The sequence below is a fragment of the Streptomyces sp. NPDC002788 genome, from assembly GCF_053592115.1.
The window spans coordinates 284,506-341,240 of record NZ_JBSFVB010000001.1 but is presented as its reverse complement, the minus strand read 5'-3'; the positions used below and the strand labels follow the sequence as shown (position 1 = coordinate 341,240).

Genomic DNA, 56,735 nt, shown 5'->3' with positions numbered 1-56,735 from the left:
CAGGACACTCCGGCGCCTTGCGATGCACGGCACCAGACCACGCGACCTGATCGGACGCTCACAGTGCAAGGACCCCTGAGGGGGCGCGGCCCGCGGGCCGCGCCCCCTTCCGGTGCCGCTCGGTCAGCCGAACTGCTGCTCCAGGTCCTTGAGCTTGCGCTCCAGGGAGTCCAGCCGCGGCAGTGCCATGGTGTCGTCCTCCGCGGTGAGGTCGACGGTCACCGGGTCAGTCCCCTTGCGGACGGGCTGAAGGGAGGGGCGGGAGCGGACGGGCAGGGGGTCCGGCCCGGATATGGCAGGCTCCGCGGAGACCTGCGAGGAGCCGCGCTCCACCTGCACCTCCAGCTGCCGGCCGCCACCGCGGCCGAAGTGGCCGCGGTGACCGCGGCTGATCGCCTTCAACTGGGCCCGCTCCACGCGCTGCTGGTCACGCCGGCGTTGGCGCGCCTCGTCCTTCTTGCGCTTGTCGTCGCGCACCTCGTCGACCGCCTCCTCAAGGCTGCGCACACCCTCCAGCAGCATCAGCGACCAGGCCCTGTACGTCTCCCGAGGGGCGCGCAGCCAGCGCACGATACGGATCTGCGGCAGCGGGCGGGGCACCAGGCCCTGCTCGCGCAGGGCGGCGCGGCGGGTCTGCTTCAGCGCGCGGTCGAACAGCACCGCCGCCGAGAGGGACATGCCCGCGAAGAAGTGGGGGGCACCCGCGTGGCCGATGCCCCTGGGCGCGTGCACCCAGTTGAACCAGGCCGCGGCGAAGGCGAACGTCCAGACCAGTATCCGGGAACCGAGCGCGGCGTCACCGTGGCTGGCCTCGCGCACCGCGAGCACCGAGCAGAACATGGCGGCGCCGTCCAGGCCGAACGGCACGAGGTACTGCCAGCCGCCGGTCAGGCCGAGGTTCTGCTCGCCGAAGCCGACCAGTCCGTGGAAGGAGAGCGCGGCGGCGACGGCCGCGCAGCAGAACAGAAGGACGTAGGAGACGGTGCCGTAGACGGCCTCCTTGCGTCTGCGGCGCTCCTCGCTGCGCTCCCAGGAATCGTCCGCGCTCGTGTCCTTGACCGAGGAGCGCTTGCCGCGCGCGAGCACCGCCACCGCCGCCAGCATGCCCAGGAGCAGCACGGCGCCCGGAAGCAGCCAGTTCAGCGATATGTCGGTCAGTCTCATGTGGGTGGTCCCTTGCATGGGGATAGGGCGTAACGCCCGCCATAGTGGCCCAATCCCACCGGCCCTCAGGGGGTTTCGGGGCAAGAGGCCGCCTAGGAAGTGCAAGGGAATGCCCAGGGCGGCGTTCTGCTCGAACTGCCGCTTGAGGGGCGGGAGTTGAGTTCGAACAAGAGTACCTGTACGAGTGGTTCTCCGGAAAGTTCCCGTCACACGTGAGGAAGTTGTGCATCGCCTGTGGGCGTGTGGGTGTCCGGTGTCGCGACGATCTTACGGGACGGCCGGTGCGGCGACGGTCAAAAGAGCGTCAACCGGCCGCGGCCGACAGCTTGGTGACCCGGTCGGCGTCACAGCTGCGCGGGCAGGTGGCGCAGGTTTCCTCGGGGTGCAGGGTGTAGAACATGCAGCAGCTCACCCGGTCCCTGGTGCGCAGGGGCTCGCCCTCCGGACCCGTCAGCTCCCGGAACGCCGCCGTGCCCACGTACGGCTTTGTCGCGCCCGGCAGGAGCAGCTCCAGTTCACGCATCGCGCGCCGCTCCTCGATCTCGCCGAGCTGCCGGGCGACGTACCAGAGACCCTCGACGATCTCGTCGGTCGCCATGCCCCACAGGGCCCGGCCGCGGCGCCGCATGCGGGGGCCGAAACCGGCCAGGAGCGGCTCCATGTGCTCGGCCACCGCCAACCGCACCTCCGCCCGCAGTGCCTCCTCGTCGGGCACCACCCGGGCGCCGGGCGCTCCGGCCGCCTCGTCGCCGGGCAGGCAAGCGAAGCCGACGGGGCGGACGGCCAGGTGCCCGAGGGGGTGACCGGGGGCGGTGCGGTCGTACGAGACGTGCGTCACGGGGTAGCGAGGGACCCTGCGGTGCAGGAACCAGGGCGCGGTGATCAGGAGGCAGGCGGGCCAGGCGTAGCGGTGCAGGCCGAAGCCGGCGACTACGTCGGGGCGGGCCTGCCGGCCGTAGTCCCGCTGTATCCGGTCCTCTTCCCGGGCCAGGAACGCGTCCAGCGTGGCGTCGGCCGCCGCGAGGTCGGCGGCCGCGGCCCAGCCGGCGCCCCGGGGTGTCTCGTCCTCGGGGGTCAGTTCGGTGATGGCGAGCCCCGGGAGGACCTCGGCCAGGCGGGCGTAGGCGCCGGAGACGGCCGAACGGGGCGCGGGCATGTGGTCACCGATCCGTCTGGGGTCGAACGGGCTCTGAAGGTAAGGCTCACCTTACCCAAGTTCGCCGGAAAGGGAACTCGGATTTGAACTGGGCGCCGGGGCGCTTATGGTGCCTTGACGGACGAGTAACAACCCGCCGTAATGACGCCAAGTACCGATACGTCACCGACACGTCCGGAGGAGGACCCGTGAAGCAGGGCGCGCAGGGCTCCGCCGAGACGGGAGATCCGTGGGTGAGCCCTCGAACCGCCGAGCAGGCCCGGGTGCCGCGGCAGTCCGGGGTGGGGGAAGCGGCCCGGGCGGTTCGGGGCGAGCACACGCACGGTGAGCCGTCCGCGGCGGGCGCTCCGCGGGTGCGGCCGGTCGTTCGGCGGGCCTCGGTGCGGGGGCAGATCGTGGACGCGTTGCGCGCCGCGCTGGTGGCGGGGGATCTCCGGCCCGGGGAGGTCTACTCGGCGCCGGTGCTGGGGGAGCGGTTCGGGGTCTCGGCCACGCCGGTGCGCGAGGCCATGCAGCAGCTGGCGCTCGAGGGTGCCGTGGAGGTCGTTCCCAACCGGGGGTTCCGGGTGGTGGAACGAGGGGCGCGCGAGCTGGCGGAGCTGGCCGAGGTACGGGCGCTGATCGAGATTCCGGTGGTGCTGCGGCTGGCGCGTACCGTGCCTGCCGAACGCTGGGCGGAGCTGCGTCCTCTCGCCGAGGCGACGGTCCGCGCGGCGTCCTCCGGCTGCCGGGCGACGTACGCGGAGTCCGACCGGGGGTTTCATCGGGCGGTGCTGTCCCTCGCCGGGAACCGGCAGTTGGTCCGGATCGCGGAGGATCTGCACCGGAGGGCGCAGTGGCCGCTGGTCGGGGGTGGGGCGGAGGTGCGGGGGCGTGCGGATCTGGTGGCGGACGCGCATGAGCACACGGCGCTGCTGGACGCGCTGATCGTCCGGGATCTGGACGTGGTGCGGGCGCTGGTGGGTGGGCACTTCGCGGGGGCGGCCGCCGCGGGCTGAGCGCCGGTGCCCGCGGCGGCCTGCGGCTGGTTCGGTGGGGGTTCGCGTCGTGCCTTCTCGGTCGTGCCTTCTCGGCGGTGGGTAAGCCGGGGCAGCGCCGGGGGTGTCCGTTCCTCGGAGCGGCGCGATGGGGTCGGACGCCGGTGACTGTCCGTCGACGCGCCGACCGCCGTGGACGGACACCTCCCGTCACGTCCCCCTTGCGTGAGTCGGCGGCTGCGGGCGTCTCGGCTCAGCCGCTGGAGGCCGGAGGCTGGAGCCGGGGGCAGCCGTGCCGCTGGGCCCTCACGCCGTCGCCGCCGGCGGTGCCGGGGCCAACTGCCGTGACAGCCACGTCGGTACGCCCCCGAGCAGCCGGAACAACCGTCGGGCCTCCTCCCGCAGCCGGGACGCCTCCGGCTCCGTTTCCGTGTCGGCCAGGGACACCAGGGCGGGGGCCGTGCCCACCAGGTAGCCCAGCTCCTCCCGGATCCGCAGCGACTCCGCGAAACCGTGCCGCGCCTCCGCCAAGTCCCCGTCACGCAAGGCGAGTCCGGCCAGATGACGCCAGGTGAAGGACAGCAGCAGCGGGTCGGAGTGGGCCGTCGCCCCGGCGTGTGCACGGCGGTACGCGGCACGTGCCGCCTGGGGCGAGCTCGTCAGGTTCTCCGCCAGCAGTCCCCGACGGAAGTCCAGCAGGGCCCGCTGCGGAGCCCCCGGAGGGACCAGCGCCGCCGCCCTCCCGAGCGCGGCCCGCGCCTCGTCGGCCCGGTCCCGCACCGCGAGCAGCGTCGCCGCGTAGGCCAAGTACCCGCGTTCACAAGCGGCCGCGCCCCGCTCGTCGTCACTGTGGGCCAGCGCCTCGGCCGTGCGCAGCGCGTCCTCGGCCTCCTCCCAGCCCTGCTCGGTGTACAGACACCGTTCCACCAGCAGCGAGGCGCGTTGCAGCGCCGCCGCGGGAGTGGCAGGCAGCAGCAGTGCGGCCGCGTCGGCCCAGCACCCGCGGGAGCGCAGCCGCCATACCGCGGTCTGGAGGGGATCGTCACCGGCGGTCGTTCCGTTACCAGACATGGCGGAATGCGCCACGTTGCCCTCCCCGAGCACGCCATCGAGCTGTTGAGTGGTGGCGGCATCTCAGCACGAATCGGCGGGCCGGGCCAAGAGGGTGGGTGAAGGATTTCACAAAGTCGTGGGACCGAGGGGCGTCCGGGGGCCAGGGCCGGGATACCTCTTGTCTCAGCTCATCCGCAGTGCCAGGAAGAAGTCCAGCTTGTCCTCCAGCCGCGACAGGTCGCGGCTCGTCAACTGCTCGATTCGGCCGACCCGGTAGCGCAGCGTGTTGACGTGCAGGTGCAGACGGCCGGCGCAGCGGGTCCAGGAGCCGTCGCAGTCCAGGAAGGCCTCCAGGGTGGGGATCAGCTCGGCCCGGTGGCGGCGGTCGTAGTCGCGCAGGGGGTCCAGGAGGCGGGCCGTGAAGGCGCGGCGGACGTCGTCCGGGACGAAGGGAAGCAGGAGGACGTGGGACGCCAGTTCCTGGTGGCCTGCCGCGCAGACCCGGCCCGGGCGGGCCGCGGCCACCCGGCGGGCGTGCCGGGCCTCCTCCAGCGCGCCGCGCAGACCCTCCGCCGAGTGCACGGCCGCGCTGACGCCGAGGGTGAGGCGGCCGTCGCCGTCCAGGCCTGCCGAGAGGGGGTCACGCACCGAGTCCAGGAGGGCGTCCGCGAGCACGCCCTTCTCGGTGCCGTCGTGCTCCGCCGCCATGGCGGGCAGGGGGACCAGCGCGATGGCCTCGTCACCCGTGTGGGCCACGGCGATGCGGTCGGAGTGCTCCGGGCCGGCGGACGAGGGGTCGACGAGGATCTCTTCCAGCAGGGCCTGCGCCACCGGGCCGGCCTCGGTCTCCTCGTCGTGCCAGTCGACGCGGGCCACGACCACCTGCCAGTGCGGCGCCGCGCCCAGGCCGGGCAGCAGGACCGGCGCGGCCACGCGCAGGCGGGCGGCGATCTCGGCGGGGGCCGCGCCCGTCTGGACCAGTTCCAGGACCTCCTGGGCGAGGCGGCGGCGGACCGTGCGGGCCGCGTCGCGGCGGTCCCGTTCGACCGCGATCAGCTGCGTGACGCCGTGCAGCAGGTCCAGGCGCTCCTCGGCCCAGTCCCCGGCGTCCGCCTCCACGGCCAGCAGCCAGTCCGACAGGAGCGTCTCGCGGACGTCCTGGGCCGCCTGCGGGGAGCGGCCCGTCGAGCGGACCGGGAACAGCGAGTACGTGGTGGCGCCCAGGATGACGCGGTGGGGGCCGCGGCGGCCCGTGCGGGTGGCGGTGAGGTGTTCGCCCGCGAGCCGCGCGCACGCCTCGGCGGAGAGGGACGGCCCCGCCGTTTTCGAGCCGGCGATCAGGCGGCCGGTGGGGGAGAGGACCCAGGCCCGCAGGTCCAGGTCCGAGCCGAGCAGGTCCAGGACCACGTCCGGGCCGCCGCCCGCCGGGCCCGAGGTCATCATCCGGCGGTGGCGGTCGACCACCGCCGCGAGGTCTCCGGCCCGCTCGCCGGAGACCTGCCGGACGACGTGCTCGGTGATCGTCGCGAAGGCCACCGACTCGTGCACCGCGAGCAGGGGGAGGTGGTGGCGGGCGCAGGCCGCGACCAGGTCCTCGGGCACGTCGCCGAGTTCGGCCTCGCCCGCGGCGAGGGCCGTCACCCCGGCCTGGACCAGGATCCGGACGAACGGTTCCGAGTCCGCGGCGTCGCGGCGCCAGGCCAGGCCCGTGAGCACCAGCTCGCCGCCCGAGAGGTAGCGACTGGGGTCGCGCAGGTCGGTGGTCATCACGCCCCGGACGGTGCGGTCCAGCTCGTCCTCGCCGCCGAGCAGCTTGAGGCCCAGCGCGTCCGTCTCCAGCAGTGCGCGCAGCCGCATTCTCGTCGCCGCCGTTCTTTGTCTCGAAATCTATGGTGGGTCTTGGTGGGGTGCCGAGGGAACGCCTGTTCGGCGGGCTGTTGAGCGAGGTTCGCCGCCTTTCGCCGGTGCCCCCGGCTGCGTCCCAGGTCACGCCGCTGTGTCGCGCGTTTCCACAGGAGAACGAGGAGGTTTCTGGTGGCCTCCGTTCATACGAATCTACAAGATGCCCGTGGTGGCCAGCCAACTCCTTCATGGTTTCCGTGACTGACCCCTTTGGAGCACCGCGCTGTGTACTGAGACCACTACGCGTCAACAGCACATGGACGAGCCGGGACCGCCGCACACGGATTGGCTCAATCCGAACGCCCCACGAGACGACGAAGAAGAGAGCCGGCCATGGACTTCCTTCGCCCCGCCAGCTGGGAGGAGGCGCTCGCCGCGAAGGCCGAGCACCCCGCAGCTGTGCCGATTGCGGGTGGCACCGACGTGATGGTCGAGATCAACTTCGACCACCGCCGACCCGAGTACCTCTTGGACTTGAACCGCATCGGCGACCTCTCCGAGTGGGAGGTCGGCGAGGAGAGCGTGCGGCTGGGTGCCTCGGTGCCCTACACGAAGATCATGGAGAACCTGCGCTCCGAGCTGCCGGGTCTCGCCCTCGCCTCGCACACCGTCGCCTCCCCGCAGATCCGCAACCGCGGCGGGGTCGGCGGCAACCTCGGCACCGCCTCCCCGGCCGGCGACGCCCACCCCGCCCTGCTCGCCGCGGGCGCCCAGGTGGAGGTCGAGTCGGTACGCGGGTCGCGCCGTATCCCGATCGACGAGTTCTACACGGGTGTGAAGCGCAACGCGCTGGAGCCCGACGAGCTGATCCGGGCCGTGCACGTGAAGAAGGCCGACGGGCCGCAGCAGTTCTCCAAGGTGGGTACCCGGAACGCGATGGTCATCGCCGTGTGTGCCTTCGGGCTCGCCCTGCACCCCCAGACGCGGACCGTGCGGACCGGCATCGGTTCGGCCGCACCGACCCCCGTCCGGGCCAGGACCGCCGAGGAGTTCCTGAACGCCGCTCTGGAGGAGGGCGGCTTCTGGAACAACGGGAAGATCATCACCCCGTCGGTCGCCAAGCAGTTCGCGGATCTGTGCTCCGCCGCCTGCAACCCGATCGACGACGTCCGGGGCACCGCGAGCTACCGCCGCCACGCGGTCGGCGTCATGGCCCGCCGCACACTGACCTGGACCTGGGAGTCCTACCGCGGCGCCCGCCGCGCCACCGAGGGAGCCGCGTGATGCGCGTCAACTTCACGGTCAACGGCCGTCCGCAGGAAGCCGACGACGTGTGGGAGGGCGAGTCCCTGCTGTACGTGCTGAGGGAGCGGCTCGGGCTGCCGGGCTCGAAGAACGCCTGCGAGCAGGGCGAGTGCGGCTCGTGCACGGTCCGGCTGGACGGTGTGCCGGTGTGCGCTTGCCTGGTCGCCGCCGGACAGGTGGAGGGCCGCGAGGTCGTCACCGTCGAGGGCCTCGCCGACTACGCCAAGCAGCGCGCCGAGGGCGGCTGCGCGAGCGGCGGCGCCTGCGGCACGACGCTGCGGGACGCCCAGCGATGGGAGGCCACGGGCAGCGACTCGCACACCGGTGAGGGCACCGAGCTCTCCCCGATCCAGCAGGCGTTCATCGACGCCGGCGCCGTGCAGTGCGGTTTCTGCACACCCGGTCTGCTGGTCGCCGCCGACGAGATGCTGGAGCGCAACCCGACCCCGACCGACGCGGACATCCGCGAGGCACTGTCGGGCAACCTGTGCCGCTGCACCGGCTACGAGAAGATCATGGACGCGGTCCGCCTGGCGGCCGCCCGGCAGGGAGAGGCGGTCTGATCATGGCTTCTCCCAGCGGAACCCCCACGAAGATCACCCAGGGCTCCCGGACCAGGGGCGGCATCGGCGAGTCCACGCTCCGCCCCGACGGCATCCTCAAGGTCACCGGCGAGTTCGCGTACTCGTCCGACATGTGGCACGAGGACATGCTGTGGGGTCAGATCCTCCGCTCGACCGTCGCGCACGCCGAGATCGTTTCCATCGACACGAGCGAGGCCCTGGCCATGCCGGGCGTGTACGCCGTGCTGACGTACGACGACCTGCCCACCGAGGTGAGGCACTACGGGCTGGAGATCCAGGACACCCCGGTCCTCGCGCATGGCAAGGTCCGCCACCACGGCGAGCCGGTCGCGCTCGTCGCCGCCGACCACCCGGAGACCGCGCGCCGCGCCGCCGCGAAGATCAAGGTGGACTACCGGGAACTGCCCGTCGTCACCGACGAGGCCTCCGCGACCGCGCCGGACGCGATCCTCGTCCACGAGAACCGCCACGACCTCCCCCAAGGGCCTCCGACAAGCTCCGGTCCAGGGGGGACCCCCGTCGCCGGTCACGTCCCGCACCCCAACATCGTGCACCGCCAGCCGATCGTCCGAGGTGACGTGGAGGCGGCCCGCGAGCGCGCCGACGTGATCGTCGAGGGCGAGTACACCTTCGGCATGCAGGACCAGGCCTTCCTCGGCCCCGAGTCCGGCCTAGCGGTGCCGGAGGAGGACGGCGGCGTCCACCTCTACATCGCCACCCAGTGGCTGCACAGCGACCTGCGTCAGATGGCGCCCGTCCTCGGACTGCCCGAGGACAAGGTGCGGATGACGCTGTCCGGCGTCGGCGGGGCGTTCGGCGGCCGCGAGGACCTGTCGATGCAGATCCACGCCTGCCTGCTGGCACTGCGCACGGGCAAGCCCGTGAAGATCGTCTACAACCGGTTCGAGTCCTTCTTCGGGCACGTCCACCGCCACCCGGCGAAGCTCCACTACGAGCACGGGGCCACCAAGGACGGCAAGCTCACGCACATGAAGTGCCGGATCGTCCTGGACGGCGGCGCCTACGCCTCCGCCTCCCCGGCGGTCGTCGGCAACGCCTCCTCCCTGTCCGTCGGCCCGTACGTGGTCGACCACGTGGACATCGAGGCCATCGCCCTCTACACCAACAACCCGCCCTGCGGCGCCATGCGCGGCTTCGGCGCCGTCCAGGCGTGCTTCGCCTACGAGGCGCAGATGGACAAGCTGGCGAAGAAGCTCGGCATGGACCCGGTGGAGTTCCGCCGGCTCAACGCCATGGAGCAGGGCACCCTCATGCCGACCGGGCAGCCGGTCGACTCCCCGGCCCCGGTCGCCGAACTCCTGCGCCGCGTCAAGGCGATGCCGATGCCGCCGGAGCGCCAGTGGGAATCCAGCGCGGGCGCCGACGTACGGCAGCTGCCGGGCGGCCTGTCCAACACCACGCACGGGGAGGGCGTCGTACGCGGCGTCGGCTACGCGGTCGGCATCAAGAACGTGGGCTTCTCCGAGGGGTTCGACGACTACTCCACGGCCAAGGTCCGCATGGAGGTCGTGGGCGGCGAGCCCGTCGCCACCGTGCACACGGCCATGGCGGAGGTCGGCCAGGGCGGTGTCACGGTCCACGCGCAGATCGCCCGTACCGAGCTGGGCGTCGCGCAGGTGACCATCAACCCGGCCGACACGCAGGTGGGCAGCGCAGGTTCGACGTCGGCCTCCCGGCAGACGTACGTCACGGGCGGCGCGCTGAAGAACTCCTGCGAACTCGTCCGCGAGAAGGTGCTGGAGATCGGCCGCCGCAAGTTCGGCTCGTACCACTCCGCCTGGGCCACCGCCGAGCTGCTCCTGGAGAGCGGCAAGGTCGTCACCGACGGCGGCGAGGTCCTCGCCGACCTGGTCGACGTCCTGGACGGCGAGGTCGTAGAAGTCGAGGCGGAGTGGCGGCACCGGCCCACCGAGCCCTTCGACCTGCGCACCGGGCAGGGCAACGGGCACGTGCAGTACTCCTTCGCGGCCCACCGCGCCGTCGTCGAGGTCGACACCGAACTCGGCCTGGTGAAGGTCATCGAGCTGGCCTGCGCCCAGGACGTAGGCAAGGCGCTCAACCCGCTGTCCGTGCTCGGCCAGATCCAGGGCGGCACCACGCAGGGCCTGGGCGTGGCGGTGATGGAGGAGATCCTCGTCGACCCGAAGACGGCGAAGGTCAAGAACCCCTCCTTCACCGACTACCTGATCCCGACGATCCTCGACACGCCGACCATCCCGGTCGACGTCCTCGAACTCGCCGACGAGCACGCCCCGTACGGCCTGCGCGGCGTCGGCGAGGCGCCCACGCTGTCGTCGACGCCGGCGGTCCTCGCGGCCATCCGGGACGCGACCGGGCTCGAGCTGAACCGGACGCCGGTACGGCCCGAGCACCTCACCGGTACGTCCCTCTCCGAGGCCTGAACAGGAGAGTTCCGTCCGGGGGACCGCGCGTCCCCCGGACCCCCCTTCGTCCGTCTCGGGCCGTCCCCCGGGTCGTGCATCCCAACCCCCTATGAAACTTGGGAGTAGGCCCACACATGACCCAGCAGTCAGTAGAGCCGAGGACCGCAGCCGAGGACGCGGGTGAAGGCACTCGCGTCCCGGCCGGGCGGTCCTGGCTCGACCGGTACTTCCACATATCCCACAGAGGGTCCACGGTCGGGCGTGAAGTGCGCGGCGGCATCACGACCTTCATGGCGATGGCGTACATCCTTCTGCTCAACCCCCTGATCCTGTCCGGCAAGGACGCGGCCGGCGCCATGCTCGGCCAGCAGGCCCTGATCACCGCGACCGCGTTCGCGGCGGCCCTGACCACCCTGTTGATGGGCTTCATCGGCAAGGTGCCCCTCGCTCTCGCGGCGGGCCTGTCCGTCTCCGGAGTCCTCGCCTCCCAGGTCGCGCCCGAGATGACCTGGCCGCAGGCGATGGGCATGTGCGTGATGTACGGCGTGATCATCATGTTGCTGGTCGTCACCGGCCTGCGCGAGATGATCATGAACGCGATCCCGCTCGCGCTCAAGCACGGCATCACCATGGGCATCGGCCTGTTCATCGCCCTCATCGGTTTCTACAAGTCCGGCTTCGTGCACCGGGGAGAGACCACTCCCGTCACCCTCGGCGCGGCGGGCGAACTGGCCGGCTGGCCCGTCCTGCTCTTCGCCGGCACCCTGCTGCTGATCTTCATGCTCCAGGCCCGCGACATCCCGGGCGCCATCCTCATCGGCATCGTCAGCGGCACGATCGCGGCCGCGGTCCTGAACGCCGCCGGGGTCGTCGACCCCGAGCAGTGGGCGGGCGGCGCTCCCGAACTGCACGGCGGCGCCGTCTCCATGCCCGACTTCTCGCTCTTCGGTGACGTCGAGTTCGGCGGCTGGGCCGAGGTCGGCGCGATGACCGTCGGCATGATCGTCTTCACGCTGGTGCTGGCCGGGTTCTTCGACGCGATGGCCACCATCATCGGCGTCGGCACCGAGGCAGAGCTCGCCGACGGCAAGGGCCGGATGCCGGGCCTGTCCAAGGCGCTGTTCATCGACGGCGCCGGCGGTGCGATCGGCGGTGTGTCGGGCGGCTCCGGCCAGACCGTGTTCATCGAGTCGGCCACGGGCGTCGGCGAGGGCGCCCGCACCGGCCTGGCCTCCGTGGTCACGGGCCTGTTCTTCGCGGCCTGCCTGTTCTTCACCCCGCTCACGGCGATCGTGCCGCCGGAGGTGGCGTCCGCCGCCCTCGTCGTCATCGGGGCGATGATGATGATGAACGCCCGGCACGTGGACTGGGCCGACCGGGCCACCGCCGTCCCGGTGTTCCTGACGGTCGTGCTGATGCCCTTCACCTACACCATCACCACCGGTGTCGCCGCGGGCGTCATCTCCTACGTGGCCATCAGGACCGCCCAGGGCAAGTGGCGCGAGATCGGCGCCTTCATGTGGATCCTCACGGCGGTGTTCCTCGTGTACTTCGCCCTCCACCCGATCGAGAGCTGGCTGGGCGTCCGTTGACGCCCCGCCGCAGCCCTTCCCCGCGACCTCAAGGAGACCGAGACAGATGCTGGACATCGCCGAGGAGCTGAACCGGTGGGTCGAGCAGGGCCGTGACTTCGCCGTGGCCACCGTGGTGGCCGTGGGCGGCAGCGCGCCCCGCATGCCCGGCGCCGCGCTCGCGGTGGACGCCGACGGCACCGCGATCGGCTCGGTCTCCGGCGGCTGCGTGGAGGGCGCGGTCTACGAGCTGTGCGAGCAGGCGCTGAGGGACGGCGAGACCGTCCTGGAGCGCTTCGGCTACAGCGACGACGATGCCTTCGCCGTGGGTCTGACCTGCGGCGGCGTCATCGACATCCTGGTCACCCCGGTACGGGCCGCGGATCCGGTCCGTCCGGTGGTCGCCTCCGCCCTCACCGCCGCCGCGCGTGGGGAGGCCGCGGCGGTCGCGCGGATCGTGTCGGGTCCGCGCGAACTGACGGGCCGGGCCCTGCTGGTGGGGCCCGACGGCTCCTGCGACGGCGGCTTCGGCGCCCATCCGGAACTGGACCGCACGGTCGCCGCCGAGGCGGGTGCCTTCCTGGACGCCGGCCGCACCGGCACCCTGGAGATCGGAGAGCAGGGCTCTCGCTGCGGAGCACCGCTCACGGTCCTGATCGAGTCCTCGGTCCCCGCGCCGCGCATGATCGTGTTCGGCGCCATCGACTTCGCCTCCGCCCTGGTCCGCATCGGCAAGTTCCTCGGCTACCACGTCACGGTCTGCGACGCGCGCCCCGTCTTCGCGACCCGGACGCGCTTCCCCGAGGCCGACGAGATCGTCGTCGACTGGCCCCACCGCTACCTGGAGCGTACGGACGTCGACGGCCGCACGGTCCTGTGCGTCCTGACCCACGACGCCAAGTTCGACGTGCCCCTGCTGAAGCTGGCGCTGCGGCTGCCGGTGGCCTACGTCGGTGCCATGGGCTCCCGGCGCACCCACCTGGACCGCAACGCCCGCCTGCGCGAAGCGGGCGTCACCGAGCTGGAGTTGAGCCGCCTGCACTCGCCGATCGGGTTGGACCTCGGGGCCCGTACGCCCGAGGAGACGGCCCTGTCGATCGCGTCGGAGATCGTCGCCGGGCGGCGTGGGGGCAGCGGGGTCTCGCTGACCGGGGCGCACACGCCGATCCACCACGAGCCGGAGCCGAAGGAGGTGGGGCGGATCGGCTCGGTGGCCTGACGCGGCCGGTCAGCGGGCCATGGCCTGCAGGAGCGAGAAGGGTTCCGCTTCCGGGAGCGGGGTGACCGCGGCGAGGGACAGGCCGGCGGCCTCGCACAGCACCTCGAAGTCCGTGCGGGTGCGTTCCCTGCCGCCCCCGTTCGCCACGGCCGACTCCGCCCTCATTCCTGGACGAAGGTTCCGCCCTGCGGGCCGCCGGTTCGTCAGGGGTGTCTGAGCAGGTGGTTCACGGTCCGCCCGAACACGTAGCGTGCGGAGCGCCCTACCGCACCGTCGAGGAACGACGGCAGGAACCGGACCCGGATCTCCTCCCGCCACACCACCCGGGCACGCCCTCCCGGCCCCGGCCGCACCTCGAGCTCCGCCCACCCGAGGACCACGCGCCCGCGCTTCTCCAGCCGGCACATCCCCGGACCGCCGTCATGAGGCGGCTGCCAGACCGTGACCTCCATCGGGTCGTCGAAGCCCAGCGGACCGACGCCCGAGCGGGCCACGACGACGGTACCCTCACGCGTCGGCCCGGGCGGGATCACCCGGACCACCGTCAACGGCACGGCCGCACCGTGCCGCGACCACCGCGTGATCCGCCGCCACGCCTCGTCGAGGGGGAGCGGTGCCGTGCGCTCGATCTGGATGTTCGCCACATCCCGATCGTAGGGAATCCTCGTCAGGAACCCAGGAGTCGGTGCACGGCGCGGCGGGCGCGGTCCCGCGCGGGGCGGCGGTCGCGGCTCCCCATCCCGGCGGTGGGGCGCCGGTACACCTTCCCGGCTCGGCCTTTCCCGGAACCGGCGACTGCGGCACCGTCACGAACACATGGCCCCGTTCCTTCAGCGCGTCGATGATCCCCGGCACGGCCGGCATCGTGCCGTCGCAGATGTCGTGCGGCAGGGTGATCCCGTCCCGGGACGACTCGGCGAGGACCCGGCGGGTGATCAGGTCGGAGGCGGTCGTGAGGCAGTCCTTCGCCGTCACGCTCCACAGCACCTCGGACAGGCCGAGTTCGCGGCAGATCTCGTGCACGGTGCCGTTCGTGCGGCCCTGCGGCGAGCGCATCGGCGTGGGGCGCCGGCCGGTGAGCCGTGCCATCTCCTCGTCGGGGTGTTGCAGCTCCTCGCGTATCTCCTCCGGTCTCAGTCCGGTCAGGACTTCGTGGTCCCAGGTGTGGCTGGCCACCTCGTGGCCTCGTCGGCCCTGCGGCGCACCAGCTCCGGGTACTTCTCGATGTGCCGCTCGCCGAGGAGGGACGCCTCCGCACTCACCGTCCGGCCCGACGAGGTGTTTGAGGAGGCCGTACCGCGGCACTCGCAAGCACCGTAGAGTCCCCGTGCGTCGCCGGAGGGAGGGCCGCCCCCATGACGTCGTACGACGGCCTGGCCGGCGACCGGACCGCCTCGGAACCGGGGCCCCCGCAGCACCCCTTGAGCGTTCTCGGCGGTATGCCGGAACGCACCACCGTGCTGGGCGGCGGCGGTCGTGGGCCCGCCGCCGCCCGCGACACGGGAGTGCGCGGGTGACGACCGGCGGCCGGCGTGCTCGTCCCGCCCGCCGCGAACCGGCGCCGGTCGTCCGGCGCCGGGCGTCCCGCCACACCTCGGCCCGGCAGGAGGAGTTGAGCAAGTGAGCCCAGTGAAGGCCGTGCTGTTCGACCGCGACGGCACGCTCGTCGAGGACGACCCCCACAACGCCGACCCCGACCGCGTACGCCCCGCCGAGGGCGCCCGCGAGGCGCTCGCGCTGCTGCGCGAGCACGGCATCCGCACCGGCGTCGTCACCCACCAGCCCGGCGTCGCCCGCGGCCTGCTCACCGACGCCGACGTCCGGCGCGTCAACCACCGCGTGGACGAACTCCTCGGCCCCTTCGACGTGTTCGCCGTCTGCCCGCACGGCCCCGACGACGGCTGCCACTGCCGCACCCCCCAGCCCGGCATGCTGCTGTGGGCGGCCGGACGGATCTGCACCCGGCCCGCCGAGCTCGTCGTCATCGGTGACACCGGCGCCGACGTGGAGGCCGCGCGCCGGGCGGGCGCCCACGGCATCCTCGTCCCCGACGGGCGGACCGGCCCCGCGGAGACAGGGCACGCGGAGCATGTCGCCCCCGACCTGCTGACCGCCGTCCGGGCGGTGCTCGACGGGCCGCCGAAGGGCCGGGTCCTCGCCGACGAACGCCCCATCCAGGAGGCGTTCACCGCCGATCCCGGACCGGGTCGTCCCCGGCCCTGACGGAGGACCCCGCAACCCCGGCGCGAGGCCCCCGCACGGCACCCGATGAGCGGGTCGATCGCGGCGGATCCGGTGCGCGTACGGCAGGCTGCTGGCATGACATCGGGCACCCCACCGGACCCCGCACGCCCCCGCCTCCTCGTCCTGCGCGCCCTGGGGCTCGGCGACCTCCTCGCCGGTGTCCCCGCGCTGCGGGCCCTGCGCCGGGCCCACCCGGGGCACGAGCTCGTCCTGGCCGCACCGGGCGAGCTCGCTCCGGTCGCGGAGCTGACAGCGGCCGTGGACCGGCTGCTGCCCGCCTTCGCCCCCGGCCGGGCCGTCCCCCGCACGCTCGACTGGACCGGCCCGCCCCCGGACATCGCCGTCGACCTGCACGGCAACGGACCGCCCAGTCACCTGCTGCTCCTGGGGCTGCGCCCCCGGAAGCTGCTCGCCTTCGCCCACCCCGACCTGCCCGAGATCGACGGCCCGTCCTGGTACCCGGAGGAGCACGAGCGCGACCGCTGGTGCCGGCTGCTGCGGGCGTACGGCATCGACGCCGACCCCGGAGACCTGCGCCTGCCCCGCCCGCGCACCGGCTCCCCGGCGCCCGGCGCGGTCGTGCTGCATCCCGGCGCCGGGTCACCGGCCCGCTGCTGGCCCGTCGAGCGGTACGCGGCCGTCGTGGACGGACTGCGCGCGCGGGGCCTCAGGGTCGTCGTGACCGGCGGCGCGGGCGAGGCCGACCTGGTGGGGCGGCTCGCCGAGCAGGCGGGCCTGCCCGACACCGACGTCTTCGGCGGCGGCCTCCCCTTCGGCCGGCTGGCCGCTCTGGTCGCCGACGCGCACGCCGTGATCAGCGGCGACACCGGCGTCGCCCACCTCGCGTACGCCTATGCCACGCGCTCCGTGACCCTGTTCGGACCGGTCGCGCCGAGCCGCTGGGGCCCGCCGCCCGGCCCGCGCCACCGCGCGCTGTGGTACGGCCCGGAGGGCGACCCGCACGGCCGGACCCCCGACCCCGCGCTCCTGCGCATCACCCCCGGTGACGTCCTGCACGCCGTCGGCGAACTGCCCGGCGACCCGCAGCCGTGAAGACCGCTCAGCCGCCCGACCACCGGCACAGCAGCCGGAAGGCGGCGAACAGGGTCAGGGGCCAGAAGGCGGCGAACGCCCATATGACACCTGGATCGGAGGTGACGATGCCGGCCACCATCAGACCGACCGACACCGCCAGCAGGACCGCCACTGTCCCCACGCGGGGGCGGTAGGCGGCCACGCGGGCCAGCACCAGGGCAGGGTCGGGTCGGCGGCTCAGCCGCCCGGTGCGCAACCGGCGGTCGAGGCGGCGGTCGCGGCGCAGGGCGCGCTCCATCTCCTCGAGGATGCGCTGCTCATGATCGGGAAGTCGGCCGATGGACACGCGGTTCTCCTTCCGGGCGGCCGGAGGCGTCTTCTCTCCCGGGGGACGTACTGCGGGGAATGACAATCGGGTGCCCCGCGCGGTCCCCGCGCTAACCGGGGACGGGCCGCGCCAGCGCCTCGACGAGCCGGTCCGCGCTGTCCGGTACGGTTCCCTCCCGGAACCCGTCGCGGATCTGCCGCGCGGTCACGCGGCCGCCGGTCAGGCACCAGTCCCACCAGCGGTCCAACTGCCGAACGTCCAGCCGCTCGGCGGGCACCAGGGCGGGCCAGCCGCAGGCCCGGGCCTGCGCGGTCAGCTTCGCCCCGCCCGCGACCGGGTCCACGGCCAGTACCGGCGTGCCGACCCGCAGTGCGATGACCAGCCCGTGCAGCCGGTCGGTCACGACCAGGTCCAGCCGGGCCAGCACCGACTGCAGTTGCGCGGGCGTGGCGCTCAGATGCCAGTCGTGTGTGTCGAGCCGCGTGTCGAGCTCCAGCCGGGCGCAGTCCTTGACGGCCAGCCAGCGCGTCACCTCCTCGGCGACCTGCCCGTGCCGTCGCAGATGCCCGTACTCCTCCTGCCCGTGCGCGAGGATCACCCCGACCACCGGCCGGGCGGGCACCTGAGGGGCGCGGGCCGCCAGGTCCTCCACCGGCTCGCTGTCGGGCCCGTCCCGGGGCAGTACCCGGTGGAAGCCGGTCACGGCCTGGCTGCCGGGGTCGATCACCGAGGTGCCCACGGCGATCCGCACACAGTGCGCGAACCGCCGGTGCAGCTCCTCGACCTGCGGCCCGTACAGCGGACCGCACACGAATACCAGGTGGGTGTAGTCCTCCGGCCACAGCCGGTCCAGATGCAGCGCCTCCGGACGGAAACCCGGACTCCAGGCGACGTCATAGGGGATGCCGGTTCCCCGCAGCACGTCCTCCACCCGGCGCAGGGCCAGTACGTCCCCGGCGGTCGCCTCCCCGTCCCGGAAGCTGAACCACCCGGTCAGCAAAACCCTGCCCGGTCGCATGCCCTCTCGTGTCTGCACATGCCCTGAGTGCCCGCCCGCAGGGAAGACAATCAGGGCATTACGCGCATTTACCGCACGGTCACTGGGCGTAGAAGGTGGCGTCCGCCCGGTCGGTGGCCGTACTCACCGCCTGCACGTTCAGCAGGTACTCCCAGTGGCGGACATATCGCCCCGGGTAGTTGTACGACTCGTACGACACGCCCGCGGAGTCGGCCAGCCCGGCGCGCCGGTGGAAGGTGGCGTCGGCCGCGAACTGCGTACTGCCGTCGTTCCTCTCCAGCCACACCTCGAAGTTCTTGTGCCGCAGGTAGTAACCGGGGAAGTTGGCCGACTCCAGCGAGACGGTGCCGCTGCCGGCCAGGCCGGGTACGACGCGGAACTGCGAGTCGGCGAGCTTGGTGACGTTCGCCTCGATCCGGGCCCGGTAGTCGTAGTGCCGGACGAACCGGTCCGGGAAGTTGTACGAGGAGAAGCGCTGCGGAGTCACCCCGTCGGCCACCGGGATGCCGAAGTTCGGGGTGCCGTCGGCGTTCCAGTACACCTTCTGCACGCGGGTGCGGCGGTTGGGGTCGTTCAGGGGGTCGCCGCTGATGTCCTTGTAGCTGCGGTCGTGGTAGACGAGTATGTCGCTCTTTCCGTCCTCGGAGACCGTGAAGGAGTTGTGGCCCGGACCGTACTGGCTGGTCGCGGCGCTGCTGGCGAACACCGGGCTGGGGCTCTTGCTCCAGGAGGCCTGACTGAGCAGGTTCGCGCTCGCCGAGGCGGTGAGCATGCCCAGGCAGTAGTTGCTGTCGGTGGCACTCGCCGAGTACGTCATGAACACCTTGCCGCCGCGCTGGATGACCGCCGGGCCCTCGTTGACCTTGTAGCCGACGGTCTCCCAGGAGTAGGTGGGCCGCGACAGCATCACCGGAGTGCCGGTGATCGTCCAGGGGTTGGCCATCCTCGCGAGGTAGATGTCGGTGTTGTTGTTCACGGACGGGTCGCGCTGCGCCCAGGCCAGATAGCGCACGCCGTTCACGACGAAGGTGGTGGCGTCCAGCGAGAAGCTCTCCCACTGGGTCTTGATCTGCCCCTTCTCGGTCCAGGTGGCCGTGAGCGGGTTGGCGCCCGTGCCCTCCAGGACGTACATCCGGATCGCCCACACGTCGTTGGTGGCGCCGGCCGCGAAGTACACGTACCACTTGCCGTCGATGAAGTGGATCTCGGGCGCCCAGATGTGGGCGCCCATCACGCCGCTGGCGTGCTTGGTCCAGATGGTGGTCTCGGGGGCCGTCGTCAGCCCCTGGATGGTGGTCGCCCGGCGCAGCACGATCCGGTCGTACTCGGGGACGGTCGCGGTGAAGTAGTAGTAACCGTCGGTGTGCTTGAAGATGTGCGGGTCGGCCCGCTTCTCCGCGATCGGGTTGGTGTAGCCGACGGCGGGGGAGTCGGGCACGGCGGCCTGCGCGGGCGCACCGGCGAGGCAGGTCGCGAGGGCCACGAGGACTGCCAGGAGCAGCCGGACGGCTATGCGTCTCAAGGGAGTTCTCCAGAAGGGGGTCAGTGGGTGGGCACGAGCCGCTTCCGTCCGTGATATCGAACGCAGTTCGTGAATTCGGCCATGAATTCGGTCAGAAGATAAGTGGGGCGCCCACCCCCGTCAACGGTTCGGACAGGGGGGACAGGAGGAGCGGGCAACGGTTTCGCCGGGCGGGGCGGGAGGTACGGGCCGCGCACTCTTCGACGTGAAAACCATGTTCATCTAACATGGTGTGCCGACCGACGCGCCGTCAGACCGAGGAGTCCTGTGATGGGTGAAGCGGAGAAGGGGCAGGTCACGCGGCGCGTCTTGACGCCGGGCCTGCGCAGCACCCGGCAGCGTCGGGCCGTGCTCGACGCCCTGGGCCGCTGCCGCGAGTTCGTCTCCGCGCAGGAACTGCACGCGCTGCTGGCCGGCTCCGGCAGTACCGTCGGCCTCACCACCGTCTACCGAACCCTGCGCGAACTGGACCGCGCAGGGTTCGTGGACGTCGTACGCGACGAAGGCGGCGAGCGGCTCTACCTGGGACGGCCGGCCGGGGAGCACCGCCACCACCTCATCTGCCGCCGTTGCGGCCGGAGTCGACCGGTGGACGCGGAGGCGGTCGAGCAATGGGCCGCCCGGCTCGCCGAGACCACGGGCTTCACGGAGCTGGAGCACACCCTCGAACTGAGCGGCGTCTGCGGACCCTGCGGGCGCGGACCGGCCACCGCCCCCTGCCCGCCGCCCCGTCCGGCCGACCGGTCAGCCGGAGAAGCGGGCCGTCCCGGTCAGGACGCGAACGTCGAGGTCGGTGACCGCGTCCGCCGTCAGCCGGGCGGTGAACTCGGCGCGCACGCGCTCGACGGCGGCCGGTGACAGCCCGTCGAACATCCCGCGCGTACCGCTGCCGGTGGCCAGGGCCCAGGCCGAGTCCGGGGTCAGGGGGGTGTCGAACTGCCGCTGGACCACCTGCGGTTCGCTTCCGCCGAGGTCCTTCAGCCAGGCCGCGAGGGTGCCGGCGGTGTCGATCCGGGCCAGTTGCTCCCGCTGCGGGGGCCGGGGCAGGTCGCGCTCCGTCAGGACGGCGCCCCGCAGCGCCGACTGCCAGCCGCCGAGCGCCCCCTTCTCCCAGATCGTGACGACGAACCGGCCACCGGGACGCACCATCCGGGTCAGCGCGGCGGAGTCGCGGTCCATGTCCGGGAAGAAGAACACGCCGAGCGCACACTGCACGACGTCGTAGCCGTCGCCGGGTACGGGCCACGAGGTGACGTCGTGGTGGTGGAAGCGGATGTTCTCCAAGCCCTGCTCCCGCGCCCGGCGTTCACCGATGGCCAGCAGTCTGTCCGCGAGGTCCACGGCGTCCACCCGCCCGGCCGACCCCACGGCCCGCGCGGCCGGCAGCGCCGACGCCCCCGCTCCGCAGCAGGCGTCCAGCACGGACTCCCCGACGGCCGGGGCGGCAACGCCGGCCGTGGCCTCGCCGACCGGGTCCCACAGCGCCCCGGACCAGTGGTGGAATCCCTCCGCTCCCGCGCTGAAGACGTCTCCGACGGTGTTCCGTCCGGTGGTCATACGGCAGCCCCCTCGTTTCGGCCGAGTCTAGGCAAGGGGCGCCGAACGACGCGCGGGATTTGCCTCAGCCCGGCGGCAGTCGGGGCTCCGGCGCACTGTGTGGGACGGGCGGCGGGGCGGTGGTGCTCCGGGGAATCACGTGGGTCCGCAGCACGAGGTGCTGCTCACGGTCCGCGCCCGGGTCGTTGATGAGCGACAGGGCCAGCTCGCCGGCTTCCCGGCCTATCCGTGCGGGCGACTGGGCCACAGTGGTCAGGTCGAACCACTGCGCCATCGGCTGATCGTCGAAGCCGACGACCGACACCTGCCCGGGCACCTCCATCCGCGTCGCACGCAGCGTCCAGATCACGGCGACGGCCACCTCGTCCTGCTCGGCGAAGACCGCGGTGGGCGGCTCCCGCAGCCCCAGCAGCCGGCCGACCGCCTCGGCGGCACCCCGCTTGTCGCCCGAGGGGGTGGCGACCACCAGATCGTCGTCGAGCGGCAGGCCCGCCTCGGTCAGTGCCCGCCGGTAGCCGACCAGCCGCTCCTGCGAGCTGAAGGAGAAACCGCTCGCACCCACGGTCTGGACGAAGGCGATCCGGCGGTGGCCGAGGTGCAGCAGATGCCGGGTGCCATGCAGGGCCCCGGCGATGTCGTCGACGTAGACGCTGGGGCGTCCGTCGACGTGCTGGCTGACGTAGACGACCGGCATGGCGAGGTCGTCCAGCCGGGCCGTCTCCTCCTCGGTGAGGTCGAAGGAGAACACGAGCAGCGCGTCCGCGTTGCGCCGGGCCGGGAGATGCGCGAAGAACGCGGTGCGCTCGGCCATGTCGGGGATCACGTACACCGTCAGTTCCATGCCGGCCGCCCGCAGGACGCGGGCCAGACCCGACAGGGCCGCGCCCATGAACCACGAGCTGAGCGTGGGCACGAGCACCGCGACATTGCGGGTCCTGCCCGTCACGAGGCTCGCGGCATGGCGGGAGACCGCGAAGTCCAGCTCCCGGGCGGCCTGTTCGACCCGGGCACGGACCTCGGGCGAGACGGTGGACAGGCCGCGCAGGGTGCGCGAGACGGTGGATGTGGAGACCCCGGCCCGTTCCGCGACGTCAGCCATCGTGGGGTGTCGCTGACCTGGTGGCATGCGCCTGGACGTTAGCACAGCGACATCGCATCGAACGACTCGCGTTGGCAGCGCTGTCTCACCTGATTCTTGCCCTCTTACGACGTTGCGGTGCATTGACTTCCCCGTGGGGCACTCCTAGCGTGCAAACGTTGTCTCGACAGGATCGAAGTCGCCCCGGAGGGACGCCTCTTCTCTGCTGTGACCTGCGGGTTTTATCAGAGGAATGCCGTGGCAACGCAATCTCATGACCAAAGCCATTCCGGGGGAACAGACACGACTTCGGTTCAGTCAGACCAGGAGAGACAGTGAAGACCAGCACCGCCAGAGCGATTCAGTGTTCCGCAGCGCTCGCCGCCGCCGGGCTCCTCCTCACCGCCTGCGGCTCATCCGGCGGCAGCGGCTCCGGACAGTCCGCGCAGGCCGCCCCGGTGGCGTTCAAGGGCCGCGGCCCCATCACCTATGTCGCGGGCAAGGACACCACCGGCACCGTCCAGACGATCATCAACCGCTGGAACAAGGCGCACCCCAAGGAGAAGGTCACCTTCATCCAGCTGCCGACGGACGCCGACTCCCAGCGCCAGCAGATGATCCAGAACGCGGAGACGAAGTCCGACGCCTACACGGTCCTCGCCACCGACGTCGTGTGGACATCGGAGTTCGCCGCCCACCAGTGGATCGAGCCGCTGCCCGCGAACAAGTTCCCGCTCGGCAAGATGCTCCAGCCGGTGGTGGAGACCGGTAAGTACCGCGGCAAGCTGTACGCCGTCCCCGCCAGCTCCAACGGCGGCCTGCTGTTCTACCGCACCGACCTGCTGAAGAAGGCCGGCGTCACCCGACCGCCCACCACCTGGGCGCAGATGACCGCCGACTGCGCCAAGGTGAAGAAGCTCCCCGAAGCCAGGAACATGTCCTGCTACGCCGGGCAGTTCCAGAAGTACGAAGGCCTCACGGTGAACTTCGCCGAGGCCGTGAACTCCGCGGGCGGGCAGATCGTCGACGCGAACGGCAAGCCGGACGTCGACACCCCGCAGGCGAAGAAGGGCCTGGACTTCCTCGTCAATGCCTTCAAGGACAAGACGATCCCCAAGGAAGCCATCACCTACCAGGAGGAGGACGGCCGCCAGGCCTTCCAGGCCGGCAAGCTGATCTTCCTGAACAACTGGCCGTACGTGTACTCCCTGGCGCAGAAGAGCGCCATCAAGGGCAAGTTCGCCGTCGCGCCCCTGCCCGGCCTGAACGGGCCCGGCGCCTCCAGCCTGGGCGGCTCCAACCTGGCCCTGTCGTCCTTCGCCAAGAACAAGGCCACGGCACTGGACTTCATGAAGTTCTTCACCAGCGAGGAGAGCTCGACCTACTTCCTGAAGAACGCCTCCCTCGCCTCGCCGTACGCGGACCTGTACGACAACGCCGCGCTGGACAAGCAGTTCCCGTACCTGCCCGACCTCAAGCAGTCCATCACCAAGGCCGTGCCGCGCCCCCGCGTCGTGCAGTACGGCGACGTCACCGCCGCCGTCCAGAACGAGGTCTACGCCGCCATCACCGGCAAGAAGAGCAGCGGACAGGCGTTGAAGGACCTGCAGTCCGACCTGCAGAAGCTGACGGCCCAGTGAGGGCGCGGGTCATGGCCGACACCGCGATCCCGCCCGAAACCGCCGCGCACCGGCCCGGGACGGCGGCCGCCCGCCGCCCCGGGCGGCCCCCGGCGCCCGAGCGCCCCCGCCCGCGGGCCACCGCGGGCGCGGGCCGCCTGGCCGCGCTCCTGGTCTCACCGACCCTGCTGGTCCTCACGATCGTCGTCATCTACCCGACGCTCATGGCGCTCGACGAGTCCCTGTACGGGCCGAAGGGCCTGGACCCCAAGACCGGGTTCATCAGCAACACCGAGCCGTTCATCGGGCTGAAGAACTACGCCGACATCTTCACCCAGGCCGGAGACCGTTTCTGGAACGCCTTCTGGAACACGACCTTCTTCACCGTCGTCACGGTCTCGATGGAGACCGTGATCGGCGTGGCCATGGCGCTCATCATGCACCGGGCGTTCCGGGGCCGCGGCCTGGTGCGGGCGAGCATCCTGGTGCCCTGGGCGATCCCCACGGCCATCTCCGGTCTGCTCTGGAAGTGGATCTTCAACGCCGACGGCATCGCCAACGTCCTCCTCGGCCACCAGGTGCTGTGGACCGCCGACGGCTTCTCCGCCAAGATCGCGGTCGTCATCGCCGACGTGTGGAAGACCGCCCCCTTCATCGGACTCCTCGTCCTGGCCGGCCTGCAGGTCATCCCGAAGGAGGTCTACGAGGCCGCCCGGCTCGACGGGGCGAGCGCCTTCCAGCAGTTCCTGCGCATCACCCTGCCCCTGGTGAAGCCCGCCCTGCTCGTGGCGGTGCTGTTCCGCTGCCTCGACGCCCTGCGCATGTTCGACCTGCCCTACATCCTCATCGGAGCCCAGAAGGGCTCCGTGGAAACCCTCTCGATGCTCGCCCAGAACGAGGCGTCCAACGTCCGCTTCGGCCCGGCCTCCGCCTACGCGGTCCTCCTCTTCCTCTACGTCTTCCTCATCGCGCTCGCCTTCGTACGGCTGCTCGGTGCGGACCTCACCGGGGACGCGGGCGCCACGAAGAAGAGCAAGAGCCGGCGCCTCAGGGGGCCGCGCCGCCACGCACCGGAGGTGACGGCATGACGCTCGGCGCCAAGTGGCGGCAGTGGCTGCCGTATCTGGGCATCGCCCTGGTCGTGGCCTACTGCCTCGCCCCGTTCTACTGGATGCTGGTCTCCAGCCTCCGCGGTACCAACGACATCTTCAGCACGTCGCTGTTCCCCTCCCCGCTGTCCTTCGAGAACTACCGCTCGGTGTTCAGCCCGGCGCAGGGGTTCACCAGGGCGCTGCTCAACAGCCTGATCGTCGCGGGCATCACCACCGCGCTGTCGCTGGTCCTCGCCACGTTCACCGCGTACGCGATGGCCCGGCTGGAGTTCCGTTTCAAGCGGCTGATCCTCACCCTGATCATCGCCACCTCGATGTTCCCCGTGGTGTCGATCGTCGTGCCGCTGCTGAAGCTGTTCACGGACATCGGCTGGATCAACACCTACCAGTCGATGATCGTGCCGAGCATGTCCTTCACGCTGCCGCTGGCGGTGTGGAACCTGACCACGTTCTTCCGGCAGATGCCGGACGAGCTGGAGCACGCGGCGATGGTCGACGGCTGCACCCGCGGCCAGGCGTTCCGCAAGGTCATCGTGCCGCTGGCCGCGCCGGGCATCTTCACCACCGCGATCATCACGTTCATCGCCGCCTGGAACGAGTTCCTCATCGCCCTGTCGATGACCAACAAGCCCGGCATGCAGACCGCCACCGTCGCCATCTCCAAGTTCTCCGGTGCCACGACCTACCAGACGCCGTTCGGCAGCCAGATGGCCGCGGGCGTCGTCGTGACCATTCCGCTGGTGGTCATGGTGCTGCTCTTCCAGCGCCGTATCGTCGCCGGGCTCACCGCCGGCGCGGCGAAGTAGCCACCGCCCCCGTGCTCTCCGAGGAGTGACATGCCCCGTTCCGCACCCTGGTGGCGCGATGCCGTCATCTACCAGGTCTACATCCGCAGCTTCGCCGACGGCAACGGCGACGGCGTCGGCGACATCGCCGGCCTCCGCTCCCGACTGCCCTATCTGCAGTCCCTGGGCGTGGACGCCATCTGGATCAACCCCTGGTACAAGTCGCCCATGGCCGACCACGGCTACGACGTCGCCGACTTCCGGGACATCGACCCGCTGTTCGGCACGCTCTCCGACGCCGAGCAGCTCATCGAGGAGGCGCACGCACACGGAATACGCGTGATCCCCGACATCGTTCCCAACCACACCTCCGACCGGCACGCCTGGTTCCAGGCGGCGTTGGCGGCCGGACCCGGCAGCCCGGAACGCGAACGCTACGTCTTCCGCCCAGGCCGCGGCCCCGACGGGTCAAAGCCCCCGAACGACTGGGTGTCCTGCTTCGGCGGCCCGGCCTGGACCCGGCTGCCCGACGGCCAGTGGTATCTGCACCTCTTCGCACCCGAGCAGCCCGACCTGAACTGGCAGCACCCGGACGTGCGCGCCGAGTTCGAGTCGATCCTGCGGTTCTGGTTCAGCCGGGGCGTCGACGGCTTCCGCATCGATGTCGCCCATGGCCTGATCAAGCACCCGGAACTGCCCGACCTCCCGCCCCGCGCGGAACCGGCGGTGACGGGCCCGCTCACCCGCCGGGACGAGGTCCGCCCCCACCTCGACCATCCGCACTGGGACCGCGACGAGGTGCACGAGATATACCGCGCCTGGCGCAAGGTCGCCGACGAGTTCCCCGGCGACCGCTCCTTCGTCGCCGAGGCCTGGGCGGACACCCCGGAGCGCCTCGCCGCCTACGTCCGGGCGGACGGCCTGCACACCGCCTTCAACTTCGACTTCCTCATGTGCCGTTGGGACGCCAAGGACCTGCGGGCGGTCATCGACGACTCCCTCGGCATGCTCGGCGCGGTGGGCGCACCGGCCACCTGGGTCCTCTCCAACCACGACGTCATGCGTCACCCCAGCCGCTACGGCCGTACCGCGGCGCGGAGTTGGACGGTCAACGCGCGGTACGAACCCGAAGGCCCGCTCGACCTCGCCCTGGGCACCCGGCGCGCCCGCGCCGCCGCCCTGCTGATGTTCGCCCTGCCCGGGGGCGCCTACGTCTACCAGGGCGAGGAACTGGGGCTGCCCGAGGTCGAGGACCTGCCCGAGTCGGCGCTCCAGGACCCGATCTGGGAACGCTCCGGCCACACCGACCGGGGCCGCGACGGCTGCCGCGTCCCGATCCCCTGGTCCGGCCGGACCGCCCCCTACGGCTTCGGTGCCGGCGCCGTGCCCTGGCTGCCGCAGCCGGACGACTGGGCCGGGCTCAGCGTCGAAACCCAGGCCGGTGACGAGAACTCGATGCTGGAGCTCTACCGCGCCGCCCTGCGCATCCGCCGGGGAAACCCCGCCCTGGGCGACGGCGCCATGACCTGGCTGGACGCTCCCGAGGGGGTGCTGGCGTTCAGCCGTGAGCCCGGCTTCGTGTGCGTGGTCAACCTCTCCACCGAGCCGTACGAGCTGCCCGGACACTCCGCGCTCCTCCTGGCCGGCGGCCCGGTCGAGGACGGTGTGCTGGGGCCGGACCAGGCGGTCTGGCTGGCGGTGTAGACGCTCGCCGACCGGCTCGGTTGGACGTCCAGGCGGCTGGCCCGCCGGTGCACCGAGCAGTTGGGGCTCCCGCCCAAGCGGTATGCGCGGGTGCGGCGCTTCCAGCGGCTGCTGCGCAGGGTGAACGCCGTGCACGGGGCGCCGGACTGGGCCGCACTCGCCGCGGACTGCGGTTACCACGACCAGGCCCATCTGATCCACGAGTTCCGCGCGCTCGCCGGCCTCATCCCGACCGCGTACGCACCGCGCTCACCGCACGAGCGGAACCACGTTCCGCTCGACGGGTGACGAGCCCCCGGGCCGACCGTTTTCTACAATCCACGGGCTCAGGGACCCGCGATCGTGAAGGCATGACGAACGCACGCGGCAAGCCCGCCCTCACCCGGCTCTACGCCCGGCTCGTGGTCTCCGACGGACCCCGCGCGATCGACTTCTACCGGACCGCGCTCGGTGCCGAGGAGATCGAGCGGTACACCGACCCGGAGGGGAGAATCGTGCACGCCATGCTGCGTCTCGGCGGCGGGGTGATCGCGGTCAAGGACGCCGACGACGGCGACCCGGCGCCGCCCTCGCTCGGCGGCAGCCCCGTGATCATGGCCCTCGACGTGACCGACGCCGACGCCGTGGCCGAGGCGATGCTGCGCGGCGGGGCGACGGTGGTGTACCCCGTCGCCGACCAGCCCTACGGACAGCGCGGCGGCCGGCTCGCCGACCCGTTCGGACACCTCTGGATGATCTCCCAGACGATCGAGGACCTGACTCCCGAGGAGACCCAGGAGCGTACGACCGAGAGGTTCACGTCCTGACGCTGCCGTCAGTGGCGCCGGGCGACCGGCTCCTCCACCGGCGCGCTCGCGTTCACCTTGCCGCCGGGGTGGCGCAGCGCGCACAGGAAGGCGATGCCCAGGGCGATGGCCATGCCGTAGAACACCCACTGGTTGGCCTCGGCGAAGTCCATACGGATCGCGGACATCGCCTCCCGGCTCGCCTCGGCGGCTCGGCCCGTGCCGGTGGGCGCCTGGGAGTCGCCGTTGCCGGTGACCGACTCGGTGACGTCGCGGGCGACGGTGTTCGCGTCGCTCGCGGACATGCCCCTGGACTCCAGGGTGTTCGTCACGTTGTCGGTCGTGACGTGCGTCAGGATCGTGCCGTAGACGGCCAGGCCCACGCTCGCCGCGTAGTTGCGCACGGTCTGGGTGATGCCGGTGACCTCGCCGTAGGAGGCGCCGATGGCCCGGTTGACGGCGTCCGTGGAGGCCGGTGCCAGGACGAAGCCGATGCCGGCGCCGGCCAGGGCCGCGTAGGGCCACTGGTCGTGCATGGACAGGTCGGTGAGCTTGTTCGCCCACAGGGCGAAACCGACGCAGCCGACGGCCGTGCCCAGTTTCAGTGCCGGGCGGGCGCCCTGCTTGTCGAGGATCCGGCCGCCCCACTGCGAGGCGATCGCGAAGCCCACGAAGAAGTACAGCAGGAACAGGGCCGCCTGGTTCGGCGAGGCACTCAGGGACACCTGGGCGTACACCGAGGTGAAGAAGAACAGCGGGACGAAGGCGAGCATCGAGAAGAACAGCACCGCCGCGTCCACGGTGAACGCCTTGTCCCGGAAGACCCGCAGGTCGACCAACGGGTGCCGCACCCGACGCTCGTAGCGGACGAACCCGAACAGCACCGCGAGGCCGCCGACGATGCACACCCAGGTCGCCCAGCTGCCCCAGCCCCAGGAGAACGCCTGCTGGAAGCCGAGGACGCTCAGGCCCATGCCGAGCGCGATCAGGGCGGCGCCCGGGACGTCCAGGGTGCCGGACCGCCGGCGGTCGGGGATGTGCGCCACGGCTGTCAGGACCAGCGCCACGATCGCCACGGGGACGTTGACCCAGAACACGGCCCGCCAGGTCCAGCCGGTGAGCCAGCCGCCCAGGAGCGGGCCGATGGCCGTCAGCGCGCCGGTGACGCCGAAGAACAGGGCGAGGGCGCGGCCGCGTCGCTCGACCGGGAACACCGCCACGACCACGGCGAGGGCCGCGGGGAAGAGCAGGGCGGCCCCGAGCCCCTGGGTGGCGCGGAACACGATCAGCCAGGTCTGCGCGACGCTGCCGTCGGGGACGCAGCCGCACAGCACCGACGAGATGACGAACACGAGTGTGCCGATGACGACGATCCGGCGTGGACCGTAGAGGTCGGCCAGGCGCCCGCCCAGGGCGAAGAACGCCGCGAGGGCCAGCAGGTAGGCGTTGACCACCCACTGCATGCCGGAGGACGACAGATCCAGTTCGCGGACGATGTCCGGAGCCGCGATCGACACGATGGTCTGGTCGATGAAGGTCATGGCGACGGCGAACATCATCGCCGCCAGCGCCACAGTCTGCTGCGGCGCGGATCGGGAGGGGGACGCGGTCCCGCGCCCCGGGCGGGTGTCGCTCACAGCCAACAGTCTGCGCCCGCCTCGGGACTGTCGCATCACGAGAGGACTTCAGCCCCAGGCGCCCGCCTCGGGACTGTCGCATCACGAGAGGACTTCAGCCCCAGGCGGCACAGGGATACTCCCGAAACGCGTCTCCCGGCAACCCCTGGGCCGTGTGAGGACGACCTCCCCGGCCATGTGACCACGGCCCGCCGCGGATGCCGCGTCGAACGTGCAGGATGCGGGCACCAAGGAGGACAGACACTCGAACGACGAGAGAGGCAGACGATGGTCCCAGCGGAACCTGAACCCCAGAGGATCGGCATCCCGGCCGAGTCCACTGCGGGCGAGACCAGGGTGGCGGCCACGCCGGCCACCGTGGGGAGACTTGTCGCGCTCGGGTACGACGTGGTGGTCGAACCGGGAGCGGGGGCCTCGTCCCGCTTCTCCGACGCGGCCTACGAGGAGGCGGGGGCACGGCTCGGCGACCCCTGGCAGGCGGAGATCGTGCTCAAGGTGAACGGCCCCTCCGGCGAGGAGATCGGCCGGCTGCGCGACGGGGCGACGCTGATCGCGCTGATCAGCCCCGCCCTCAACCCTGAGCTGGTCGAGGAGCTGGCACGGCGGCCGATCACCGTGCTCGCCATGGACGCCGTGCCGCGCATCTCGCGCGCCCAGTCCCTGGACGTCCTCAGCTCGATGGCGAACATCGCCGGCTACCGGGCCGTGGTCGAGGCGGCGCACGCCTTCGGCCGGTTCTTCACCGGCCAGGTGACCGCCGCCGGCAAGGTGCCGCCCGCCAAGGTGCTGGTGGCCGGTGCCGGTGTGGCCGGGCTCGCGGCGGTCGGCGCGGCCCGCAGCCTCGGCGCCGTCGTCCGCGCCACCGACCCCCGGCCCGAGGTCGCCGAGCAGGTGCGCTCCCTGGGCGGCGAGTTCCTCACGGTGGGCGCCCAGCAGGAGGTGAGCAGCGACGGCTACGCCAAGGCCACCTCGGACGACTACAACCGGCTCGCCGCGCAGTTGTACGCCGAGCAGGCCGCCGACGTCGACATCATCATCACCACCGCGCTCGTCCCGGGCCGCCCGGCGCCGCGGCTGATCACCGCCGAGGACGTGGCGCGCATGAAGCCCGGCAGCGTCATCGTCGACATGGCCGCGGCGCAGGGCGGCAACGTCGAGGGCACGGTCGCCGGGAAGGCCGTCGTCACCGACAACGACGTGACGATCATCGGCTACACCGACCTGCCCGGCCGGCTCCCCGCCCAGGCCTCGCAGCTGTACGGCACCAACCTCGTCAACCTCATGAAGCTGCTCACGCCCGGCAAGGACGGCCGGCTCGTCCTCGACTTCGACGACGTGGTGCAGCGCTCGATGACCGTGGTCCGCGACGGCGAGAAGACCTGGCCGCCGCCCCCGGTCCAGGTGTCCGCCGCACCCGCCCCCGACGGGGCGAAGGAACCCGCCCCGCCCGCCCCGGAGGCACCGGCCAAGCCCGCACGCCCGGCGTGGGCCTCGTACGCCCTCGTCGCCGCCGGAGCGCTCGCGCTGTTCCTGGTGACCGCCTTCTCACCGAGCGAACTCCTCGGCCACTTCACGGTGTTCGTCCTGGCGATCGTCATCGGCTTCTACGTCATCGGCAACGTGCACCACGCGCTGCACACCCCGCTGATGTCGGTCACCAACGCCATCTCCGGCATCGTCGTGGTCGGTGCGCTGCTCCAGATCGGGCACGGGGACACCGCCGTCACCGTGCTGTCGTTCGCCGCGATCCTGCTGGCGAGCATCAACATCTTCGGCGGATTCGCCGTCACCCGCCGCATGCTCGGCATGTTCTCGAAGGGCTGATCAGGGATGACCACAGACACGGCCGCCCAGGCCGCCTACGTCGTCGCCGCGCTGCTGTTCATCCTCAGTCTGGCCGGCCTCTCCCAGCACCGGACCTCGCGCTCGGGAGTCGTCTGGGGCATCGCGGGCATGGTCATCGCCCTGGCCGCCACCGTCGCTCTCGCCTCCCGCGCCGTCACCGCCACCGGGCTCGTGCTGATCGCCGTCGCCACGGCCGTCGGCGCCGGCATCGGCCTGTGGCGCGCCCGGGTCGTCGAGATGACCGGCATGCCCGAGCTGATCGCCATCATGCACAGCCTCGTCGGCCTCGCCGCCGTGTTCGTCGGCTGGAACGGCTACCTCGACGTCGACGCCGAGCTCTCCGGTTCGTTGCTGGGCATCCATCACGCCGAGGTGTTCATCGGGGTGTTCATCGGCGCCGTCACTTTCACGGGTTCCGTCGTCGCTTACCTGAAGCTCTCGGCGCGCATCGACTCCCGCCCGCTGACGCTGCCCGGCAAGCACGTCCTGAACATCGGTGCCCTGGTCGCCTTCGTCGGGCTCACCATCGCTTTCGTGGCACGCCCGAACATGGGCCTGCTCATCACGGTCACCGTGATCGCCCTCGCCCTCGGCGCGCACCTGGTCGCCTCGATCGGCGGCGGTGACATGCCGGTGGTCGTCTCCATGCTCAACAGCTACTCCGGCTGGGCCGCGGCGGCCTCGGGCTTCCTGCTCGCGAACAACCTGCTCATCGTCACCGGCGCGCTGGTCGGCTCCTCCGGTGCCTACCTGTCCTACATCATGTGCAAGGCGATGAACCGCTCCTTCCTCTCGGTGATCGCGGGCGGCTTCGGCACCCCTGCCGCGGCGGCCCACGACGGCGAGCACGGGGAGCACCGGGAGATCAGCGCCGAGGAGACCGCGGAACTCCTGCGCGACGCCTCCTCCGTGATCATCACACCCGGCTACGGCATGGCCGTCGCCCAGGCTCAGTACCCGGTCGCCGAGCTGGCGCGCAAGCTGCGCGAGCGGGGCGTCGAGGTGCGCTTCGGCATCCACCCGGTCGCCGGCCGGCTGCCCGGCCACATGAACGTGCTGCTCGCCGAAGCGAACGTGCCGTACGACATCGTCCTGGAGATGGACGAGATCAACGACGACTTCGCCAACACCTCGGTCGTCCTGGTCATCGGCGCCAACGACACCGTCAACCCGGCCGCCACCGACGATCCGGCCAGCCCCATCGCGGGCATGCCGGTGCTGCACGTGTGGGAGGCGGCCCACGTGATCGTCTTCAAGCGGTCCATGGCCGCCGGTTACGCGGGGGTGCAGAACCCGCTGTTCTTCCGCGAGAACACCCAGATGCTCTTCGGCGACGCCAGGCAGCGGGTGGAGGACATCCTGCGCGGCCTCGACGCCCTCGACGCACAGGTCCCGGAGATGGCCGGCACGTCGCGGTGAGCGCGCTGCCCCGCCGGGGCGGGCCGGCGGGGCACGGGCGGAACCGGCCGAGATCGTGGGCACCCCGAGAGCGACTGAGGCCGGCCCGGCACGCATGGTGCCGGGCCCGCCTCACGTCAACGTCGAAGGGTCAGTCCGTGCCCGAATCCATCGCCGCGCGGTCCAGCCAGGCGTCTTCCTCCGAGACCTCGCCACGGGAGGCGATGGCCTGGGCGCCGCCCTGCGGCAGCTCCGGCATGGTGCCGATCAAACCCGTCGCGGCCGCCTGGGAGGCGCCGATGGTGGGGCTGCCGGTGCCGATCAGGCCGATGCCGGCGTACTGCTCCAGCTTGGCGCGGGAGTCGGCGATGTCGAGGTTGCGCATGGTGAGCTGGCCGATCCGGTCCACCGGGCCGAACGCGGAGTCCTCGGTGCGCTCCATGGACAGCTTGTCCGGGTGGTAGCTGAACGCCGGGCCCGTGGTGTCGAGGATCGAGTAGTCCTCGCCGCGCCGCAGCCGCAGCGTCACCTCGCCGGTGACGGCCGCGCCGACCCAGCGCTGCAGCGACTCGCGGATCATGAGCGCCTGCGGGTCCAGCCACCGGCCCTCGTACATCAGCCGGCCGAGGCGCCGGCCCTCGGTGTGGTACTGGGCGAGGGTGTCCTCGTTGTGGATCGCGTTGACCAGCCGCTCGTACGCGGCGTGCAGCAGGGCCATGCCCGGGGCCTCGTAGATGCCGCGGCTCTTGGCCTCGATGATCCGGTTCTCGATCTGGTCCGACATGCCGAGACCGTGCCGACCGCCGATGGCGTTGGCCTCCATGACCAGGTCGACGGCGGAGGGGAACTCCTTGCCGTTGATCGACACCGGGCGGCCCTGGTCGAAGCCGATCGTCACGTCCTCGGCGGCGATCTCGACCTCGGGGTCCCAGAACTTCACGCCCATGATGGGCTCGACGGTCTCGACGCCGGTGTCCAGGTGCTCCAGGGTCTTGGCCTCGTGCGTGGCGCCCCAGATGTTGGCGTCGGTCGAGTACGCCTTCTCCGTGCTGTCGCGGTAGGGCAGCCCGTGGGCGAGCAGCCACTCCGACATCTCCTTGCGGCCGCCGAGCTCGGTCACGAACGCCGCGTCCAGCCAGGGCTTGTAGATCCTGAGGTGCGGGTTGGCGAGCAGGCCGTAGCGGTAGAACCGCTCGATGTCGTTGCCCTTGAAGGTCGAGCCGTCGCCCCAGATCTGGACGTCGTCCTCGAGCATCGCCCGGACCAGCAGCGTGCCCGTGACGGCGCGGCCGAGCGGGGTGGTGTTGAAGTACGCCCGCCCGCCCGAGCGGATGTGGAACGCCCCGCAGGTCAGCGCGGCCAGGCCCTCCTCGACCAGCGCCGCACGGCAGTCGACCAGCCGCGCGATCTCGGCACCGTAGGTCTTGGCACGGCCGGGCACCGAGGCGATGTCGGGCTCGTCGTACTGGCCGATGTCGGCGGTGTAGGTGCACGGGACGGCGCCCTTGTCGCGCATCCACGCGACCGCGACGGAGGTGTCGAGACCGCCCGAGAAGGCGATGCCGACGCGCTCGCCGGCGGGCAGGGAGGTGAGGACCTTGGACATAGAAAGAGTATGTATCACTTTGCATATTCATGCAAGCCCGCTGTGCGGAATCGCTCCCCGTGAGGGTTCCGGCACTGCTCAGGAACTCTCCGCCGCGGAACTCCCGAGTGCCCCCAGAATCCGCTCCGCGGCCAGCGTCGGGGTCAACTCGCCCTCCCGGACCCGCTGTTCGAGCACCGGTGCCAGTGCCCGTACCGCCGGGTCGGCGCGCAGGCGGCCGAGGAGCTCCTCGCGGACCATGGTCCAGGTCCAGTCGACCTGCTGATCGCGGCGCTTGGCGGTGAGGCGGCCGGTGGAGTCCAGCAGGGTGCGGTGCTGCTCCAGGCGCTCCCACACCGTGTCCAGGCCCGACGACTCGCGGGCGCTGCAGCTCAGCACGGGCGGCGTCCAGAACGCGTCCTTGCCGTGCATCAGCCGCAGCGCGCCCGCCAGTTCCCGTGCGGCGGCCCGGGCGTCACGCTCGTGCGGTCCGTCCGCCTTGTTGACGGCGATCACGTCGGCCAGCTCCAGGACGCCCTTCTTGATGCCCTGGAGCTGGTCGCCCGTGCGGGCGAGGGTGAGCAGCAGGAAGGAGTCGACCATGTTCGCGACGGCGGTCTCGGACTGGCCGACGCCGACCGTCTCGACCAGGATCACGTCGTAGCCGGCCGCCTCCATCACCACGATCGACTCACGGGTGGCCTTGGCGACCCCGCCGAGCGTGCCCGCGGTGGGGGAGGGGCGCACGAACGCCGCCGGGTCCACAGCCAGGCGTTCCATCCGGGTCTTGTCACCCAGGATCGAGCCGCCCGTACGGCTGGAGGACGGGTCGACGGCCAGCACCGCCACCCGGTGCCCGAGCGAGGTCAGCAGCGTGCCGAACGCGTCGATGAACGTCGACTTGCCCACACCGGGCACCCCGCTGACCCCGATCCGCCTGGCCCGGCCGCTGTGCGGCAGCAGCGCGGTCAGCAACTCCTGGGCCGGCGCACGGTGCTGGGGCCGGGTGGACTCGACGAGTGTGATGGCGCGGGCGATGATCGCCCGCTTCCCGTCGAGCACGCCCTTCACATACGCGTCGACATCGATCACAGCTCGTGCCCGAGGCCGTCCGACAGTCGCTTCACCAGGTCGTACGCCGCGTCCGGGATCACCGTCCCGGGCGGGAAGACGGCCGTCGCGCCCATGTCCAGCAGCGTGGGCACGTCCTGCGGCGGGATCACTCCGCCGACCACGATCATGATGTCCTCGCGCCCCTCCTCGGCCAGCGCCTCGCGCAGCGCCGGTACGAGGGTGAGGTGACCGGCCGCCAGCGAGGAGACGCCGACGATGTGCACGTCCGCCTCGACGGCCTGCCGGGCCACCTCGGCCGGAGTCTGGAACAGCGGGCCGACATCCACGTCGAAGCCGAGGTCGGCGAAGGCGGTCGCGATCACCTTCTGACCGCGGTCATGGCCGTCCTGGCCCATCTTCGCCACCAGGATGCGCGGCCGGCGGCCCTCGGCCTCCTCGAAGGCCGACACCAGCGTGCGGGTGCGGTCCACGCTCGGGGACTCTCCGGTTTCGTTGCGGTACACGCCGGAGATCGTACGGATCTGCCCCGCGTGCCGGCCGTACACCTTCTCCAGGGCATCGGAGATCTCGCCGACCGTGGCCTTGGCCCGGGCCGCGTGCACCGCCAGCTCCAGCAGGTTGCCCGCACCGCCGGCGGCCCGGGTCAGCGCGTCCAGCGCGTCCCGGCAGGCCGTCTCGTCCCGCTCCGCCCGCAGCCGTCGCAGCTTCTCGATCTGCTGGGCGCGTACGGAGGAGTTGTCGACCGTCAGGACGTCGATCTTCTCGTCGGTCTCGACGCGGTACTTGTTGACGCCGATGACCGGCTGGCGGCCGGAGTCGATCCGGGCCTGCGTGCGGGCCGCGGCCTCCTCGATGCGCAGCTTGGGGATGCCCGCGTCGATGGCCTTGGCCATGCCGCCCGCGGCCTCGACCTCCTGGATGTGCTGCCAGGCCCGCCGGGCGAGGTCGTACGTCAGCTTCTCCACGTACGCGCTGCCGCCCCACGGGTCGATCACGCGGGTCGTGCCGGACTCCTGCTGGAGCAGCAGCTGCGTGTTGCGGGCGATACGGGCGGAGAAGTCGGTGGGCAGGGCGAGCGCCTCGTCGAGGGCGTTGGTGTGCAGCGACTGCGTGTGCCCCTGCGTCGCCGCCATCGCCTCGACGCAGGTGCGCGTCACGTTGTTGAACACGTCCTGCGCGGTGAGCGACCAGCCCGAGGTCTGCGAATGGGTGCGCAGAGAGAGGGACTTGGCGTTCTTCGGGTCGAACTGCCGCACCAGCTTCGCCCACAGCAGGCGCGCCGCCCGCAGTTTGGCGACCTCCATGAAGAAGTTCATGCCGATCGCCCAGAAGAACGACAGCCGGGGCGCGAACGCGTCCACGTCCAGGCCCGCCTCACGACCCGCGCGGAGGTACTCCACGCCGTCCGCGAGCGTGTACGCCAGCTCCAGGTCGGCCGTCGCGCCCGCCTCCTGGATGTGGTAGCCGGAGATGGAGATGGAGTTGTAGCGGGGCATCCGCTGCGAGGTGAAGGCGAAGATGTCGGAGATGATCCGCATCGACGGCTTCGGCGGATAGATGTAGGTGTTGCGGACCATGAACTCCTTGAGGATGTCGTTCTGGATGGTCCCGGCCAGCTTCTCGGGCGGCACGCCCTGCTCCTCGGCGGCGACGATGTACAGCGCCAGCACCGGCAGCACGGCACCGTTCATCGTCATCGACACCGTCATCTCGTCCAACGGGATCCCGTCGAACAGCTGCCGCATGTCGTAGATCGAGTCGATGGCCACGCCTGCCATGCCGACGTCACCGGTCACCCGGGGGTGGTCGCTGTCGTAGCCGCGGTGCGTGGGCAGGTCGAAGGCGATCGACAGGCCCTTCTGCCCGGCCGCGAGGTTGCGCCGGTAGAAGGCGTTGGACTCCTCGGCGGTGGAGAACCCGGCGTACTGGCGGATCGTCCAGGGCTGGTTGACGTACATCGTCGGGTACGGGCCGCGCAGGTACGGCGCCGCGCCCGGGTACGTGTCCAGGAAGTCCAGGCCCTCCAGGTCACGGCCGGTGTACAGCGGCTTGACCGCGATGCCCTCCGGGGTCTCCCACAGCAGGTCGTCGCCGCCGGAGGCGTTCTTGAGCGCCGCGCGCCACTCGTCGGGCGTGCCGTCGGCGGCCGGGGTGCCCAGCTCGATCCCGGAGAAGTCGGGGACGGAAGGGCCGGTCGGGGCGGTCATCAGGACACTCCCATGCGGTCGAGGGTCGCGGACAGCACGGCCACCGCGTCGCACCCCGCGAAGACGTACGCGTCGACACCGGGGTGGTCCCCGGGCCGCCCGGCGAGGAACACGTGCGAGGCGCCGGCCGACCGCAGTTCGGCGGCCACCTGTGCCGCCCGTTCCTCGTACAGGGCGTCACTGGAGCACAACACGGCCTCCCTCGCGCCGCTCTCCTCGAAGGTGCCCTCGGCGACCGGCTCGATGCCGCCCGCCTGGAAGAGGTTCGAGGCGAAGGTGAGGCGTGCGGTGTGGGCGGCGGCCGGGCCGAGCGCGGCGAGGTAGATCCGCGGTCGGGAGCCGGTCACGGCGAGGTGTGCGTCGGAGCGTGCGCGCAGCGCCTCGTACGCCTCGTCGCGGCGCACGCGCGGCAGACCGCCGGAGGGCTGCTCGGGTGCGCTCGGGCGGACGACCGGCTTCTCCGCGAGGAACGGGAACTCGCTGACACCGGTGATGGGTTCGCGCCGCTTGGCGAGCTTGCCGCTGCGTGCCTGCCAGGTGTCGGCGAGGTCCCGCGCGAGGACCCCCGAACCCAGGGCGGCAGCCATGCCGCCGAGCCGCTCGATCCGCTGGAAGAACTCCCAGCCCGCGTGGGCGAGTTCGTCGGTGAGCCGCTCCACGTACCAGGAGCCGCCCGCCGGGTCGACGACCCGGGCCAGATGCGACTCCTCGATGAGGATCGTCGAGGTGTTGCGGGCGATGCGGCGCGCGAACGCGTCCGGCAGGCCCAGGGCGTGGTCGAAGGGCAGCACGGTGACGGAGTCGGCCCCGCCCGCTCCGGCCGCCAGCGTGGCGATCGTCGTGCGCAGCATGTTCACCCACGGGTCGCGACGCGTCATCATCACCGGTGACGTCACGACGTGCTGGAGCTGCGCCCCCGCGCGGGGAGCGCCGCAGACCTCGGCCACCCTCGCCCACAGCCGGCGCGCGGCCCGCAGCTTGGCGATCGTCAGGAACTGGTCGGCGGTCGCCGCGTACCGGAACTCCAGTTGCGCACAGGCCTGTTCGACGCTCAGCCCGGCCCCGGTGAGGTCTCGCAGATACGCCACCGCGGTGGCCAGCGAGGAGCCCAGCTCCTGGGCGGCGGATCCACCGGCCTCGTGGTACGGCAGCGCGTCCACGGTCAGCGCCCGCAGCCCCGGGTACTCCTCGGCGCACAGGCGGGCGAGTTCCGCCGGCGCCACGTCCTCACCCCGCTGCCCGGTACGGGCCTGGTGACCGAGCGGGTCCGCGCCCAGATTGCCGCGTGCCGCCTCCCGGGCGACGCCCCGCTCCTCGTACAGCCGCAGCAACTCCCGTGCGGCGAGCTCGACATCACCCCCCGCGTCGAGGACGACGGGGGCCAGATCGAGGTGGACGCCGTCGAGGACCCGGCCGAGCTCCGGCACCGGAATGCCCTCTTCGCCCACCGTCAGCCAGAGCGAGGTGACGCCGTTCTCCAGGTCCGTGAGCAGCGCGTCGCGGTCGGCCGCCGAGTGCCGCTGCCGTACGTCCCAGCCGCCGACCGTGTTCCCCTCGGCACGGCTGCCCCGCACAAAGGGGGCGAACCCGGGAAGACCCGGTTCGGGCGCGGAGTCGCGGGAGGTGTACAGAGGGCGGGTGCGCAACCCGTCCTCCAACGCGGTGGACAGGGCTTCCTCGGCCTCGGCGCCCTCGACGTCCTTGCCCGACTTGCGCAGCACACCCGCCACAAGGCGCTGCCACTGCTCATGGGGCACGTCAGGGAACTCACCGGCCAGCTCAAGCCCGTCGTCAGGCAGGACCGTCATGCTCGGATGCTAGGTCACGGACACGAACGAGCAGCAGAGGGCACGGCTGTGACCTTGCCCTCGCCTCGACTGTGACCTCGCTCTCCACCCTTCGGGAAGCCACCTCGACCGCCGCCGCCATCGCCGGGCCGGTGCCGCCGCACGACGCGCGGGTGCGCGGTCAATGCCGGCCCGGGCACGAGACGGCCGGCCCGGCAGACGTGAGGAGGGTACGGGATGCGCCCGCGGAACCACGTGGTGGTGGCCAGGGCGCACAGCACGGACGGACCACGGCGGAGGCCTTCGCCCGCAAGGGCTGCGCCGTGGCGCCGGCCGCGCGGCGCGAGGAGGCGCTGGTGGCGGCGGCCCGGTCCGCCGGGGGCGGCCCCGACACTGCCCGAGCCCCAGGGACGATGGCCGCCACGGAATGGGGGTACTCGCCGCGCACCGGGCGCTCACCCGGATGCGCCCCTCCGCACCGGAAGGCACCACGATGAGCACACCCACCCACACGACGAGAGGTGCCCGTACCCCGGTCCAGCAGGCTGCGCTGCTGGTGGGAGCGGTGTTCCTGCTGGTCGGAATCCTGGGCTTCATCCCGGGGGTCACCACCGACTACGACACCATGGAGTTCGCCACGCACGACTCCGGCGCCGAACTGCTCGGTATCTTCCAGATCTCCATCCTGCACAACCTCGTCCACCTCGCGTTCGGCGTGGCGGGCCTGGCCATGTCCCGTACCGCGTCGGCCGCCCGCACCTATCTGCTGGCCGGCGGCGCCATCTACCTGGTCCTGTGGCTGTACGGCCTGATTGTCGGCCATGACAGCGACGCCAACTTCGTACCGCTGAACACGGCCGACGACTGGCTGCACTTCGTCCTCGGCATCGGCATGATCGCCCTGGGCGCCCTGCTCACCCGTCGCCCGGCCGCCTCCCGGAGGATGTGACCGATCCGCCGCATCCCCGTACCGCTGGTGATGCCCGAGCGCCACCTCGGCGGAGAGGGCCATCGACCCGGCCGGACGGCTGACTCTGGACCGCCGCCCGTGCGCAGCTCCGTTTGCCGTCCCGGCCGGTGGGGACCCGGCCGGACATGAGCGCAACGCGACGCCGCCGCTTGCTGCGGCAGAACCGGGTCCTGTGGCTGCTGGACCGCCTGGAGCGCGAGCCCAGGGCCGACGCGGTGATCGACACGCTCCGCAAGGGCGTGCGGGCCCTGCCGCTGGGCCGCGGCCGGGACCTCCTGCACGGCCGCTGGCTGGGGCACCCGGTGCACCCGCTGATGGTGCAGGTGCCGATCGGGAGCTGGATGTCGGCGGCGGTCCTCGACATGCGGCCCGGCCGTTCCCGCGAGTCACGGCTGCTGGTCGGCGTGGGGCTCGGCGCCGCCGCTCCCTCGGCTTTGGCGGGCTGGGCCGACTGGGCGGAGCTGCACCCCCAGCAGCAGCGCGTCGGCCTGGTGCACGCCCTGTGCAACACGGCGGCGGTCAGCCTGTACGCCGCCTCGCTCGCCTGCCGCGTCAAGGGACGCGAGACGGCGGGCCGGGCCTACGGCTTCCTCGGCCTGACGGCGGTCGGAGTCGGCGGCATGCTGGGCGGCCACCTGGCCTACCGGCAGGCCTCGGGCGCCAACCACGCCGAAGAGGTGCCGCACGTCGTCTCGGAGGGCTGGCACCGGATCGGGACGGTGGGCGAGTTCCCGGCCGGTGAGCCGGTGCGGCGCAGCGTGGACGACGTGCCGGTGCTGGTGGTGCGTGAGACCGGCGGGGAGATCCACGCGCTGGCCGAACGGTGCAGCCACCTCGCGGGACCGCTCGCCGAGGGCACCGTCACCGACGGCTGCGTGCGGTGCCCGTGGCACGGCAGCGTCTTCCGCCTCTCCGACGGCTGGAACGTACGCGGCCCCGCCACCTCCCCCCAGCCTTCCTTCGAGACCCGGATCACCGACGGCCGGGTCGAGGTGCGCCTGCGCCACCAGGACGGGGGACAGCGTGCGGATCAGCACCCGGAACCGGCCGGGCAGGGAAAGCGGAGCGCGAACGGATAATGCGCATGGACAGGACGCCAGTGGCTGACAGCCGTCCGGCACGACGGCTGCGCGCGCTGCTCCGGCGCGCCGAACGGGGCTATTCGGCAGGACACGACCGGCCGCTGGGCGGCTATGTCGCGGCCATGACGGGCTTCGCGGTGTTCACGACGGCCTGGGCCGCGGCGGTGAAGCTGCGTGGCCGCCCGCTGCCGGTGCGCCCCGAGCCGTGGGACGTCGTCCTGACGTCGGTCGCCACGTTCCGTCTCAGCCGGCTGCTGACCAAGGCATCCGTGACCAGCCCCCTGCGGGCCCCCTTCACGGAGTACGTCGAACCGCAGGGCCCGGCCGAACTGCACGAGGAGGCGCGCAGCCGGCAGGGCAAGCACACCATCGGTGAACTCGCGACCTGCCCGTTCTGCATGAGCGTGTGGGTGGCCTCGGCGCTGACCGCCGGACAGCTGCTCTGGCCCCGCCCGACCCGCACCGCGATGGGCGCACTCGCCGCCCTGGCCGGGGCCGACACCCTGCAGCTGGCGTACGGCACGCTGATGGACAAGGCGACCGGCGACGCCCCCGGGGACAGGACGACCGACGACCGGCGTCCCACGGACGGCGACCCGCGCGTGACCCGGGCGCCGAAACGGGTACTCGGCGACACATGATCAGGCACGCACTGTGGCAGGGACTGCTCGCCGGTACCGCCGGAGGCGCCGTGATGACCCTCGGCGAGAAGCTGGAGCAGGCCGTCACGGGCCGGCCGGACTCCCATGTGCCCGCCCGCGTCCTGCAGCGGCTGACCGGCCTGCCCGAAGGCCCCTGCACCCCGACCCTGAAGGCCAACTGGGCCATGCACTTCGGCCAGGCCGCCCTCCTCGGCGTGCTGCGTTCGGTCATGGCCCAGTCCGGGCTGCGCGGACCGGTCGCCTCCGCCAAGTTCACCGTCGTCCGCCTCACCAACGACCAGATCCTGGAGAACGCGACCGGTGTCGGCGCTCCGCCCGCGACCTGGCCGCGCCGGGAACTCGTGGTGGACATCCTGCACAAGGCCGTTTATGCGTTCGTCACGGGTGCCGTCGCCGACGCCCTGGCCGCGCGCGGCGGCCCCGGCCCCGGACAGCGTCACGCCGCCCGCCGCCCCGGCCGCCACACGGATGTCGAGCCCCTGCCCCGCGCGGACGCCTCCGGGCGATGACCCTCCGGCTCACCGTCGCTTGCGCATGACGGTGACCGCGCCGGAGGCGAGCAGCCCGATAAGACCGGGCCCCGGAGTTGCGGCCAGAACCTGTCCGCATCCCCCGTTACCGTCCCTCAATTGACAAACACCAAGCGGAGCGTCACCCGTACGGCACCCCTCCTCGGCACCCGCGCCCTCAACCGTGCCACCCTCGACCGGCAGCTTCTGCTGCGTCCCGCGCGGATGTCCGCCGTCCGAGCCGTCGAGCACCTGGTCGGTCTCCAGGCGCAGAACGTCAAGCCGCCGTACTACGCGCTCGCCGCCCGCCTCGACGACTTCGCCCCCGAGGCGCTGTCAGGGCTGATGGCCGACCGCGAGGTCGTCCGGATCGTCACGATGCGCTCCACGATCCACACCCACACCGCGGCCGACTGCCTCGCCCTGCGGCCGCTGACGCAGCCCGCGACGGACCGGGAGCTGGCGAACTTCCGCAAGGGCCTCACCGGCGTCGACCTGGACCGGCTCGACCGCCTCGCCCGCGACCTCGTCGAGGCCGAGCCCCGCACCATGAAGCAACTGCGCGAGGCCCTGCTGCGAGAGTGGCCCGACGCCGACCCGCAGGCCCTGGCCGTCGCTGCCCGCTGCCGCCTGCCGCTCGTGCAGGTCACCCCGCGAGGCCTGTGGGGCAGGAGCGGGCAGGTCAGTCTCACCACCGCCGAGCAGTGGCTCGGTCGCCCCGCCGGACCGCCCGCCACGCCCGACGCGGTCGTCCTGCGCTACCTCGCCGCCTTCGGCCCGGCCTCCGTGCGCGACATGCAGACCTGGGCCGGACTGACCCGCCTGGGTGATGCCTTCGAGCGTCTCCGCCCGCGCCTGGTGACCTTCCAGGACGCCGAGGGCACCGAACTCTTCGACCTGCCGGACGCCCCGCGCCCCGACCCGGACACCCCGGCCGCGCCGCGCTTCCTGCCCGAGTTCGACAACCTGCTGCTCTCCCATGCCGACCGCACCCGCGTCGTCCCCGCCGAGCACCGCGGCCGCTCCTGGCAGGGCAACATCGCCTACTGCACACTCCTCGTGGACGGTTTCCTCGCGGGCCTGTGGCGGCTGGAGGGGGACGCGCTAGTGATCGAGCCCTTCGGACCTCTCCCCCCGGCCCGGCGGGACGAGGTCGTCGCCGAGGGGGAGCGGATGCTGCGGGTCATGCACCCGGGCACGTCGTACGACATCCGCTTCGGCGCCGTACGGACGTAGGGCGATGCCCGTGACTCAGGTTCTGTCCCGCCGATCAGCGAGACGCGGCGGTCGGAGCGGGCTGACCAACCGGCCGGTGGCATGGAGAGGGGGCGTTGCGGGCCGCTCGTGGAGGCCCGCAACGCCCCCTGGCATGTCACCTGAGGGGTACTCAGGAGCTAGAGGAAAGTTACGAGTTGACCTGCGTCGTGACCAGGTTGGAGAAGGTGGTCAGCCGGGCGTAGACACCCGGGTACCCGGCCTGGGCGCAGCCTTCACCCCAGGAAGTGATGCCTGCCAGGACGCCCCCGATGAGCAGGGGGCCGCCGCTGTCGCCCTGGCAGGTGTCCACGCCGCCGGAGGTCTTCCCGGCGCACACCATGTCGCTCCGCACGAAGTCGGAGCCGTAGGAGCTCGCACAGCTGGAGTCGGACACGGTCGGTACGGTCGCGGTGCGCAGCTGGTTGGAGGAGCTGCCGTTCGACGAGGTGGTGCCCCAGCCGAGGATGCGGGCGGTGGTGCCGGCCGCGTACACCGAAGTCTGTGAGGAGGAGACGTACTTCGCCGGCGTGTACGGCATCGACGTCGACAGCGTCAGCACGGCCACGTCCTCGCCGTTGGTGACGCTGGTGTAGCTCGGGTGGATCCATATCTTGCTGACTCTGCTGACCGTGCCGTTGGTGCCGTTGCGGTAGGTGCGGCCGCCGACGACGCGGACGCTGCTGGTGGTCTCACCGACCATGCAGTGCGCGGCGGTGACGACCTTCGTGGGCGAGACCAGCGTGCCGCCGCAGAACTGGGTCTGCGAGGCGTCCGTGATCTGCATGACGTACGGGTACGCGGTCGTCGTGGTCGTGGTACCGCCGACGATCGGCTGCGGCGCGGCGACGGCCGAGGGGGCGGCGAGCAGCGCGGTGGTGGCGGCGGCAGCGGTCGCCGCGACGAGGGCGGCGGCCTTCTTGGCAGCGTTGAGCCCGAACATGGGTCTCCTTGGGGAGTTGCCGGTGGGGGAGCGCGCGGGTGGTCGTGCACGGGGACCCTGACGCCTTTGTTCGGATCTCCGTGTGCCCGGCGAGCGGCACGCCCCAAAGCTAGGGCCGGGACGCGAGAGCTCCCAATGAGGGAACCCCCTAAGGGAGTTGGGCAGGGAAAACCCTCGGCCCGGCCACGTAAACCCAGGTGAGGTCAGGTCGTACGGCGACCCGCGGCCAGCCGGACGATGTCCACCCGTGAGCGGATGCCCAGCTTGCGGTAGACCCGGGTGAGGGTCGCCTCGACGGTCTTGACGCTGATGAACAGGCGAGCCGCGATCTCCCGGTTCGTGGCGCCCTCCATCACCAGCGAGGCGACCTGACGCTCCATCGAGGCGAGGCCCTCCAGCGCGTCGAGCGCGACGGGCGGCGCGACGGCGGCCGGTTCCACCGCCGCGGGACCGGCGGCGACGGCCGTGTCGACCTGCCGCAGCCAGGGCAGCGCCCGGCAGCGGCGGAACAGCCGGGCGGCCTCGTCGTAGGACGCCGGGCCGCGCAGGGGGGTCCCGCCGGGGCGGGGGCAGGCGGCGGCCTGGGTGCGCAGGCGGGCCAGCGCGAAGGCGGCCCGGGCCTCCTCCAGCCCGTAGCCGAGCCGGCCCAGCCGGTCCTGCACGGACGCCAACCGGACGAGCGCGGCCTCGTGTTCACCCCGTGCGGCGCGGACCAGCGCCTCGGCCCGGTCGAGCACGGCCAGCACGCTCTGCCGGCCCAGCCGCAGCGCGTGCACCCGGGCCGTGTCGATGACGTCCTGGGCCTCGCCCGGTTCGCCGATGCGCACCAGGGCCTCGGCGAGGTCGCCGTGCCAGCGGCCGCGCCCGGGGTCGTTGATACCGAGGCCCTGCTCCAGCTCGCGCACCCGGCGCAGCGAACGCACGGTCGCCGCCGGGTCCCCGGCCACCAACTGGGCGTATCCCAGCGCCGCCAGGGCCCGCGACAGGTACATCTGGTCCCCGTCCACCTCGGCGTGGTCGGCCGCCTCACGGGCGAGGGCGAGCGCCCGGTCGACGTCCCCGGCGGAGGCCTCCGCGAGGGAGGTGAGCATGGCCGAGGCACCCTCGCCGATCCCGGAGTCCCGGGCGAGCCGCAGGCTCTCGCGGGCGAGGTCGAGGGCCCGGCCGCAATGCCCGGAGCGCAGTTCGGTGTCGGCGAGGAAGCGCAGGAAGTGCACCTCGCTCTCGACCATGCCGCGCCGCCGCGCCTCGCGCAGCAACGCGGTGATGGTCGCCCGCGCCTCCGGCAGCTGGTCGCTCATGATCAGCCAGCGGAAGCGGGCCGAGCCGGCGCCGTTGTGGTGGCAGGCCACATACGGGTCCTGGGGCTCCTTCAGCGCCCGCTTGACGGTCACGGGCGCGTCCGGGTGGCCCATCAGGGTCTCGGTGGAGGCCTGGAAGGACAGCGCCATCAGCTCGGTGCGCCGGTCCGCTCCCCGGGCGGCCAGCTCCGCCGCGTGCGCGGCCTCCTGCCGGGCCTCGGCGAAGTCGCCCTCCACGACCAGGCCGCGCCAGGCCAGCTGGTAGTGGACCAGGGCGAGCAGGCCCGGGTCGTCGCCGGCATCGGCCAGGACCTGCGGGAAGACGGCGTCGACCTCGCCGAGGGCCTGCCCGGCCGCCTCGATGACGACCATCCAGGCCCGGACACGCTCGGCGGGCACGGTGGCACGCGTCAGTACGTCACGGGCGATGTCCCGGGCGAGATCGGCCTCGCCGGCGGTGATCGCGTCCTCCGCGGCCTGCAGGCGCCGCTCGTCCGGGCCCGGGGTGCTGTCCGCCGGGGTGTGCCGGGCCGCGAGCAGCCCGAGCGAGGCGGCCACGGACGGTGCCCCGCGGTCCCGGGCCAGCGCACCGGCCTCGGCGAGCCGGGCCGCCACGTCCGGGTCGGTGCCCGTGGTCGCCAGAGCAAGGTGCCGGGCCCGCTCGATGGGGTCGGAGGCGGCCGTGGACAGTGCCGCGTGCACGGCCCGCCGCTCCTGCGCCGGGGCCTCCGCGTACAGCGCCGCCGAGATCAGCGGGTGCGCGAACCGCAGGGCCGGCGCCTCGGGGTCCGTGGCGAGCAGCCCCAGTGCCGCCGCCTGGGCCGTCTCGGCCTCGGCGTGCTCCCGGCCGGCCGCGTGCAGCAGGGCCAGTGAGGGACGGGCGCCGGCACTGGCCACCAGCAGGGTGCGGCGCGCCTCGTCCGACAGCATCCCCAGCCGGCTCAGCACCAGGGCCCGCAGCGATGTGGGCACCGGCAGGGGCTCGCCGGGCCGGGGGCGGGTGGGGCTCTCGGCGAGGGCGCGGCCCAGTTCCAGCGCGAAGAGCGGGTTGCCGCCGCTGGTGCGGTGGATGTCGCGGATCGTGGAGCGGGACAAGGGGGTGTAGCCGCGGTGGTCGAGCAGCGCGGAGACCTGCGTACGGGAGAGCGGACCCAGCCGGACGGCGAGCGTGTCGGGCGGAGACGCGCGTAGATGGCGGTCGTACTCCTCGCCCTCGGTCCGTACCGCGCACAGCATCTGCACGGGCGTGTCACCCAGCCGGCGGGCCGCGAAGCCGAGCAGTTCGGCACTGGCGGCATCCAGCCACTGCAGGTCGTCGGCGACCAGAAGCACCGGGCCCTTGACGGCCAGTGCCCGCAGCGCCGACAGCACGGCGAGGCGCAGCGCGAGCCCGTCCCGCTGGAGCGTGGACTCACCGCGGCCGGTGAGCGCCGACTCCAGCGCCGTGCGCTGGGCGGCGGGCAGCGCGCCGGAGACATCGTCCAGGACCAGCCCGAACAGGTCGGCCAGGGCAAGGAAGGGCAGATGGGATTCCGACTCGGTCGCCGAGCAGCGCAACACCGTGCGGTCCGGACCAACGTAATCCGCGGCCAGCGCCCGCAGGACCGTCGACTTTCCAATTCCGGCGGGGCCGTGGAGCAGCACACTGCCCCCTCGGCCGAGCTGCTCACGTGCCGACGTGAACAGATCCTCCCGGCCGATGACCAGGTCGGGGCGGCTCCTGGGAGGCTCCTGGAAGTCCCGTCGCACGGTCACCGCTCCCCTCCGTGTGTCGTGTCCTGGCCAATATTAGGCAACAGCTCTTTGAATTTCGGAGGGACGGCGTGGTGAGGGAAATAACAACGGGTGTGGGCGGGCGAATTCATCGGTCTCCCGAATGCGGCGGAACACGACGGCGGCGCCCCCTCGGGAACCCGTCGCACGGTCGAACGGGCAGGCACAGCGGAAACATCACAACCTATGGCAGCCATCCCGCCCGGCGCGCGGCGACCACGGCCTCGCCCCCGGTCCGGGCCCGCAGCTTCGGCATGGCCGACCGCAGATACCCCTGACGGTCTCGGGCGTCACGCCCAGCCGCTCGGACGCGATCGCGTTGGTGGCCCCCGCGGCGCCGCCCGGACGGCACGTCCACCTCGCGCGGCGCGAGCCGGACCCGGTCCGACGGCGTGGAATCGGCCATCAGCAAGGCACCGGCGCCGAGCAGCTCGGCGCGCGGCTCCGGATCCGCGATCTTCGCCGCCGGCGCCCGCAGGACCGCGTGCGCCTCCCGCACCCGCTCCCGTCCCACGCCGGCCCCGCCCTCGGTGGTGAGCGTGCGGGCCTCCTCGCGCACGACCAGCGCCCCCTCCACGTCCCGCGCCGCCTCGACGGCCGCGTCCAGCATGCGCCCGGCCGGGCGAGCACCACCGTCTTGCCGCCCAGCCCGTTCCCGGACGTCACCACCAGCGAACGCAGCGCGTCCGTCGCCGTGCCGCTCAGTTCGCTGATGCGCATCCGCCGCCCGGCTTCGCTCAGGCCGCCGAAAGCGACCGGAAGGCCGGTGACGCGCCGCAGACGGAGCAGCGCGTTCCGTATCCCGGACGCGTCGGACGCGTCTGCTGTCACCTGCTCGCCCCTTCACTTCGGCTCCTGTGCGGGCGCACCCCCGTTCGGGGGTAGTGAGACCTGGGGTAGTGAGGCCTGCATCACGGATTACACGATGGTTCGGAGCTGCCCGGCAATGGTCCGGCACCAAGGAGGACGAATGGCATCGGCGACGGAGGTGTTCCGCGGCGCGCGGGACTTCCTGCTGGAACACCGCGAGGACTACGGCACGGCCTACGAGAACTTCCGCTGGCCCCGTCCCGACTGCTTCAACTGGGCGCTCGACTGGTTCGACGAGATCGCGCACGGCAACGCCCGCACCGCGCTGCACATCGTCGAGGAGGACGGCCGCGAGACACAGCTGTCCTTCGCGGAGATGTCCGTACGCTCCGCCCAGTTCGCCAACTGGCTGCGGGCCCGGGGCGTGCGCGCCGAGGACCGGATCCTCGTGATGCTCGGCAACCAGGCCGAACTGTGGATCACCGCGCTCGCGGCGATGAAACTGCGAGCCGTGGTCATCCCGGCCACCCCGCTGCTCGGCCCCGCCGACCTGCGCGACCGCGTCGACCGCGGCCGGGTCCGGCACGTCATCGCGCGCTCCGAGGACACCGGCAAGTTCGCCGAGGTCCCCGGCCGCTACACGCGCATCGCCGCAGGCACCGCCCCCGAGGGCTGGCTGCCGCTGGACGACGCCTACGGAGCCCCGGCCGACTTCACGCCCGACGCCCCGACCCGGGCCGACGACCCGCTGATGCTGTACTTCACCTCGGGCACCACCGCCCGGCCCAAACTCGTCGAGCACACCCACACCTCGTACCCGATCGGGCACCTGTCGACCATGTACTGGATCGGCCTCAAGCCCGGTGACGTGCATCTGAACATCTCCTCGCCCGGCTGGGCCAAGCACGCCTGGTCCAACCTCTTCGCCCCCTGGAACGCCGAAGCGACCGTCTTCCTGTACAACTACACGCGTTTCGACGCCGTCCGTCTCATGACCGAGATGGACCGGGCCCGGGTCACCACCTTCTGCGCCCCGCCAACCGTCTGGCGCATGCTCATCCAGGCCGACCTGACGCGGCTGCGCACCCCACCCCGCGAGATCGTCGCCGCCGGTGAGCCGCTCAACCCGGAGGTCATCGAGCAGGTCCGCCGGTCCTGGGGCGTCACCATCCGGGACGGCTTCGGCCAGACCGAGACGGCCGTGCAGGTCGCCAACAGCCCCGGCCAGCCGCTCAAGACCGGCTCGATGGGCCGGCCGAGCCCCGGCTACCGCGTCGAACTGCTGGACCCCGTCTCGGGCGCGCCGGGTGTGAGCGAAGGGGAGATCGCGCTCGACCTGTCGGACCGGCCCGTCGGCCTGATGACCGGCTACCACGGCGACGCGGACCGCACGGCGGAGGCGATGGCCGGCGGCTACTACCGCACGGGCGACATCGGCGCACGGGACGCGGACGGCTACATCACCTACGTCGGCCGCGCGGACGACGTCTTCAAGGCGTCCGACTACAAGATCAGCCCCTTCGAGCTCGAGAGCGTGCTGCTGGAGCACGAGGCGGTGGCCGAGGCGGCCGTCGTGCCCGCGCCGGACGAGCTGCGGCTCGCGGTGCCGAAGGCCTACGTCGTCCTGGCGGCGGGCTGGGAACCCGGCCCCGACACCGCGAAGGTGCTGTTCGAGCACTCCCGTGAGGCCCTGGCCCCCTACAAGCGCATCCGCCGCCTGGAGTTCGGCGACCTGCCGAAGACCGTCTCGGGCAAGATCCGCCGCATCGAGCTGCGCGAGGCCACGGCGGCCGGGTCGGACACCGAGTACCGCGAGGAGGACTTCCGGTGACCTCGTACAGTCATGGAGCCGGCGAGACGGCTCTGCTCGGCGACACCATCGGGGCCAACCTGGACCGCGCGGTGGCCACCTGGCCGGACCGTGAGGCGCTGGTCGACGTGCCGTCCGGGCGGCGCTGGACGTACGCGCAGTTCGGCGCGGCCGTCGACGAACTGGCCTCCGCGCTGCTCGCCTCCGGGGTCGCCAAGGGCGACCGGGTGGGCATCTGGGCGGTCAACTGCCCCGAGTGGGTCCTGGTCCAGTACGCCACCGCCCGCATCGGCGCGATCATGGTGAACATCAACCCGGCCTACCGCACGCACGAGGTCGAGTACGTCCTCAAACAGGCCGGGATCTCCCTCCTGTTCGCCTCCCTCGGTCACAAGACGAGCGACTACCGGGCGATGGTCGGGCAAGTGCGGGGCAGCTGCGCCAAGTTGCGCGAGGTCGTGTACTTCGGCGACCCGAGCTGGGACGCGTTGCTCGGGCGGGGGACTTCCGGCGCCCGGTTCGAGGACGACGACCTGTCCTGCGACGACCCGATCAACATCCAGTACACGTCGGGCACGACGGGCTTCCCGAAGGGGGCCACCCTCTCCCACCACAACATCCTCAACAACGGCTATTTCGTGGGCGAGTCGATCGCCTACACCGAGCAGGACCGGATCTGCATCCCAGTGCCCTTCTATCACTGCTTCGGCATGGTCATGGGGAATCTGGCCGCCACGTCCCACGGCGCCTGCATGGTCATCCCGGCCCCGTCCTTCGACCCGAAGGCCACGCTGGACGCGGTCCAGCAGGAGCGCTGCACCTCGCTCTACGGCGTCCCGACCATGTTCATCGCGGAGCTGAACCTCCCCGGCTTCGCGTCGTACGACCTCTCCTCCCTGCGCACCGGCATCATGGCGGGCTCGCCCTGCCCGGTGGAGGTGATGAAGCGGGTGGTCACCGAGATGAACATGGCCGAGGTGTCGATCTGCTACGGCATGACGGAGACCTCGCCCGTCTCCACGCAGACCCGGCGCGACGACGACCTGGAACACCGCACCGGCACGGTCGGCCGCGTGCTGCCGCACATCGAGGTGAAGATCGTCGACCCGGCGACGGGCGTGACCCGACCGCGCGGCCAGGCGGGCGAGTTGTGCACCCGCGGCTACAGCGTGATGCTCGGCTACTGGAACGAGCCGGAGAAGACCGCCGAGGCCATCGACGCGGGCCGCTGGATGCACACCGGCGACCTCGCGGTGATGCGCGATGACGGCTACGTCGAGGTCGTCGGCCGCATCAAGGACATGATCATCCGGGGCGGGGAGAACATCTACCCCCGCGAGATCGAGGAGTTCCTCTACCCCCACCCCAAGATCCAGGACGTCCAGGTCGTGGGCGTCCCGCACGACCACTACGGCGAGGAGGTCCTCGCCTGCGTCATCCCCCGCGACGCCGCCGACCCGCTCACCCTGGACGAACTCCACGCCTTCTGCCAGGGCCGCCTCGCCCACTACAAGATCCCGAGCAGACTTCAGCTCCTCGACTCCTTTCCGATGACCGTCTCCGGGAAGGTACGCAAGGTGGAACTACGGGAGAGGTTCGCGGGCGGGCAGAGGTAGAACAGCTCGGGGTCGCCGTCGTCGAGGCCGTGGACCAGACCGGCGGTTGCCAGCCGGCTCTCGAAAGCAGTTGCTGCATGGGCTGGTTGGAGGCGTTGGTCGAGGTGAACAGCTTGGGCGTGGTGCACGCGGCTTCGACAGCCGTGAGGAGACGCGTGGCCACTCCCTGCCGGCGTGCGGCGGGCGCGACCGTCAGCAGGGTGAGGAAGCCCTGTTCGAAGAAGGTGTACTCCAGCACGCCGTAGCCCACGGGCCGGCGCGCGTCCTCGGCCGGCAGTGCCAGGCCCTGCTCGCACCAGCGCCGGATGCCCGCGCGGCGCGCCCTGTCTCCCGCCGCCGCGATCGGGTCCGTCTCGGTAAGCGCCGTGCGGTCCGACGCCTCGGCGCGGCGCACGACGAGCGTGCCGGGTTCGATGTCGCCTGGGCGCATCGTGGCAGCAGTGCGGGCCGGGCCGCGCGTGGATTTCCGCGGCCCGGTCACAGGGGTGCGCGCATGCACACACGGGGCCACCGGTCCAGGCCGTGTTCGGCCTCCGTCGCGCGGATCTGGCGCAGGCCGGGGGTGAGGTCGGCCTCCGCGAGGGTGCGGAAGCCGAGGCGGGCGTAGTAAGGGGCGTTCCACGGGGCCTCCGTGAAGGTGGTCAGCGTGAGGGCGGCCAGGCCCTCCTCGCGGGCGCGGTCGGCGGCGTACGCCAGCAGGGCCCGGCCCACACCCCGGCGCGCGGCGCGCGGGTGGACCGAGACCTGCTCGATGTGCAGGGCGCCGTCCACGGGTTCGGCGACGAGGTACGCGGCCGGGTGGCCCCGCTCGTCCACCGCGACCCAGCAGCGACCCGCCTCGCGGTAGCGCTCCAGCACGTCGAGCGCGGGCGGTTCGTCGTCGGCGATCTGCGGCATGCCTAGCTCGCGGAAGGGGGCGCCGGCGGCACGTTCGATGTCCTGGAGGGCGGGGAGTTCGGCGGCGGTCGCGGGGCGGATGCGCATGGGGTGAGTATGCGGCGCGGTCGGCACCGGGATCCGGTGGCTACCCTCGTTCGGTCCACTCGCTCCACGACCGTCAGGCGGGCACACGCTCCGGGTCGGCGTCGTCGAAGGGCGGGTAGGTGCGGCTGCCCATGCGCTCGGCCGCGTCGATGTAGTCGGCGAGGGCGTCCCGGGAGCGGGCGAGCGTGGCCATCTGGTCGTCCAGCCGGCGCAGCCGCGACCGCATCGCCGCCAGTAGTTCGGGACACCCGAGCAACTCCGGGGCCTCTCCGACGGCACAGGGCAGCAGATAAGCGATGTCCTCGGACGATAAGCCGGCGCCGAGCAGGTGGCGGATCTGTCTCACCCGCAGTACCGCGTTCTCGTCATACTCGCGGTACCCGTTCGTGCCGCGGTCCGCCTCCAGCAGGCCCTGAGCCTCGTAGTAGCGCAACTGATGGGCGTTGACGCCCGTCCGGCGACTCAGTTCCCCGATACGCATCAAAAACCTCGCTTGACCTTCACACCGGTATCAACGTTGACGATGCTGCCATGACCAACACCGACACACCCGTGACAGTTATCGGACTCGGCCTGATGGGCCAAGCACTCGCCGGCGCGTTCCTGAAGGCCGGGCATCCCACGACCGTGTGGAACCGTACGACCGCCAAAGCCGACGGGCTGGTGGCCCGAGGCGCACGGCTCGCGCCGACGGTCGGCGACGCGGTTCAGGCCGGCTCCCTGACGATCGTCTGCGTCACCGACTACCAGGCTGTGCGGGAGCTGTTCGGCACGAGCGATGTCGAACTCGACGGCACGACGCTGGTCAATCTGACCTCGGGCGACTCGGCCCAGGCCCGGGAGACCGCCCGATGGGCCGAGCAGCGCGGCGCCCGCTACCTGGACGGCGCCGTCATGGCCGTCCCGCCGGCCATCGGCACGCCCGAGGCGGTGATTCTGCACAGCGGCCCGCAGGCGGACTTCGACGAGCACAAGCCGACACTCGACGCGCTCGGCACCGTCACCCACCTCGGTGCGGACCATGGCCTGGCGTCCCTGTACGACGTGGCCGGACTGGCCATGATGTGGAGCGTCCTGAACGCCTGGCTCCAGGGCACCGCGCTGCTCAGGACGGCCGGTGTCGACGCCGCGACGTACGCGCCGTTCGCCCAGCGGATCGCCGCCGGCGTGGCCGAATGGCTGCCCGGATACGCCGAGCAGATCGACAGCGGCTCCTTCCCCGCCGAGGTGTCGGCCCTGGAGACCGACGCGCGGGCCATGGCACACCTGATCGAGGAGAGCGAGGCGGTGGGTGTCAACGCCGAACTGCCGAAGCTGTTCAAGGCGATGGCCGACCGCTCGATCGCCGCGGGACACGGTGGCGAGCAGTATCCCGTGCTGATCGAAGAGTTCAGCAGGCCCGGGCCCGGCGACGACTGACCTGTTCGGGCTTGTCAGGGCGCCCGGTCAGCCGTGCCGGTGGCGTCCAGTGCGCCGACCGGGGCGTTCACCGGCCGCGGTGCGCCGGTGAGGTCGAGGACGAACAGCGGGATGCCGAGGGCGTCGGCGCGGGCCCGGGCGTCGTCCGCGTCCCCGGCGGCGTCAGGCACCGCGCGTCCATCGTGCGCCGGTGAACGCCTGCCCGTCCGCCGCTTGCCGGTCTCTTGACGCCCTTCACCCACCCCCATACATTCATTCCAGATAGTAGAAGTTACTTTCCGTAATGCGGAATAGCTTACCGCTGGGCGCGACGGGAATGCGAATCCGACAGCCGAAGCAGGAGTACTCGATGGCTCGAATGACCGCTGCCCGCGCGGCAGTTGAGATCCTCAAGCGCGAGGGCGTCACCGACGCGTTCGGTGTCCCGGGCGCGGCGATCAACCCCTTCTACGCGGCGCTCAAGGCCTCCGGCGGCATCCACCACACCCTCGCCCGCCATGTCGAGGGTGCCTCGCACATGGCCGAGGGCTACACCCGCACGCACGCGGGCAACATCGGCGTCTGCATCGGCACGTCCGGACCGGCCGGCACCGACATGATCACGGGCCTGTACTCCGCGACCGGCGACTCCATCCCGATCCTGTGCATCACCGGCCAGGCCCCGACCGCCGTGATTCACAAAGAGGACTTCCAGGCCGTCGACATCGCCTCGATCGCCAAGCCGGTCACCAAGACGGCGGTGACCGTGCTGGAGGCCGCGCAGGTCCCCGGCGTCTTCCAGCAGGCCTTCCACCTGATGCGCTCCGCCCGCCCCGGCCCGGTCCTCATCGACCTGCCGATCGACGTCCAGCTCACGGAGATCGAGTTCGACCCGGAGACGTACGAGCCGCTCCCGGTCTACAAGCCCGCCGCGACCCGCGCCCAGATCGAGAAGGCGATCGGGATGCTGAACGCCGCCGAGCGGCCGCTGATCGTCGCGGGCGGCGGCGTCATCAACGCCGACGCCGCCGAACTGCTCGTTGAATTCGCCGAGTTGACGGGCACTCCGGTCGTCCCCACCCTCATGGGCTGGGGCGTCCTCCCCGACGACCACGAGCTGAACGCCGGCATGGTCGGCCTCCAGACCTCGCACCGCTACGGCAACGCGACGTTCCTGGAGTCCGACTTCGTCCTCGGCATCGGCAACCGCTGGGCCAACCGCCACACCGGCAAACTCGACGTCTACACGGCCGGACGGAAGTTCGTCCACGTCGACATCGAGCCCACCCAGATCGGCAGGATCTTCGCCCCGGACTACGGCATCGCCTCCGACGCCAAGACCGCGCTGGAGCTGTTCGTCGAGGTGGCGCGCGAGCTGAAGACGTCCGGCCGGCTGCCCGACCGCTCCGCCTGGGCGGGCGCCGCGCAGGACAGGAAGGCGACCCTCCAGCGCCGTACGCACTTCGACGACATCCCGATCAAGCCGCAGCGCGTCTACGAGGAGATGAACAAGGCCTTCGGCCCGGAGACCCGGTACGTCTCCACCATCGGCCTCTCGCAGATCGCCGGCGCCCAGATGCTGCACGTCTACCGGCCCCGCCACTGGATCAACTGCGGCCAGGCCGGCCCGCTCGGCTGGACCGTCCCGGCCGCGCTCGGCGTCGCCAAGGCCGACCCGGAGGCGTCCGTCGTCGCGCTCTCGGGCGACTACGACTTCCAGTTCATGATCGAGGAACTGGCGGTCGGCGCGCAGCACAAGATCCCGTACGTCCATGTCCTCGTCAACAACTCCTATCTGGGACTGATCCGCCAGGCGCAGCGGGCCTTCGACATCGACTTCCAGGTCAACCTGGAGTTCGAGAACATCAACGCGCCCGAGCTCGGCGTCTACGGCGTCGATCACGTCAAGGTCGCCGAGGGCCTCGGCTGCAAGGCGATCCGCGTCACCGACCCGGCCGAGCTCGGCGCCGCCTTCGAGCAGGCCAAGAAGCTCGCCGCCGAGTACCGGGTCCCGGTCGTCGTCGAGG

The 56,735-nt window shown here is 71.8% G+C and carries 47 protein-coding genes and 4 pseudogenes (1 of these 51 running past the window's edge); 27 read left to right on the top strand and 24 right to left on the bottom strand.

Features of this window, described 5'->3' with window-relative positions:
• Positions 1–123 precede the first annotated feature (123 nt).
• Together ACWD1U_RS01530 and ACWD1U_RS01525 are read right to left on the bottom strand one after the other, a co-directional pair.
• Positions 124–1,164 (bottom strand): DUF2637 domain-containing protein, encoded by a 1,041-nt coding sequence (locus tag ACWD1U_RS01530; RefSeq protein ID WP_451103636.1) that lies wholly within the window; start codon positions 1,162–1,164, stop codon positions 124–126.
• Between the two features lie 304 nt (positions 1,165–1,468).
• The gene (locus ACWD1U_RS01525) at positions 1,469–2,320 is read right to left on the bottom strand and encodes a (2Fe-2S)-binding protein (RefSeq protein ID WP_451103635.1); all 852 of its coding nucleotides are present in this window, start codon (positions 2,318–2,320) and stop codon (positions 1,469–1,471) included.
• Between the two features lie 188 nt (positions 2,321–2,508).
• Between ACWD1U_RS01525 and ACWD1U_RS01520 the strand changes: the two genes are divergently transcribed.
• Positions 2,509–3,318: a GntR family transcriptional regulator gene (locus ACWD1U_RS01520; RefSeq protein WP_451103634.1), complete on the top strand. Its 810-nt coding sequence runs from the start codon at positions 2,509–2,511 to the stop codon at positions 3,316–3,318.
• 285 nt (positions 3,319–3,603) lie between these two features.
• Here the strand turns inward: ACWD1U_RS01520 and ACWD1U_RS01515 are convergent, their stop codons facing one another.
• Complete coding sequence (locus ACWD1U_RS01515) at positions 3,604–4,383, bottom strand: hypothetical protein (RefSeq protein ID WP_451103633.1); 780 nt, start codon at positions 4,381–4,383, stop codon at positions 3,604–3,606.
• A gap of 150 nt (positions 4,384–4,533) precedes the next feature.
• Positions 4,534–6,207, bottom strand: a complete 1,674-nt coding sequence (locus ACWD1U_RS01510) for a PucR family transcriptional regulator (RefSeq protein ID WP_451103632.1) — start codon at positions 6,205–6,207, stop codon at positions 4,534–4,536.
• 378 nt (positions 6,208–6,585) lie between these two features.
• Between ACWD1U_RS01510 and ACWD1U_RS01505 the strand changes: the two genes are divergently transcribed.
• From ACWD1U_RS01505 to ACWD1U_RS01485, 5 genes are all read left to right on the top strand, one after another.
• On the top strand, positions 6,586–7,476 hold the full coding sequence (locus ACWD1U_RS01505; RefSeq protein ID WP_451103631.1) for an FAD binding domain-containing protein: 891 nt from the start codon (positions 6,586–6,588) through the stop codon (positions 7,474–7,476).
• Positions 7,476–8,060 carry a (2Fe-2S)-binding protein gene (locus ACWD1U_RS01500; RefSeq protein ID WP_451103630.1) on the top strand — a complete coding sequence of 195 codons (585 nt, stop codon included), beginning with the start codon at positions 7,476–7,478 and terminating at the stop codon, positions 8,058–8,060. The genes ACWD1U_RS01505 and ACWD1U_RS01500 overlap by 1 nt, the downstream gene beginning before the upstream one ends.
• A 2-nt stretch (positions 8,061–8,062) precedes the next feature.
• Positions 8,063–10,504, top strand: coding sequence for a xanthine dehydrogenase family protein molybdopterin-binding subunit (locus tag ACWD1U_RS01495; protein WP_451103629.1), 2,442 nt, complete (start codon positions 8,063–8,065; stop codon positions 10,502–10,504).
• Between the two features lie 116 nt (positions 10,505–10,620).
• Positions 10,621–12,078 carry an NCS2 family permease gene (locus ACWD1U_RS01490; RefSeq protein WP_451103628.1) on the top strand — a complete coding sequence of 486 codons (1,458 nt, stop codon included), beginning with the start codon at positions 10,621–10,623 and terminating at the stop codon, positions 12,076–12,078.
• 46 nt (positions 12,079–12,124) lie between these two features.
• Complete coding sequence (locus ACWD1U_RS01485; protein ID WP_451103627.1) at positions 12,125–13,276, top strand: XdhC family protein; 1,152 nt, start codon at positions 12,125–12,127, stop codon at positions 13,274–13,276.
• A gap of 9 nt (positions 13,277–13,285) precedes the next feature.
• On the opposite strand, the gene ACWD1U_RS01480 is transcribed toward ACWD1U_RS01485, so the two are convergent.
• The 3 genes and pseudogenes from ACWD1U_RS01480 to ACWD1U_RS01470 form a co-directional block, all read right to left on the bottom strand.
• Positions 13,286–13,423, bottom strand: coding sequence for a hypothetical protein (locus ACWD1U_RS01480; RefSeq protein WP_451103626.1), 138 nt, complete (start codon positions 13,421–13,423; stop codon positions 13,286–13,288).
• Between the two features lie 56 nt (positions 13,424–13,479).
• The gene (locus ACWD1U_RS01475) at positions 13,480–13,920 is read right to left on the bottom strand and encodes an SRPBCC family protein (RefSeq protein WP_451103625.1); all 441 of its coding nucleotides are present in this window, start codon (positions 13,918–13,920) and stop codon (positions 13,480–13,482) included.
• Between the two features lie 121 nt (positions 13,921–14,041).
• Positions 14,042–14,532: pseudogene (locus tag ACWD1U_RS01470) on the bottom strand (polysaccharide deacetylase family protein); the annotation flags it as partial.
• A 99-nt stretch (positions 14,533–14,631) separates the two neighbouring features.
• On the opposite strand from ACWD1U_RS01470, the gene ACWD1U_RS01465 reads away from it, so the two are divergent.
• The 3 genes from ACWD1U_RS01465 to ACWD1U_RS01455 all read left to right on the top strand — a co-directional run bounded on the left by ACWD1U_RS01465 (position 14,632) and on the right by ACWD1U_RS01455 (position 16,573).
• On the top strand, positions 14,632–14,793 hold the full coding sequence (locus ACWD1U_RS01465) for a hypothetical protein (RefSeq protein WP_451103624.1): 162 nt from the start codon (positions 14,632–14,634) through the stop codon (positions 14,791–14,793).
• A gap of 103 nt (positions 14,794–14,896) precedes the next feature.
• A complete protein-coding gene (locus tag ACWD1U_RS01460) occupies positions 14,897–15,499 on the top strand; it encodes a D-glycero-alpha-D-manno-heptose-1,7-bisphosphate 7-phosphatase (protein ID WP_451103623.1) in 603 nt (200 codons plus the stop codon).
• 96 nt (positions 15,500–15,595) lie between these two features.
• Positions 15,596–16,573, top strand: coding sequence for a glycosyltransferase family 9 protein (locus ACWD1U_RS01455; RefSeq protein WP_451103622.1), 978 nt, complete (start codon positions 15,596–15,598; stop codon positions 16,571–16,573).
• Between the two features lie 7 nt (positions 16,574–16,580).
• Here the strand turns inward: ACWD1U_RS01455 and ACWD1U_RS01450 are convergent, their stop codons facing one another.
• The 3 genes from ACWD1U_RS01450 to ACWD1U_RS01440 all read right to left on the bottom strand — a co-directional run bounded on the left by ACWD1U_RS01450 (position 16,581) and on the right by ACWD1U_RS01440 (position 19,423).
• The gene (locus ACWD1U_RS01450; protein ID WP_451103621.1) at positions 16,581–16,901 is read right to left on the bottom strand and encodes a DUF3040 domain-containing protein; all 321 of its coding nucleotides are present in this window, start codon (positions 16,899–16,901) and stop codon (positions 16,581–16,583) included.
• 91 nt (positions 16,902–16,992) lie between these two features.
• Positions 16,993–17,901: a polysaccharide pyruvyl transferase family protein gene (locus ACWD1U_RS01445; RefSeq protein WP_451103620.1), complete on the bottom strand. Its 909-nt coding sequence runs from the start codon at positions 17,899–17,901 to the stop codon at positions 16,993–16,995.
• 79 nt (positions 17,902–17,980) lie between these two features.
• Positions 17,981–19,423, bottom strand: a complete 1,443-nt coding sequence (locus ACWD1U_RS01440) for a family 43 glycosylhydrolase (RefSeq protein WP_451103619.1) — start codon at positions 19,421–19,423, stop codon at positions 17,981–17,983.
• A gap of 270 nt (positions 19,424–19,693) precedes the next feature.
• Between ACWD1U_RS01440 and ACWD1U_RS01435 the strand changes: the two genes are divergently transcribed.
• Complete coding sequence (locus tag ACWD1U_RS01435) at positions 19,694–20,281, top strand: Fur family transcriptional regulator (protein WP_451103618.1); 588 nt, start codon at positions 19,694–19,696, stop codon at positions 20,279–20,281.
• Here ACWD1U_RS01435 and ACWD1U_RS01430 read toward each other — a convergent pair.
• Both ACWD1U_RS01430 and ACWD1U_RS01425 read right to left on the bottom strand, forming a co-directional pair.
• Positions 20,168–20,980, bottom strand: a complete 813-nt coding sequence (locus ACWD1U_RS01430) for a class I SAM-dependent methyltransferase (protein WP_451103617.1) — start codon at positions 20,978–20,980, stop codon at positions 20,168–20,170. The genes ACWD1U_RS01435 and ACWD1U_RS01430 overlap by 114 nt on opposite strands.
• Positions 20,981–21,044: 64 nt before the next feature.
• On the bottom strand, positions 21,045–22,079 hold the full coding sequence (locus ACWD1U_RS01425) for a LacI family DNA-binding transcriptional regulator (RefSeq protein ID WP_451103616.1): 1,035 nt from the start codon (positions 22,077–22,079) through the stop codon (positions 21,045–21,047).
• Between the two features lie 314 nt (positions 22,080–22,393).
• Here ACWD1U_RS01425 and ACWD1U_RS01420 point away from each other — a divergent pair, with 314 nt between their 5' ends.
• From ACWD1U_RS01420 to ACWD1U_RS01395, 6 genes and pseudogenes are all read left to right on the top strand, one after another.
• On the top strand, positions 22,394–23,698 hold the full coding sequence (locus tag ACWD1U_RS01420; RefSeq protein ID WP_451103615.1) for an ABC transporter substrate-binding protein: 1,305 nt from the start codon (positions 22,394–22,396) through the stop codon (positions 23,696–23,698).
• Between the two features lie 11 nt (positions 23,699–23,709).
• Complete coding sequence (locus ACWD1U_RS01415) at positions 23,710–24,765, top strand: carbohydrate ABC transporter permease (RefSeq protein WP_451103614.1); 1,056 nt, start codon at positions 23,710–23,712, stop codon at positions 24,763–24,765.
• Entirely contained in the window at positions 24,762–25,595 is an 834-nt protein-coding gene (locus ACWD1U_RS01410) for a carbohydrate ABC transporter permease (RefSeq protein WP_451103613.1), read from the top strand. The genes ACWD1U_RS01415 and ACWD1U_RS01410 overlap by 4 nt, the downstream gene beginning before the upstream one ends.
• A 30-nt stretch (positions 25,596–25,625) precedes the next feature.
• A complete protein-coding gene (locus ACWD1U_RS01405; RefSeq protein WP_451103612.1) occupies positions 25,626–27,278 on the top strand; it encodes a glycoside hydrolase family 13 protein in 1,653 nt (550 codons plus the stop codon).
• Positions 27,279–27,293: 15 nt separating this feature from the next.
• Positions 27,294–27,566 (top strand): annotated as a pseudogene (locus ACWD1U_RS01400) (helix-turn-helix domain-containing protein); the annotation flags it as partial.
• A gap of 62 nt (positions 27,567–27,628) precedes the next feature.
• A complete protein-coding gene (locus ACWD1U_RS01395) occupies positions 27,629–28,084 on the top strand; it encodes a VOC family protein (RefSeq protein WP_451103611.1) in 456 nt (151 codons plus the stop codon).
• Positions 28,085–28,092: 8 nt separating this feature from the next.
• Here ACWD1U_RS01395 and ACWD1U_RS01390 read toward each other — a convergent pair whose 3' ends face one another.
• Positions 28,093–29,622 (bottom strand): MFS transporter, encoded by a 1,530-nt coding sequence (locus ACWD1U_RS01390; RefSeq protein ID WP_451103958.1) that lies wholly within the window; start codon positions 29,620–29,622, stop codon positions 28,093–28,095.
• Positions 29,623–29,967: 345 nt separating this feature from the next.
• On the opposite strand from ACWD1U_RS01390, the gene ACWD1U_RS01385 reads away from it, so the two are divergent.
• Positions 29,968–31,524, top strand: coding sequence for a Re/Si-specific NAD(P)(+) transhydrogenase subunit alpha (locus ACWD1U_RS01385; protein ID WP_451103610.1), 1,557 nt, complete (start codon positions 29,968–29,970; stop codon positions 31,522–31,524).
• A 6-nt stretch (positions 31,525–31,530) separates the two neighbouring features.
• Complete coding sequence (gene pntB / locus ACWD1U_RS01380; RefSeq protein WP_451103609.1) at positions 31,531–32,964, top strand: Re/Si-specific NAD(P)(+) transhydrogenase subunit beta; 1,434 nt, start codon at positions 31,531–31,533, stop codon at positions 32,962–32,964.
• Between the two features lie 130 nt (positions 32,965–33,094).
• On the opposite strand, the gene argG is transcribed toward pntB, so the two are convergent.
• The 4 genes from argG to ACWD1U_RS01360 form a co-directional block, all read right to left on the bottom strand.
• Positions 33,095–34,549 carry an argininosuccinate synthase gene (gene argG, locus ACWD1U_RS01375; RefSeq protein ID WP_451103608.1) on the bottom strand — a complete coding sequence of 485 codons (1,455 nt, stop codon included), beginning with the start codon at positions 34,547–34,549 and terminating at the stop codon, positions 33,095–33,097.
• A 78-nt stretch (positions 34,550–34,627) separates the two neighbouring features.
• The gene (gene meaB, locus ACWD1U_RS01370; protein ID WP_451103607.1) at positions 34,628–35,620 is read right to left on the bottom strand and encodes a methylmalonyl Co-A mutase-associated GTPase MeaB; all 993 of its coding nucleotides are present in this window, start codon (positions 35,618–35,620) and stop codon (positions 34,628–34,630) included.
• Positions 35,617–37,809 (bottom strand): methylmalonyl-CoA mutase, encoded by a 2,193-nt coding sequence (gene scpA / locus ACWD1U_RS01365; RefSeq protein WP_451103606.1) that lies wholly within the window; start codon positions 37,807–37,809, stop codon positions 35,617–35,619. The genes meaB and scpA overlap by 4 nt, the downstream gene beginning before the upstream one ends.
• The gene (locus ACWD1U_RS01360; RefSeq protein ID WP_451103605.1) at positions 37,809–39,617 is read right to left on the bottom strand and encodes a methylmalonyl-CoA mutase family protein; all 1,809 of its coding nucleotides are present in this window, start codon (positions 39,615–39,617) and stop codon (positions 37,809–37,811) included. Before ACWD1U_RS01360 ends, scpA begins: the two co-directional genes overlap by 1 nt.
• A 472-nt stretch (positions 39,618–40,089) precedes the next feature.
• Between ACWD1U_RS01360 and ACWD1U_RS01355 the strand changes: the two genes are divergently transcribed.
• The 5 genes from ACWD1U_RS01355 (at position 40,090) to ACWD1U_RS01335 (ending at position 44,055) form a co-directional block, all read left to right on the top strand.
• Positions 40,090–40,545 (top strand): DUF4383 domain-containing protein, encoded by a 456-nt coding sequence (locus tag ACWD1U_RS01355; RefSeq protein WP_451103604.1) that lies wholly within the window; start codon positions 40,090–40,092, stop codon positions 40,543–40,545.
• Between the two features lie 146 nt (positions 40,546–40,691).
• Positions 40,692–41,645, top strand: a complete 954-nt coding sequence (locus ACWD1U_RS01350; protein WP_451103603.1) for a Rieske 2Fe-2S domain-containing protein — start codon at positions 40,692–40,694, stop codon at positions 41,643–41,645.
• 5 nt (positions 41,646–41,650) lie between these two features.
• On the top strand, positions 41,651–42,289 hold the full coding sequence (locus tag ACWD1U_RS01345) for a DUF1360 domain-containing protein (protein WP_451103602.1): 639 nt from the start codon (positions 41,651–41,653) through the stop codon (positions 42,287–42,289).
• Positions 42,286–42,819: a hypothetical protein gene (locus ACWD1U_RS01340; RefSeq protein WP_451103601.1), complete on the top strand. Its 534-nt coding sequence runs from the start codon at positions 42,286–42,288 to the stop codon at positions 42,817–42,819. Before ACWD1U_RS01345 ends, ACWD1U_RS01340 begins: the two co-directional genes overlap by 4 nt.
• A 120-nt stretch (positions 42,820–42,939) precedes the next feature.
• Positions 42,940–44,055: a winged helix DNA-binding domain-containing protein gene (locus tag ACWD1U_RS01335; protein WP_451103600.1), complete on the top strand. Its 1,116-nt coding sequence runs from the start codon at positions 42,940–42,942 to the stop codon at positions 44,053–44,055.
• A gap of 169 nt (positions 44,056–44,224) precedes the next feature.
• On the opposite strand, the gene ACWD1U_RS01330 is transcribed toward ACWD1U_RS01335, so the two are convergent.
• The 3 genes and pseudogenes from ACWD1U_RS01330 to ACWD1U_RS01320 all read right to left on the bottom strand — a co-directional run bounded on the left by ACWD1U_RS01330 (position 44,225) and on the right by ACWD1U_RS01320 (position 48,921).
• Entirely contained in the window at positions 44,225–45,016 is a 792-nt protein-coding gene (locus ACWD1U_RS01330) for a S1 family peptidase (protein ID WP_451103599.1), read from the bottom strand.
• 203 nt (positions 45,017–45,219) lie between these two features.
• Positions 45,220–48,072, bottom strand: a complete 2,853-nt coding sequence (locus ACWD1U_RS01325) for an AAA family ATPase (RefSeq protein WP_451103598.1) — start codon at positions 48,070–48,072, stop codon at positions 45,220–45,222.
• Between the two features lie 202 nt (positions 48,073–48,274).
• A pseudogene (locus tag ACWD1U_RS01320) lies at positions 48,275–48,921 on the bottom strand (helix-turn-helix transcriptional regulator).
• Positions 48,922–49,060: 139 nt separating this feature from the next.
• On the opposite strand from ACWD1U_RS01320, the gene ACWD1U_RS01315 reads away from it, so the two are divergent.
• Together ACWD1U_RS01315 and ACWD1U_RS01310 are read left to right on the top strand one after the other, a co-directional pair.
• Positions 49,061–50,731 (top strand): AMP-binding protein, encoded by a 1,671-nt coding sequence (locus ACWD1U_RS01315; RefSeq protein WP_451103597.1) that lies wholly within the window; start codon positions 49,061–49,063, stop codon positions 50,729–50,731.
• Complete coding sequence (locus ACWD1U_RS01310; protein ID WP_451103596.1) at positions 50,728–52,326, top strand: AMP-binding protein; 1,599 nt, start codon at positions 50,728–50,730, stop codon at positions 52,324–52,326. The genes ACWD1U_RS01315 and ACWD1U_RS01310 overlap by 4 nt, the downstream gene beginning before the upstream one ends.
• 112 nt (positions 52,327–52,438) lie before the next feature.
• On the opposite strand, the pseudogene ACWD1U_RS01305 reads toward ACWD1U_RS01310, so the two are convergent.
• The 3 genes and pseudogenes from ACWD1U_RS01305 to ACWD1U_RS01295 all read right to left on the bottom strand — a co-directional run.
• Positions 52,439–52,756, bottom strand: a pseudogene (locus ACWD1U_RS01305) (GNAT family N-acetyltransferase); the annotation flags it as partial.
• A 47-nt stretch (positions 52,757–52,803) separates the two neighbouring features.
• Positions 52,804–53,310 (bottom strand): GNAT family N-acetyltransferase, encoded by a 507-nt coding sequence (locus ACWD1U_RS01300; RefSeq protein WP_451103595.1) that lies wholly within the window; start codon positions 53,308–53,310, stop codon positions 52,804–52,806.
• A gap of 73 nt (positions 53,311–53,383) precedes the next feature.
• A complete protein-coding gene (locus ACWD1U_RS01295) occupies positions 53,384–53,791 on the bottom strand; it encodes a MerR family transcriptional regulator (protein WP_451103594.1) in 408 nt (135 codons plus the stop codon).
• 50 nt (positions 53,792–53,841) lie between these two features.
• Between ACWD1U_RS01295 and ACWD1U_RS01290 the strand changes: the two genes are divergently transcribed.
• The gene (locus tag ACWD1U_RS01290; protein WP_451103593.1) at positions 53,842–54,729 is read left to right on the top strand and encodes an NAD(P)-dependent oxidoreductase; all 888 of its coding nucleotides are present in this window, start codon (positions 53,842–53,844) and stop codon (positions 54,727–54,729) included.
• Between the two features lie 14 nt (positions 54,730–54,743).
• Here the strand turns inward: ACWD1U_RS01290 and ACWD1U_RS01285 are convergent, their stop codons facing one another.
• Positions 54,744–54,899, bottom strand: a complete 156-nt coding sequence (locus tag ACWD1U_RS01285; RefSeq protein WP_451103978.1) for a hypothetical protein — start codon at positions 54,897–54,899, stop codon at positions 54,744–54,746.
• A 179-nt stretch (positions 54,900–55,078) separates the two neighbouring features.
• Between ACWD1U_RS01285 and gcl the strand changes: the two genes are divergently transcribed.
• A protein-coding gene (gcl, locus tag ACWD1U_RS01280) for a glyoxylate carboligase (protein ID WP_451103592.1) crosses the window boundary here: on the top strand, positions 55,079–56,735 show its 5' portion. The gene runs 128 nt beyond the window's last position; 1,657 of the gene's 1,785 nt are visible here — the first part of the coding sequence; it begins with the start codon at positions 55,079–55,081; the stop codon falls past the right edge of the window.

Excerpts from the sequence above, each read along its gene's own strand:
- ACWD1U_RS01530 (WP_451103636.1), bottom strand. The coding sequence starts at position 1,164 with ATGAGACTGACCGACATATCGCTGAACTGGCTGCTTCCGGGCGCCGTG.
- ACWD1U_RS01525 (WP_451103635.1), bottom strand. The coding sequence starts at position 2,320 with ATGCCCGCGCCCCGTTCGGCCGTCTCCGGCGCCTACGCCCGCCTGGCC.
- ACWD1U_RS01510 (WP_451103632.1), bottom strand. The coding sequence starts at position 6,207 with ATGCGGCTGCGCGCACTGCTGGAGACGGACGCGCTGGGCCTCAAGCTG.
- ACWD1U_RS01505 (WP_451103631.1), top strand. The coding sequence starts at position 6,586 with ATGGACTTCCTTCGCCCCGCCAGCTGGGAGGAGGCGCTCGCCGCGAAG.
- ACWD1U_RS01500 (WP_451103630.1), top strand. The coding sequence starts at position 7,476 with ATGCGCGTCAACTTCACGGTCAACGGCCGTCCGCAGGAAGCCGACGAC.
- ACWD1U_RS01495 (WP_451103629.1), top strand. The coding sequence starts at position 8,063 with ATGGCTTCTCCCAGCGGAACCCCCACGAAGATCACCCAGGGCTCCCGG.
- ACWD1U_RS01490 (WP_451103628.1), top strand. The coding sequence starts at position 10,621 with ATGACCCAGCAGTCAGTAGAGCCGAGGACCGCAGCCGAGGACGCGGGT.
- ACWD1U_RS01485 (WP_451103627.1), top strand. The coding sequence starts at position 12,125 with ATGCTGGACATCGCCGAGGAGCTGAACCGGTGGGTCGAGCAGGGCCGT.
- ACWD1U_RS01465 (WP_451103624.1), top strand. The coding sequence starts at position 14,632 with ATGACGTCGTACGACGGCCTGGCCGGCGACCGGACCGCCTCGGAACCG.
- ACWD1U_RS01455 (WP_451103622.1), top strand. The coding sequence starts at position 15,596 with ATGACATCGGGCACCCCACCGGACCCCGCACGCCCCCGCCTCCTCGTC.
- ACWD1U_RS01445 (WP_451103620.1), bottom strand. The coding sequence starts at position 17,901 with ATGCGACCGGGCAGGGTTTTGCTGACCGGGTGGTTCAGCTTCCGGGAC.
- ACWD1U_RS01435 (WP_451103618.1), top strand. The coding sequence starts at position 19,694 with ATGGGTGAAGCGGAGAAGGGGCAGGTCACGCGGCGCGTCTTGACGCCG.
- ACWD1U_RS01430 (WP_451103617.1), bottom strand. The coding sequence starts at position 20,980 with ATGACCACCGGACGGAACACCGTCGGAGACGTCTTCAGCGCGGGAGCG.
- ACWD1U_RS01425 (WP_451103616.1), bottom strand. The coding sequence starts at position 22,079 with ATGGCTGACGTCGCGGAACGGGCCGGGGTCTCCACATCCACCGTCTCG.
- ACWD1U_RS01415 (WP_451103614.1), top strand. The coding sequence starts at position 23,710 with ATGGCCGACACCGCGATCCCGCCCGAAACCGCCGCGCACCGGCCCGGG.
- ACWD1U_RS01410 (WP_451103613.1), top strand. The coding sequence starts at position 24,762 with ATGACGCTCGGCGCCAAGTGGCGGCAGTGGCTGCCGTATCTGGGCATC.
- ACWD1U_RS01405 (WP_451103612.1), top strand. The coding sequence starts at position 25,626 with ATGCCCCGTTCCGCACCCTGGTGGCGCGATGCCGTCATCTACCAGGTC.
- ACWD1U_RS01395 (WP_451103611.1), top strand. The coding sequence starts at position 27,629 with ATGACGAACGCACGCGGCAAGCCCGCCCTCACCCGGCTCTACGCCCGG.
- ACWD1U_RS01390 (WP_451103958.1), bottom strand. The coding sequence starts at position 29,622 with ATGATGTTCGCCGTCGCCATGACCTTCATCGACCAGACCATCGTGTCG.
- ACWD1U_RS01385 (WP_451103610.1), top strand. The coding sequence starts at position 29,968 with ATGGTCCCAGCGGAACCTGAACCCCAGAGGATCGGCATCCCGGCCGAG.
- pntB (WP_451103609.1), top strand. The coding sequence starts at position 31,531 with ATGACCACAGACACGGCCGCCCAGGCCGCCTACGTCGTCGCCGCGCTG.
- argG (WP_451103608.1), bottom strand. The coding sequence starts at position 34,549 with ATGTCCAAGGTCCTCACCTCCCTGCCCGCCGGCGAGCGCGTCGGCATC.
- scpA (WP_451103606.1), bottom strand. The coding sequence starts at position 37,809 with ATGACCGCCCCGACCGGCCCTTCCGTCCCCGACTTCTCCGGGATCGAG.
- ACWD1U_RS01360 (WP_451103605.1), bottom strand. The coding sequence starts at position 39,617 with ATGACGGTCCTGCCTGACGACGGGCTTGAGCTGGCCGGTGAGTTCCCT.
- ACWD1U_RS01355 (WP_451103604.1), top strand. The coding sequence starts at position 40,090 with ATGAGCACACCCACCCACACGACGAGAGGTGCCCGTACCCCGGTCCAG.
- ACWD1U_RS01350 (WP_451103603.1), top strand. The coding sequence starts at position 40,692 with ATGAGCGCAACGCGACGCCGCCGCTTGCTGCGGCAGAACCGGGTCCTG.
- ACWD1U_RS01345 (WP_451103602.1), top strand. The coding sequence starts at position 41,651 with ATGGACAGGACGCCAGTGGCTGACAGCCGTCCGGCACGACGGCTGCGC.
- ACWD1U_RS01340 (WP_451103601.1), top strand. The coding sequence starts at position 42,286 with ATGATCAGGCACGCACTGTGGCAGGGACTGCTCGCCGGTACCGCCGGA.
- ACWD1U_RS01330 (WP_451103599.1), bottom strand. The coding sequence starts at position 45,016 with ATGTTCGGGCTCAACGCTGCCAAGAAGGCCGCCGCCCTCGTCGCGGCG.
- ACWD1U_RS01315 (WP_451103597.1), top strand. The coding sequence starts at position 49,061 with ATGGCATCGGCGACGGAGGTGTTCCGCGGCGCGCGGGACTTCCTGCTG.
- ACWD1U_RS01300 (WP_451103595.1), bottom strand. The coding sequence starts at position 53,310 with ATGCGCATCCGCCCCGCGACCGCCGCCGAACTCCCCGCCCTCCAGGAC.
- ACWD1U_RS01295 (WP_451103594.1), bottom strand. The coding sequence starts at position 53,791 with ATGCGTATCGGGGAACTGAGTCGCCGGACGGGCGTCAACGCCCATCAG.
- ACWD1U_RS01290 (WP_451103593.1), top strand. The coding sequence starts at position 53,842 with ATGACCAACACCGACACACCCGTGACAGTTATCGGACTCGGCCTGATG.